Here is a 56983-nt window from a genome sequence, read left to right on the forward strand (position 1 = left end):
CAGGACGAGTGGCTCGCCGACGCCACCACGGTCGGCGTCACGTCGGGCGCCTCGGTCCCCGACGAGCTGGTCATGGAGGTCCTGGACTACCTGGCGGCCCGCGACTTCACCGACGTGGCCGAGATCACCACGGCCCAGGAGAAGCTCGTCTTCTCCCTCCCGCAGGAGCTCAAGCGCGACATGAAGGCCCAGTCGGCGGCCCGCGCCGCCGAGGTCGCCAAGACCCTGTCGTAGTTTTTCTTCGTTCCCCCCGGTCAGCGTTATCGCGCAGTAGCGATAACGCTGACCGGCGGATCCCCGTGCCGATACAGCGTGTCCACAACAACGCGCAGCCCCGGGTTCGCCTGCACCCGGTCGTAGGCCCGAACTTTGATCCGCTCCCGGTCAAAGTTGATCCGCCCCGGCTTCCCCGGTTCGTACCGCACCCAGGTCTCTTCCCCGATCATCGGCCCCGCGGTCCCGCGAAGCTTGACCTTGATCGAGGCCTCGAACGACCCCCCGTCATCGGGAAACACCCGAACACGCACGGTGTACCGCGAGGCCCGCGCATTCCCGTAGCCATCGACATTCTGCAGCCCGAATTCGACGTGCACGATCTCCCCACGCGCGGTGACCGCATCGCCACCGCTCCCGCGGCCAAGTCCAAACATGCCGGCGACGCTAGATGCTGGTTGCCCGCGATTCGATCATGTCCCCGACACTGCCGAGTACGCCCGCCGACACCCGCTCCGCATTGCCCCCTTTGGCCCCATCTCCCCTCCGCCCGTTGCCGGTCCGCCTCTCCCACCGCCGCCCGTGCACCCAAGGCACACTGTCCCGCTTTACTCGTCGCCGCGCTCCACACTTCGCTCGCGGGCAATGCGCAATTCGCCTGACTGCGGCCCGCTTCGAGCCCCAACAATTGCCTGTTTCGCCCGGCAACGCTCGGCAACCTCGGCACTCCGCCCCCTCCGCCCCGGCATTTTCTCTCCACGATCATGCGTTTTCCGGCCTACTCAAGGCCGATTTCTCATCAACGTGGAAAACCTGCTGGTAACAGGCCGAAAATGCATGATCGCGGAGACAAAATGCTGCCCGATGCCCTGAGCGCACTCCGGTAGCGCGCTGTCGCACCCCGCAGGTGCGCAACGGCCTCGGCCCAATGCCGACGGGCCAACGCCAACCGCCCAGCCACCAACGGCCAGGCGCTCTCAGCCTCACTAGCCGAACGGCTGGCGCGGCACAGCCGAGCCAAGCGACAGCGCCGACGCGCGTCGGCGGCGGGGCGCGTCGGCGTCGGCGTCTGCGTGCGCAGATCGAGGCTGGGATGTGCGCGGGCCGTCGCGTGGTCGGGCACTTCTTGGCGTCGCTCGGCGAGCGGTTGGCGCGGCGCAGCCGAGCGCGGGCGGCGGCGTTGGCGTGCACGAGGAGGCTGGGACCGTGGCATGGCTGGGCGCCGCCGGTGTGGGGGCGGCGGTGTGGGCGGACGCGGGCGGTGACGGCCGGTGGGCCTGGAGGCGGGCGGGCGTTGGGGCTGGGCTTGGCACGGCGGACGTGGCAGCGGAGGGCCGCCAGGCCCGCAGCGGTGACTGGTGGGAACAACGGTCGTCAGTTGCGCGGACCCGAGCCATGAATCTGCTGTTGAAAGACCGTACGTCGGTCAATGCCCAATCGCGGCCGGCGCGGCACGGGCGCGCCTTCGAGCGCCGCCCGTACGTCGCCGGCCGCGTGCTGCTGAAGGCCGCGTGCTGCTGAAGGCCGCGTGCTGCTGAAGGCCGCGTGCTGCTGAAGGCCGGGGGCGGCGGCAGCGCGCGGGCGGCGGCGGGGCGTGCGCGGTGGCGGGGCGTGGATCGTTCGGCGGCGTGGCGCTGGCTACTGGGGCGGCTCCTCTCGTAGTGCGGCGAGCAAGGCCTCGTACTCGTTGTCGACCAGCTCCGGGGCCTGGAGCTGGCGTGGGGCGGCCTCGACCTGGGGCGGGGTGGGCAGCGTGTCGGCGCTGACGCCGAGCTCGGCCAGCTTGCGGGCGCTGACCAGGACGCGGGACTCCAGGGAGCCGATCGCGCGGTTGTACGACGTCACGGCCGTCGACAACGACGTGCCGACCTTGGACAGGTGTTCGCCCATGGTGCTCAGGCGGGCGTACAGCTCGCGGCCCGTCTGGTGGACGGCCAGTGCGTTGGCGGTCAGGGAGTCCTGGCGCCACGCGTAGGCGATGGTGCGCAGCAGGGCGACCAGGGTGGCCGGGGTGGCCAGGATCACGTTGCGGGCGAAGGCGTGTTCGAGGAGAGACGGGTCGTGTTGGAGGGCGGTGTCGAGGAAGGTGTCGGCGGGGACGAACAGGACGACGAACTCCGGGGACGGCTCGAACGCCGACCAGTACGACTTCGCGGACAGTCCCTCGACGTGGGCGCGCAGCTGGCGGGCGTGCTGGGTCAGGCGCGTGGTGCGGGTCTGGTCGTCGGGGGACTCCAGGGCCGACAGGTACGCCTCCAAGGGTGCCTTCGCGTCGACCACCACCTGGCGGCCGCCGTGCAGCCGCACGACGAGGTCGGGGCGCACGACGCCGGCGTCCGTGGCGGATGTCACCTGCTCGTCGAAGTCGCAGTGCTCGAGCAGGCCGGCGGCCTCGACGATGCGGCGCAGCTGGTGCTCGCCCCAGCGGCCGCGGACCGTGGGCGCGCGCAGGGCCGACACCAGGCGGTGCGTTTCGGTGCGCAGCTCGCCGGAGACCTCGTGCATGGCGCGGACCTGCTCGCGCAGCGACTCGTACGCCCCGACGCGATCCCGCTCCAGCTCCGCCACCCGGCGCTCGTAGCGCAGCAGCGCCTCGTTGAGCGGGGCCACCGCGTCGGCGACGGCGTCCTGTGTCTGGGCGCGCGCCTCCATGGTCAGGCCGCGCAGCGACGCCTCCAGGCGCGCCTCCCCGTCGCGGGTCGCCTGCAGGGTGGCCTCGAGCTTGGCCAGGTCCACGGCGGAGCGCGAACGGGCGACGAACCAGCCGAGCGCGGCACCGATGACGAGTCCGATGAGCAGGAGGGCGAGATTCACGGTGTTCAGCATGCCGTAGGGGTATGACAGAAACCGGTACCTTCGAAGGCATGGGTTACTCGTCCTGGGTGGAGTGGTGACGGTGTTCGGCTTCGGGCGCAGGAAGCGCGAGGCGCAGCAGCTGGCCGATGCGCGGGAGGAGGCCCTCCGGTGGTATGAGCGCCTCGGCGGCCAGCTGATGAACCTCTCCGGCGACGAGCCGGCGGTCAAGCAGGCTCTGGTAGACGCGAGCGAGCGGTACAACGCCGCCGGCGGCCAGCTGGAGCGGTCCACGAGCGTCAAGCAGTACGACCTGGCGCGCGAGAGCTCGCTCGAGGGCCTCGCCTACATCCGGGCGGCGCGCACCGCCCTCGGCCTCGACCCCGGCCCCGACCTGCCGCCGCTGGCCGGCGCGCGGGCGGGCACGATCACCAAGGAGCGGGAGGTCGCCGTCCAGGGCCACACGTACCGCGCCAGCCCGCAGCCCGGCAACGCGACCCCGTACTACTACCCCGGCGGCGCGGTCGCGGGCCGCGGCGTCCCCTCCGGCTGGTACTCCGAGCCGTGGTGGAAGACGGCCCTCGTGGCCGGCGCCTGGGGCATCGGCTCGGTGCTCGTCTTCGACGCGCTGTTCGACCCGGGCTGGGGCGACCACGGCTACGACTCCGCGTACAACGCCGGCTTCGACCAGGGCATGGACTCCGGTTATGACCAGGGCTTCGACCAGGGCTACGACGAGGCCGGCGACTTCGACGGCGGCGACGGAGGCGATGGCGGCGACTGGGGCGACGCCGGCTTCGGCGACGCCGGCGACTTCGGCGGCGATTTCTAGCGCACACTCGGGGCGGTCGGAGCGGATCCGGCCGCCCCGTTTTTTCTTCATGGCTCGGGCCCGTGCAACTGACGACCGTTGTTCCCACCAGACACCGGTCGGCGCTGACGCGCCTCCCTGCCACGTCCGCGCTGCCAAGACCTGCCCATGGGGGACGAGTGACTGACGGCAGGCGATGGCAGGTCCGGCCGGCCGACGACGCGCGCGCCTGGCTGGACGAGGCGCTGTCGCTGCCGTGGCGTGATCCCTTCGAGCCCGACCTGCTGGTGACCGAGCTCTCCTGGCAGCCCGACGGCCGCAGCATGATCAGGCCGGGCGTGCCGTACGGCTTCCGTCGGGTGCTGGTGAGCGCCGGTCCCGCTGTAACGGGCGTGTCGATCGGCATGGATGAATGGACGCCGTCGCAGTGGGACCTGGAAGGGCTGGCGCCGCTGTGGCTCCGGCACGACTCGTTCCTTCGGACGGCCGCCCTGGTGAGCGCTGTGCTCGACCGGGAACCGGAGCACACGTACGACGGTTGGCCGAATGACCGTACGGCGCGGTGGTCCCTGGACGCCTGCCAGGTGCGGGTGGCGCTGCACTACACGGGTTGCAAACTCGAGGTACGCCGCCCGCCGCGTCCTCCTCGCGCTTCGCAGCGTGACGATCGCATCCCGGCTGGCCTTTGCTGGTCGACGCTCTCGTCGACGAGCTCGCGCGGCGCCGCGACGAGGGCGGGCTGATCATCGAGCTGGCCACGGACGACTGGAAGTTCGTCTCGCTGACGTGGGGCCGCCACGGCGCCGTCGCGGAGGCATTCGGCCCCGACCCGGCGGTGCTGTCGACGCGCGGCTGGGGCCCGACGGGCGGCGGCGCCGGCGCCTGGCTCTTCAACCAGACCGACTCCGTGGAATGCCGGGCCGCGATCACCGCGTCCATCGAGGCGTTGCAGTTGGCCGGCGCCGAGTCGACGGCTTCGTTGCGGTACTCCGCGAGCCTGCTGGATCGTCCCGGACCGCTCACGATTCGCGCGCTTGGCCTCGACTGGCGGACGCTCCCGCCGACCTTGTGGCAGACCCGCGGCACCGGCGCTGCGTTGCCGCTCTCGCCTGCTTCTGCCGACGACGCCCACTACGAGGCCATGTTCGGACCGATGCGCGGCGGCAACCGGCCGGTGGCTTTGCTGTACCGGCGGGACGGCCCTTCGATCGTCTGGGACGGCCGGCTGAATTCGGCCTGGGTTGAGCAGGCGTCCGGTCTCGGGACGGTGGATCCCAGCCACGAACACGTTCGGGTCGACCGCCTGACGGCTGAGCGGATCGCGCTGGCTCTCACCGGGCTTCCAATCCCGGGGCTCTTACTCATGGTGACTGATACTGACGCTCTGTGATGGCTTGGAAGATCAGTTAGGTGGGCCGGTGTACGGTTAGCCAATAGATCGGAGGCGCCGGCGCGGGACGTTTCCGGTCACGTGACGCCGATGCGGGCGGCGTTCGTGAACGGATTCGCCGAGAGTCAGTCGGATCTGCGGCAGCGCCTGACCCGGGCTCGCGCGTCCGCCCGCGAGCGCGCGGGTGACGGGCTCGGCTCGCCGTCGCGGGATGCTGGTGGTGGCGCTTCATGGTCGTTGTTGCTGCCGCGAACGCTCGACGGCCGCGGCGACGGCGGCCCGGGTGACCGGGTGACCGGGTGACCGGGTCGCGCGATGGCCAGCGACGGCTGCGCGGACGGCTTCTGCTGCAGCGGTGGCCGCGGCGGTCGTCTGGCAGCGGGACGCGACGTGGTGGGCGGGTGGCGTCTTCCGGCCGGCCGGATGCGCTCCGTGGAGCCGGGATGCGCTGCGGCCGAACTGCTGCACGCGGCGGCTCATCGCTGAACGCGTCGAAATCTCGCGTGAGGCGGATCGGGTGGGCTGCGAGCGTGGGCGGTATGGGCGAGATCCGCACCGTCGCGTTGGTGGGGTTGTTCTCGGCCAAGGACCGCGAGTACGAGGCCCGGCTCGACGCGGTCGAAGCGCGCCCCAACGAGCTGGGCGCCCAGGTGCGGTAGGTGCCGGCGATCTTGCGCGGGGGCTGGGGGGTCAGTAGCGGTGCGAGCCCTGTGCGGCGCGCAGAGCGCGCTCCGCCAAGGCCAGGTCCGACGCCGCGGCCCGCGCGAAGGGGCTCGAGGCGCCGAGGAGCTCGGCGTAGACGGCCTGCGCCGCGCGGTACTCCGTGATCGCCTCGTCCAGGCGGCCCAGGTCGTGCAGGACGCTGGCCAGGCGGTGGCGGGAGACGGCCGTGTCCAGGTGCACGGGGCCCAGCAGGCGCAGGCGGCTGCCGAGGACCGCGCGGTGCTCGGACTCCGCGTCCGGCAGGCGGCCCGCGTGGTGCAGGGCCGACGCGAGCAGGCTGCGGCTCATCAACGTGTCGCGGTGCTCGGGGCCCAGCAGGCGGGCGCGGGCGCGCATCACGGTGCGGTGCTCGTCGATCGCGCGGTCGAGCTCGCCCATGTCCTGGTAGACCTTCGCCAGGTTGCTGCGGCTGATCAGCGTCTCCTGGTGGTTGGCGCCCAGGACCCGGGTGCGGGACTCCAGGACGCGCTGGTGCTCGGTCTCCGCGCGGGTCAGGTCGCCCAGCTGGTGGTAGATGGTGGCCAGGTGGCTGCGGCTGGTCAGCGTGTCGGGGTGGTCCTCGCCGAGGATGCGCACCCGCGCCGTCAGGGCCTCGTCGCACTCGACCAGGGCCTCGGCCAGGCGGTCCAGGTCGCGCAGGACGGTGGCGTGCTGGTCGCGGGCCGTGAGCGTGTCGGGGTGGTCCCAGCCGAGGGCGTGCGCGCGGGCGTCGACGATCTCGCGGTACGCCTCCTCGGCCTCCTGGAGCTGGCCGCGCCAGTGCAGGTCCGTCGCGCGCTGCCAGGTTGCGGAGTCGTCGTAGACGCGTGGGGTCGGCGAAGGGCGGCGGCGTGGCTCCGGCACGGGCCACTCGACCGGGTCGGGCTCCTCGACGGGCTCGGCCGCGGGGGCGCCGTACACATTCGAGGACGTCACGTGCGGGTACACGTCGTCGTCGTCCATGCGCGACGACTGCTGCTGAGGGATGTGAGGCGGGGGCGGCGCGGAACGGGTCGGGATGCGCACCGGCTCGAAGATGTCGTCGGGCTCGTCGAAGGCCGGCACCTCGATCAGGGACTCGTGGTCGCGGCGGCGCAGCTCGTGGCGCAGGTCGACGATGGCCTCCGAGATGGCGTCGGAGTGGTCGCCGATGCGCCAGGCCACCGCGGCGACCGGGCGGTCCAGGGAGGTGCTCAGCTGGCGCACCGAGGAGAGGATCGAGTCGTCCGGCGAGGCGTTGACGATGACCAGGGCCGCCTGGAACGCGGCGGTGGGGCCGACCAGCAGCGCCTGCAAGGTGGCCTGCATGCGGGCGATCGAGAAGCCGGTGCCGGCGCGGATGTCGACGATGATGTGCGCCTCGGACATGGCGATGGGGCCGAGGAAGGACCCGAAGACGGGCTGGAGCTTCTGGCCCTCGCGGCCGGCGGCCTCGTACAGCGCCGCGTTGGCGCCCTCGTGGTAGGCGATCGCCTGCGGGGCGTGGCCGCGGATCAGCTGGACGAAGCGGTCGTAGGCGCCCTCGGCGTCGCCCTCCTGCTGGGCGCGGCCGGCCGAGGCCAGGCGCTCCTCGCGGTCGGCGGAGCGGACCACGATCGTCCCGCCGGACAGGCCCGCGAGCCCGACCAGCACGCCCGCCCCGACGAGGGCGGCGGCGCCGGCGGTGCTGCGGAACTGCACCGTCGTGAGCACGCCCAGGGCGACCAGGGCGAGCCCGACGAACACGACGAGAAATCGGGTCTGGCTACTCCATCGTCCGCCAGTCATCGGTCCTCTTCTGAGTGTCGGTAACCCCCGCGAAGATCACTGCGGGCAACTAGCCGAGATCCGTAGCGTGACGAGAATCTTCCCACGAACCGCACTGTCCACGGTAGATCGACGGCGTGAACCCCGCCATTCACGCGGCGGGACCACAAAGACTGTCAATTTCCCGACACAGAGCAGCTCACAGCAGGGAATCGCGCCATTGCTCGTGAAGGGCGGCGTAGTGGCCACCGCCGGTGATCAGTGCCGATGGCGGGCCGTCCTCCACGATCCGGCCCCCGGAGAGGACCAGCACACGGTCGGCGATCTCCACAGTGGACAGCCGATGCGCGATCACCAGAGCGGTCCGGGATGCCAGGATCGTCCGCAACGCCTGCTGGACCAGGCGCTCGCTCGGGATGTCCAGCGAGGACGTCGCCTCGTCGAGAATCAGCACCGCGGGGTCGGCCAGAAAGGCACGCGCGAACGCCACGAGTTGCCGCTGTCCGGCCGAAAGTCTGCCCCCGCGCTTGCGCACGTCGGTGTCGTAGCCGTCCGGCAGGGCCCGGATGAACGCGTCCGCGCCGATCGCCGCGGCCGCCGCCTCGACCTCCGCGCGGGTGGCGCCCGGGCGGCCGAAGGCGATGTTCGAGGCGACGGTGCCGGAGAACAGGTAGTTCTCCTGCGTCACCATGACGATCGCCCGGCGCAGGTCGCCCTCGGCCAGCGAGCGCAGGTCGACGCCGTCGAGCGCGACGCTGCCCGCGGTCGGGTCGTAGAACCGGGCCACGAGCTTGGCCAGCGTGGACTTCCCGGCGCCGGTCGCGCCGACGAGGGCGATGGTCTGCCCGGCCGGTACGAACAGGTCCAGCGACGGCAGCACGGTCCGCCCGGCGTCGTAGGCGAACGCGACGCTGTCGAAGGCGAGCTCCCCCCGAGGGGCGGGCAGGTGGACCGGCGAGCGCGGCTCGGGCACCGCGAGCGGCTCGTCGAGGACCGCGGCCAGCTTCTCCAGCGCGGCGGTGGCCGACTGCAGCGTGTTGTAGAACTGCGAGAGCTCCTGCATCGGCTCGTAGAAGCGGCGCAGGTACAGCAGGAAGGCCGCCAGCACCCCGACCTCGGTGTGCCCGTGCAGCACCCGCCAGCCGCCGTAGGTGAGCACCACGGCGATGGAGACGTTGCCGACGATCTTGATGGCCGGCGAGTAGGTCGCGACGAGCCGCTGCGCCTGCAGGCTGGCCCGGCGGTAGTCGTCGTTGACGGCGCCGAAGATCTCGTCGTTGCGGCGCTCCCGCCGGAAGGCCTGCACGGCGCGAATGCCGCCGAGCGACTCCACGAAATGGATGATGACCAGCGCGATCGTCTCCCGGGTGCGCCGGTACGCCCGGGCGCTGGCCCGCTGGAACCAGCGCGACAGCCACACCAGGAACGGGAACGACGCGAGCGTGACCAGCGCCAGCGGCAGGTCGAGCCACAGCAGGATCCCGGCAACGGACAGCACCGACAGCGCGGCCAGGACCAGGTCGTCCAGGGCGCCGTCGACGAGCTCGGAGATGTTGTCGACGTCGCTGGTCAGCCGCGCGATGACCCGGCCGGAGGTGAACCGCTCGTGGAAGCCGATCGACAGCTTCTGCAGGTGGCGGTACACCCGGACGCGCAGGTCCAGCAGCACCGCATTGCCTACTCGCCCGGACATCGCCAGGAACGCGCGGCGGGTGGCGAACTCGGCCGCGGTCGCGGCGGCGAAGAGCGCGGTCACGAGCACGAGCACCGGCGGGTGGCCGATGCCGCGGTCGATGCCGAGCTTCACCAGGTAGGGCCCGGCCATCCCGGCGAGGTTCTGCACGAGCAGCAGCGCGACGAGCGCGACGATCGACAGCTTGTGCGGGCGCAGCAGCGAGGCGAGCAGGCGCCGGCTCGCCACGCGCCTGGTCGGGTCGGGCTCCTCCGTCGCGGTGCCGCGCCACCGCTGGACATCAAGTGCCACGCAGCACGTCCCGGTAGCCGGGGCAGGTCGCCAGCAGGTGCGAGTGCGTGCCGGTGGCGGCGATGCGGCCGTCCTGCAGGAACGCGACCCGGTCGGCGAGCGCGATCGTGGACGGGCGGTGCACGACCAGCAGCGCCGTCGTCCCAGCCAGCACGGTGGCTAGGGCCTCCTCGACGAGCGCCTCGGTGTGCACGTCGAGCGCGGAGAGCGGGTCGTCCAGCACGAGCACGTTGGGCCGGCCGAGCACGGCGCGGGCCAGGGCGAGGCGCTGGCGCTGCCCGCCGGACAGCGAGAGGCCCTGCTCGCCGATGCGGGTGTCCAGACCCCACGGCAGGTCGTGTGCGAAGCCGGCCTGTGCGATGGCGAGCGCCTCCTCGATCTCCTCGTCGGTGGCGTCGGTGCGCCCGAGCGTGAGGTTCTCCCGCACGCTCATCGAGAACAGCGTCGGGTCCTCGAACGCGGTGCCGACGATGCGACGCAGCGAGTCGAGCCGGATGTCGCGCACGTCGCGCCCGTCGATGGTGATGCTCCCGGCGCCGACGTCGTAGAGCCGCGGCACCAGCGACACCAGGGTCGTCTTGCCGCTGCCGGTGAGCCCGACGATCGCCAGCGTCTCGCCCGGCGCGACCTCCAGGTCGATGCCGCGCAGCACGGGCCGGCCCGGCTCGTAGCCGAACTCGACGCCCTCGAAGCGCAGCCGGCCCTCCACGGTGGACGGTGCGACGGCGCCCGGCCGGTCCACGATGGACGGCGGGGTGTCGAGGACCTCGTAGATGCGCGCGGACGCGCTCATCGCCTCCTGCGCGTTGGCGATGATCCAGCCGAGGATGTCGATCGGCCAGACCAGCATCACCTGCAGAGCCACGAACGCGACCAGGGTGCCGACGGTGAGCGAGCCGGCCGAGACCGCCATGGCGCCGGCGACGAGCACGACCGCGAGGGTGACGTTGGGGACCAGGTCGAACTGCGACAGCGTGCGCGCCACCATCCGGCTCTTGCCGACGCCGAGGTCGTGCACGTGGCGGGCGCCGTCGCCGAACTGCTCGCCGACGTGGTCGCGCCGGCCGAAGGCGCGGATGACGCGGATGCCCTGCGCGGACTCCTCGACGCGGGTGGTGAGGTCGCCGAGGGAGTCCTGCAGCTCGCGGGAGGCGGCGTAGTACCGCGCGGTGAACCGGCGCACGATCAGGAACAGCGGGATCGCGCTGAGCGCCACGAACACGCCCAGCGGCCAGTACAGGTGGATCAGCAGGACCGACACCGCGACGTACGTGGCCAGGTTGAGCACGAAGAAGAACAGCCCGAAGCTCAGGAAGCGCCGGATGGAGGACAGGTCGGCGGTGGCTCGCGACAGCAGCTGCCCGGACTGCCAGCGGTCGTGGAACTCGATCGGCAGCCGCTGCAGGTGCGCGTAGAGGTCCTCGCGCAGCCTCGCCTCCATGCCGACCGAGGACGCCGACTGCGCCCAGCGGCGGATGAAGCTCAGCGCGCCCTCGAAGACGCCCAGCGCGATGGCGAGCGCGCCGAGCAGGAACAGCCCCCGGGTGTCGCCGTGGCGCACCGGGCCGTCGACGACGCGCTGGATGAGCAGCGGGATGGCGAGGCTCGCGGCCGTCGAGCCGACGGCGGCCACCATCGACCAGGCGGTGAGCCGGTAGTAGGGCTGCAGGTAGACCCGCATGCGCCACAGGTCATACGCCTTCGACCGCCGCGCCTGACTGGGCGCGGCGGTCGTTGTTGACATGCATCAAACGTACGTTGGCTTCACATCGGCGCCAACCGATATTCAGATTGCTTCATGATCGAGCAGCCACCGTTTGACCGGCAGCCCCCAGCGGAACCCGCCGAGCGTGCCGTCCAGGCGCAGGATCCGGTGGCAGGGCACGAACAGCGCCGCCGCGTTGCGCGCGCACGCCATTGCCGCGGCACGCACCGCCGCCGGCCGCCCGGCCAGCGCGGCGAACTCGGTGTAGGTGACCGGCTCGCCGGCGCGCACCTCGCGCAGGACCTCCCACGCGTGGGCGATGAACTCGCCGCCGGCCTGGCGCACCGGCACGGCGTCGATCGCCGTCAGGTCACCGTCCACATAGGATTCAAGAGCCTTCGATGGTACGCCCAGTTGCTCGCGATGCTCCGGCGTGCCGCTGAGCCTCGCCAGGACCGTGAGCTCGCGCACGTCGCTCGTCCAGCCACTGGCCAGCACGGTCTCGTCGGCGTCGACGATCATCGTGAAGGCACCGGCGGGGGTGTCGGCGGTGGTGTAGTAGGTGTTCACGGCATTCTCCAGAGTCGGATCGCGGCGTACGAGCGCCAGGGCCGCCAGCGCTCGGCGTGCGCGGCCAGGGTCTTCGGTGTGTCGGGCAGTCCCGCGGCCCGCGCGCCGCGCAAGACCCCCAGGTCGGTCGGCAGGAACGCGTCCGGGTCGCCCAGGGCGCGCATCGCCGTGTACTGCGCCGTCCAGTCGCCGATGCCGGGCAGCGCCCGCAGGCGCTCCACGGTCTCGGCGCGGTCGCCGCCGCCGTCGAGGTCGAGCTCGCCCGCGGTGACGGCGGCGGCCAGGCCGCGCAGCGTGCGCCGGCGCGCCTCGGGCATCGCGAACGCCTCGTCCGGCAGCGCGAGCAGCTCCTCGGCGGTCGGGAACAGCCCGGCGTCGGCGGCGATGAGCTTGCGCAGCACGGTGCGCGCGGCGGCGACCGAGATCTGCTGCCCGACGACGGCGCGGACCGCGATCTCGAAGCCGTCGGTGGCCCGCGGCACGCGCACGCCCTCCTCCTTGAGCACCATCGGTGCCAGGGCCGGGTCGGCGCCGAGGACGGCGTCCACGGCGACGGGGTCGGCGTCGAGGTCGAACAGCCGGCGGCAGCGGGCCACCGCCGGCGCCAGGTCGCGCACGTCGGCGAGGTGCAGGGTGGCCGCGACGTGGCCGTGCTCGGGGCGAAGCACGGCACGCCCGGTGCCGTGCGGCAGGCGGAGGTTGCGGTGGTACCCGTCGTCCTCGACCGAGTCGATGCCGGCCACGGCCCGGTCGCCCAGGAACGCCAGCAGCGACTCGGCGTGCAGCGGCGCCCGGTACGGCAGCCGGACCGCCACCACGCCCTCGTCGTGCTGCTGCTCGGTATCCGAGGCGAGCTCCGGCCGGGTGCGCCGGGCCCGCAGTTGCGACGGCGGCCGCCCGTAGATCTCGCGGATGGTGTCGTTGAACTGCCGGACGCTGCCGAAGCCGGCCGCGAACGCGATCTCGGCCAGGCCGAGCCCGGTGGTCTCGATGAGCACCCGCGCGGTCTGCGCCCGCTGCGCCCGGGCCAGCGCCAGCGGCCCGGCGCCCACCTCGGCGGTGAGCATCCGGTGCAGGTGCCGCTCGGTGTACCCGAGCCGGCTGGCCAGGCCCGGCACCCCGTCACGGTCGACGACGCCGTCGGCGATCAGCCGCATCGCCCGCCCGACGACGTCGCCGCGCACGTCCCAGTCCGGCGAACCGGGCGCCGCGTCGGGCCGGCAGCGCAGGCAGGCCCGGAAGCCCTCGCGCTGCGCGGCCGCCGCGGTCGGCAGGAAGCGCACGTTCTCGGCGCGCGGCGTGATCGCCGGGCAGGACGGCCGACAATAGATCTTGGTCGACTTGACCGCGGTGACGAACACGCCGTCGAAGCGCGAGTCACGGCTGGTCGCCGCCTTGCGGCAGGTTTCGAAGTCGAGTTCCACGACTCCATCCTGCCCCGCCCGCGCGGCGGTGACTGGCGGTTTTCGGACGCCGATGTGGCTGGCCCGAAGCGCCTAAGGTGGTGGCCAACGAACACGATATGGAGACTGGCGATGACCGAGTACGTGACCGGCGCGTCCGAGGGCGAGGAAGCGGGCCTCGGGCCGGCCGAGGGGGACAGCAGCGGCCTGTCCGCCGCCGACCAGGAGCCCAGCGTCGTGACCCTGCACGGCGAGCACGGCGAGACGATCTACGCGATGGACCGCGACCACGACGGCCGCGCCGACTTCGTCGCCTACGACGACGACAGCGACGGCCGCATCGACCGGTACTCGATCGACACCGACGGCGACGGCACGCTCGACACCGAGATGCGCGACACGGACGGCGACGGGCGCGTCGACGTGATCCTCGTCGACACCGACAACGACGGCGACAAGGACATCGCGGCGATCGACACCAACCACGACGGCCGCTTCGACCGGGTGGTCGCCGACCTCGACAACGACGGCAACATCGACACCGACGTGCGCGACACCAACTTCGACGGCCGCGCCGACTTCGTGGCCCGCGACGTCGACGGCGACGGCCGCCGCGACTACACCGTCACCGACAGTGACTACGACGGCCGGTTCGAGACCGTGAAGTACGACGACCCCAAGGATGACCCGCTGACCCGGGCGTAAGTGATCCTTGGAACAGACAGATCGGCTCCCTGTCCGGGCGCCGGCCCTCGTCAGCGCCGGCGCCCGTTCGTAGAGTCGTCGCATGCCCGACGAAACGGACCAGCTCGACGCTCAACTGCTGGACCTCGGTGAGCAGCACGCGTACCGCCTCCTGGTGCGGCTGGCGGCGGCCGGGCCCGACGACCTCGCCGACACCGCCGACATCCCGGCCGCGGAGGCGCGCCGGCTGCTCGAGTCTCTGCGGGCCAAGGGCCTCGCCCGCGGCGGCCCGGTGTTCGAGCCGCTCCCGCCCGACGTCGCGCTCGGTGACGCCCTGCTGCGGCGGCAGCGCTCGCTGGACTCGGCGCGGCGGGTCGTCGCCCGGCTGACGGAGGAGTACCGCGCGACCACCCGCCGCCGCGTCGCCGACCACCTCGTCGAGATCGTCGTCGGCGCGGCCGCGCTGCGGGAGCGGCTGCGGGACATGCAGAACTCCGCCCAGGAGGAGATCCTGTGGTTCTGCCGGGTCAACCCGATCGCGATGAGCGGGCCGGAGAACGCCGAGGAGAGCGCGGCGCTGGGGCGCGGCGTGCGGTACCGCGCGATCTATGAACGGGCGCTCGTCGAGAGCCCCGGCGAGCTGCCCAGCATCGCCGCCTCGGTGCGCCGGGGCGAGCAGGCCCGTGTCGTCGAGTCGCTGCCGGTGCGCCTGGCCATCGCCGACCGGTCCATCGCGATCTGCCCGCTCGTGCCCGACCGCGAGCGCGACCTCGGCGAGCCGACCGCGGCGCTGATCCGCCGCAGCGAGCTGCTCGACGCGCTCGTCGCGCTGTTCGAGGGCATCTGGGACCGCGCCTCGCCGCTGCTGGCCGACGAGCCCGACGGCGGGCCGGCCGAGGCGGAGCGGCTGCTGCTGTCGCTGCTCGTGGCCGGCTTCCCGGACAAGTCGATCGCCTCGCAGCTCGGCGTCAGCAAGCGCACCGTGCAGCGGCGCCTGGAGCGGCTGATGGTCGCGGTCGGCGTCGACACCCGCACGGGCCTGGCGTTCGAGGCCGGCCGCCGCGGCTGGCTGCCGACCGTCGTCGCGGCGCCGGACGCCTTCGGGCCCGGCGCGGCGCGGGAGACGATCGGCGTCGAGGCCGGGTCCGTGGCGCGGGATCCGGCGCGGAAGGCGCCCGGGACCGTCGCGGCGCCGCGGGAGTCGACCGGGGTCGAGCCCGGGCCTGTCGTGCGGGATCCGGCGCGGGAGCTGCGCGGGACCGTCGCGGCCGCGCGGGAGACGCACGCCGTCGAGGCCGGGCCCGTGGCGCGGGAGCTGGTGCGGGAGGGGCCCGGGGCCGGGCCGGCGGCCCGGGTGCCCGCGGTCGCGGTTGGACAGCCAGCCTCGGCGGCCCTCGAACCCGGCGGTGGATGTGCGCCGCCGAACCCGGGTCCCAGGGCAGAAGGTGGGCCGCGCGACGCCGCTGAGGTGGAGGGCTAACGACGACACGCGGCCCGGGGGCTGGGCGGATCCGCGTAAGGGGGGAATACCGGACCACCCGAGCACGAAGTCTGAATCCCGAAGCAATTCAGCGACATGGCCCATGGCTGCCGCACTGCGGACATGGCGCGATGTGGACACCGCGTGATCAACAGGCGGTCAGTTCGCCCCACGCTGCGTCAACCACCGGGCGCCGAAGTCCACCAGCTCGCGCTGGCGCATCAGCCGGGCGGTGCCCGCGCCGACCGGCCCGGTCCGCTCGCCGCCGGTGATCTCGGCGAAGTCCTTGCCGAGCGCGTCGAACAGCGACGTGTCGTCGGACAGCTCCCGATAGGTGACCCACCGCCGCTCGCCCTCGACGAGCATGGGCGATCCCTGCCGCAGATATTCCTTCGGTACCTCGGCCCGATACTCCGCCAGGTGCAGCGACGTGTTGTTGTCGTGCCCGACGCCGAGCAGCAGCACCCAGGCGTCCGCCTCGTAGAGCCGGGCCAGCGGCGAGCCCTCGCCGAGGCCGTCGTCTAGCTGGTGCCCGTCGGTGATTTGCCGGGCCAGGGGCCCCAGGGCGGCGAAGGAGACCGTCGGGTGCGCGCTGCGCAGCACGCCGGGGAACGAGCGGAAGCACTCGACGATCGCGCCCATGAAGCCGGTCGGCGTGACCTGCGGGTCGTAGGCGGGCGTCTCGGCGCGGATGACCTCCCACCAGTCCTGGGGCACGGGCGGGTTGCCCCAGTCGGCCGGGTCGGTCAGGTTGCGCGAGTGCGTCGGCATGACGAGCGTGCCGTCCGGCCCGATCGCTTGCAGCAGGGCCAGCACCACGGCGTGCGCGCCGCCGGCCACCCAGCCCAGCCGCGACAGCGACGAATGCACGACGACGGTCGCGCCCTCGGGCAGGCCGAGCTCGCGCAGTTGGCGGGCGATCCCGTCGACGGTTCCGGGGCGGTGGGAGCGGGCGACCGCATCGGCTTCCATGGCGTTCATAATGTCGTGTATGACCGAGTGGACGCTGTCGGGGTTCGGCGACGAGATCGACGAGGACCCGGCGGTACAACTGTCCGTGCTCCTCGCCCTGGGCGCGTCGCACCTGGAGTTTCGCAGCGCGTGGGGCGTCAACGTGGCCGACATGAGCGACGAGGACGTCACGCGCCTGTCCGCCCTGCTGGACCGCCACGGCGTGCGGGTCTCGGCGATCGCGTCCCCGATCGGCAAGACCGGCGTCTACGACGACGCGCCGACGGAGCTGGCGCGCCTGGAGCGAGTGGTGGCGGTCGCGCGCCGCCTGGAGGCCCGCTACGTGCGGCTGTTCTCGTTCTACCGCCCCGACGGCGTCGCCGTGGAGGCCACCCGCGACACGGTCCTGACCCGGCTGGGCGCCTTCGCCAAGGTCGCCGAGCGCGAGTCGGTCGTGCTCGTCCACGAGAACGAGAAGGCCATCTACGGCGACACACCGGAGCGGGTCCTGGACATCGTCGAGTCCGTCGGCTCGCCGGCTCTGCGCGTGGCCTGGGACAACGCCAACTTCGTGCAGGTCGGCGTCCGCCCCTTCACCGACGGTTTCGCGGCGTTGCGCCCCTACATCGAGTACCTGCAGGTCAAGGACGCGCGTGCGGCCGACGGCGTCGAGGTGCCGGCCGGTCAGGGCGACGGCGAGCTGCGCGAGACCCTGACCGCGCTGCGCGACTCCGGCTGGACGGGCTTCGCGTCGCTCGAGCCGCACCTGCACGACCCGGCGCGCCCGGACGTGCTGTCGGGGCCACGCCGCTTCGGCGAGGCCGCCCGCGCGTTCGCCGGGCTCGCCACCGAGCTGGGCGTCCGCCTGACCTGACCACGTCGCGCGCCCGGCTCGCGCGCCCAGCCCGGCTCGCGTGCCCGGCTCGGCTCGCGTGCCCGGCTCGGCTCGGGCGCCCAGCCCGCCTCGCGCCCAGCTCGCCTCGCGGCGGCCGGCTTTGTGGGGCGGCCTGCCTCGCAGGGTCGGCTGCCTTGCGGGGGCGGCCCGTTTGGCCGGGGGGCGCGCTGACGGCGTCCGACCGGCGCCGGGGTGGCCGGGCCGTTTCCGTAGACTCACGTGTCGTGGCACTCAGCATCGGTATCGTCGGCCTGCCCAACGTCGGCAAGAGCACCCTGTTCAACGCCCTGACCAAGGGAGACGCGCTCGCGGCGAACTATCCGTTCGCCACCATCGAGCCCAACGTCGGGGTGGTCGGGCTGCCCGACACGCGGCTGGGGCGGCTGGCCGACCTGTACGACTCGCAGAAGGTCATTCCGGCGCCGGTGTCGTTCGTGGACATCGCGGGCCTGGTGCGCGGTGCCTCCAAGGGGCAGGGGCGCGGCAACGCGTTCCTGGCGAACATCCGCGATGCCTCGGCGATCTGCCAGGTGGTGCGCGCGTTCTCCGACCCCAACGTCGTGCACGTGGACGGGAAGGTCTCGCCGCGCGACGACATCGAGACGATCAACACCGAGCTGATCCTCGCCGACCTGCAGACCATCGAGAAGGCGCTGCCGCGGCTGGAGAAGGAGGCGAAGGTCCGCAAGGAGCGCGCCGGCGTCGCCGCCGCCGCGAAGGCCGCCGGTGAGCTGCTCAACGAGGGCAACACGCTCTACGCGGCCGGCTTCGACATCTCCGAGCTCGGCGAGCTGCACCTGCTGACCGCGAAGCCGTTCCTCTACGTCTTCAACGTCGACGAGGCCGGCCTGAGCGACGCCGCCTTCCTGGACGAGCTGCGCGCGATCGTCGCGCCGGCCGAGGCCATCTTCCTCGACGCCAAGATCGAGTCGGAGCTCACCGACCTCGACGAGGAGGAGGCGCTCGAACTGCTCGCGTCCATCGGCCAGCCGGAGCCCGGCCTGCACCAGCTGATCCGGGTGGGCTTCCGGACGCTGGGCCTGCAGACGTACCTCACCGCGGGCCCGAAGGAGGCCCGCGCCTGGACGATCCCGATCGGCGCCACGGCCCCCGAGGCCGCCGGCGTCATCCACTCGGACTTCCAGCGCGGCTTCATCAAGGCCGAGGTCGTGTCCTTCGGGGACCTGATGACGGCCGGTTCGATGAACGCCGCCAAGGCCGCCGGCCGCGTCCGCATCGAGGGCAAGGACTACGTCATGCAGGACGGCGACGTCGTGGAGTTCCGCTTCAACGTGTGAGTGTCGTTCTTGGCACCGCGGAGGTGGCAGCGGAGGGCCGCCAGGCCCGCAGCGGTGTCTGGTGGGAACAACGGTCAGCTGGTGACGCGGACCCGAGCCATGAGGCTTTTGGTGTTATGCGGCGCCCGCGATGATGGTTTTGTACATGTCCTCGATGCGGGCGGCCAGCGTGACCTCGCCGGGGGAGAGTTCCGAGTCGGCCGTGCCCGGGACGCGCAGGCGGATCTGGGTGCGGCCGTCCAGGCGGCGGACGTCCGGGCGGACGCCGACGGCGTCCGCTACCACTTTCATTCGTTCGGTGAGTGCCGCATGCTGGGAATCGTCGAGATGCAACGTCCGGCGGATCTCGCCGCCGTCGAGTGTCCAGCCTTGCAGTAAGGCCAGCGCATCGCTGAGATAATCACGGTGATCGTCGCTCCACCGGGCCCGCATTTCGACCTACCCTCCCACGGCATCGTTGCCGGCTTGTGGCCGTTTCGAAGCCTGCCCGTCATCAACGGTGTCTGCAAGTCTGACTAGCAACCGGTGGATCTGTCCACGGCCACTTTTCCCGCGTCTGGTGAACAACAGGGCATAGCCCGCCACCGGAACTTCATTTGGATCTGGCACCCTGGTTGGCCGTGCAGACCGAACGGGTGATGCCAAGGATCATCGTGGGCGCCGCGATCATCTCCGGCGGACGTGTCCTGGCTTGTGAGCGTGCCGAGCCGCCCGAAATGGCCGGTAAATGGGAGTTTCCCGGGGGGAAGGTCGACCCGGGGGAGACCGAGGTGCAGGCGCTGGTGCGCGAGTGCCAGGAGGAACTCGGCGTCGACGTCGAGGTCGGGCAGCGGGTCGGCGACGACATCGCGATGCTGAACGGGACCGCTGTGCTGCGGGTGTACGTCGCCACGCTGATCAACGGCGCCCAGCCGGTCGCGCTGGAGCACAGTGACCTGCGCTGGCTGGCCGTCGGCGAGCTGTACAGCGTGCCGTGGCTGCCGGCCGACGCGCCGATCGTGCGCGCGCTGGAGCCGTTGCTACCTTCTACCGCGTGAACCTGACGTACAGCGAGGTCGGCGCCACCCGCGACGGGCCGCTGCCGCCCGGCTACCTGCACGTGACCCGGCGCGTGCGGGTCGGGGTCGGCGCCGAGGCGTTCCGCGTCGCCGCCGAGGCCCTGGCGGGCTGGCGGCCGCAGCGCGGCGCGGGGCTGCTGGTGCGCACGGAGGCCGACCGGCCGGCGGTCGGCGTCGAGTTCGCCTCCGGCATCGGGGTCGGGCTGCTGCGGCTGTGGGTGCCGTGCCGGATCGTGTGGGTCATCGACGAGCCCGGCCGCTACGGCTTCGGGTTCGGGACGCTGCCGGGGCACGTGGAGACCGGGGAGGAGGCGTTCCTGCTCTCCACCGACTTCTCCGACGACGCGGCCGGCGAGGTGTGGTTCGAGGTGCGGGCGTTCAGCCGCCCGGCGAAGTGGTGGGTCCGTCTCGGCGCGCCAGTGGCAAAGCTCGTCCAGGCGCGCGTCACCGACCGGTACGCGAAGGCCATGCAGGGCCTCTGACGAGCGTCAGAGGCCCTGTTGCAGTGCTCAGTGGCCGCTGCTGGTCGGCGGGTGGTTGTACCGCAGCTTCTCCGGCGGCAGCGGGAACTCCTGGTCGTCGCCGAACGGCGAGGCCGCGGCGGCGCGGTCCAGGTAGAGCTCGGCGACGGTCAGCTTGCCGTCCGTGCCGACGGCCGGCTCCTGCGGGACCGGGCCCTGCTGGCTCCAGTGCGCGCCGGTGTCCGCCGCGCCCGACGAATTCGAGGTGTGCGCCAGGGCCGGCTCGTCCAGCTGGTCACGGCGGAAGATCTTGCGTCCGAGCCAGGTCACGGGGTCGTACCTCCGATCGACAACGCGTTCCTTCATGGGAATGATCGCATTATCAGTGATCTTGATGTGCTCCGGGCACACTTCGGTGCAGCACTTGGTGATGTTGCAGTAGCCGAGGCCCTGCTCCGCCTGCGCGAGCTCCTTGCGGTCGTTGCGCGCGTCCAGCGGGTGCATGTCGAGCTCCGCGGCCCGGATGAAGAACCGCGGGCCGGAGAAGGCCTGCTTGTTCTCCTCGTGGTCGCGGACCACGTGACACACGTTCTGGCACAGGTAGCACTCGATGCACTTGCGGAACTCCTGCGAGCGCTCCACGTCGACCTGCTGCATCCGGTACTCGCCGGGCTCGACGTTCTTCGGCGGCGCGAAGGCCGGCAGCTCCCGGGCCTTCTGGTAGTTGAAGTTCACGTTCGTGACGAGGTCACGGATGACCGGGAACGTGCGCAGCGGCGTGACGGTGACGGTCTCGCTGTCGCCGAACGTCGACATGCGCGTCATGCAGCCCAGGCGCGGCTTGCCGTTGATCTCCATCGAGCAGGAGCCGCACTTGCCGGCCTTGCAGTTCCAGCGGACCGCGAGGTCGGGCGTCTGCGTGGCCTGCAGCCGATGGATGACGTCGAGCACGACCTCGCCCTCGTTGACCTCCACCTGGAAGTCCTCCAGCGAGCCGCCCGTGTCGTCGCCGCGCCAGACGCGGAAGTGGCGCTTGGTACCCATCACAGCTCCTCGTCGGTCATGTACTTGGCCAGCTCACTGCGCTCGAACAGGGACTGGAGCTCCGGGCGCATCACCGGCAGCGGCTGGTGCTCCAGGCGGACGTCCTCGCCCTCGAGCGAGCAGACCAGGTTGACGCGGCGCCAGTTCGGGTCCATCTTCGGGTGGTCCTCGCGGGTGTGGCCGCCGCGCGACTCCGTGCGCTCCAGGGCCGCCTTCGCGGTGCACTCCGACACGACGAGCATGTTGCGCAGGTCGAGGGCCAGGTGCCAGCCCGGGTTGTACCGCCGGCCGCCCGTGGCGCCCACCTTCTTGACCCGCTCCTTGAGCTCGGCCAGGCGCACGAGCGAGTCGCGCAGCTCGCCCTCGCGGCGGATGATGCCGACCAGCGTGCCCATGATGTCCTGCAGCTCATGGTGCAGCGTGTACGGGTTCTCGCCGCCCTCGCCGCGCTGCAGCGGGGCCAGCGCCGTCTCCACGGCCGCCTCGACCGCCGCCGCGCTCGGCTTGCGCCGCTTGGTCTCGGTCGCGTGCGCCGCCGCGTGCTCGCCCGCCCGCTTGCCGAACACCAGCAGGTCGGACAGCGAGTTGCCGCCGAGCCGGTTGGAGCCGTGCATGCCGCCGGACACCTCGCCGGCCGCGTACAGCCCGGTCACCGCGGCCGCCGCGGTGTCGGCGTCGACCTCGACGCCGCCCATCACGTAGTGGCAGGTCGGCCCGACCTCCATTGGCTGCTTCGTGATGTCGACGTCGGCCAGTTCCTTGAACTGGTGGTACATCGAGGGCAGCCGCTTAGTGATCTGCTCCGGCTTGAGCCGGGAGGCGATGTCGAGCAGCACGCCGCCGGCCTTGGTGCCGCGGCCGGCCTTGACCTCGCTGTTGATCGCCCGGGCCACCTCGTCACGCGGCAGCAGCTCCGGCGGGCGCCGGTTGTTGTCCGGGTCGGAGTACCAGCGGTCGGCCTCCTCCTCCGTCTCCGCGTACTGCTTGCGGAAGACGTCCGGCACGTAGTCGAACATGAACCGCTTGCCTTCGGTGTTCTTGAGTACGCCGCCGTCGCCGCGCACCGACTCGGTCACGAGGATGCCCTTGACCGAGGGCGGCCAGACCATGCCGGTCGGGTGGAACTGCAGGAACTCCATGTTGATCAGCGTCGCGCCGCTGCGCAGCGCCAGGGCGTGGCCGTCTCCGGTGTACTCCCACGAGTTCGACGTCACCTTGTAGGACTTGCCCACGCCGCCCGTGGCCAGCACGATCGCCGACGTCTCGAACAGCACGAACTCGCCCGACTCGCGGTAGTAGCCGAACGCGCCGGCCACCGCGCCGTCCTCGATGAACAGCTCGGTGATCGTGCACTCCTGGAAGACCCGGATCCGCGCCTCGTAGTCACCGTGCGCGGCGTAGTCCTCCTGCTGCAGCGAGACGATCTTCTGCTGCAGCGTGCGGATCAGCTCCAGGCCGGTCCGGTCGCCGACGTGCGCCAGCCGCGGGTACTCGTGGCCGCCGAAGTTGCGCTGGCTGATCTTGCCGTCTTTCGTACGGTCGAACAGCGCGCCGTAGGTCTCCAGCTCCCAGATGCGCTCCGGCGCCTCCTTGGCGTGCAGCTCGGCCATCCTGAAGTTGTTCAGGAACTTGCCGCCGCGCATCGTGTCGCGGAAGTGCACCTGCCAGTTGTCGTTCGCGTTGACGTTGCCCATCGCCGCGGCGGCGCCACCTTCGGCCATGACCGTGTGCGCCTTGCCGAACAGCGACTTGGAGATGATGGCGGTTTTCTTGCCCGCGAGCCGCGCCTCGATGGCGGCCCGCAGCCCGGCGCCGCCCGCGCCGATCACCACGACGTCGTAGGTGTGTCGCTCGATGTTCGTCATCGGGGGGTCCTAATTCCAGATTCGAAGGTCGGTGAACCAGCCCGCGGACACAGCCATGATGTACGCGTCGGTCAGGATCACGGTGAACAGCGACGTCATCGCGAACGTGCCGTGGCGGGTGTTGAGCTTGGAGATCAGCGTCCACAGCTGGTACCGCACCGGGTGCTTCGAGAAGTGCTTGAGCCGCCCGCCCATCACGTGCCGGCACGCGTGGCAGCTGGCGGTGTACCCGGCCAGCGCGATCACGTTGACCACGATGATCAGCGACCCGAGCCCGATGCCGAACCCGCCGTCGGCCCCCTTGAACGCGTGGAAGGCGTCCCAGACGTTGATCAACAGGATGATCGACGCCACGTAGAAGAAGTACCGGTGCGAGTTCATGAAGACCAGCGGGAAACGCGTCTCGCCGCTGTACTTCTTGTGCGGCTCCTGCACCGCGCACGCCTGCGGCGACAGCCACAGCGAGCGGTACCCGCTCTTGCGGTAGTAGTAGCACGTCACCCGGAACCCGGCCACGAACGGGAACGCCGCCAGCCCGAGCGGCAGCCACCGCGGAAACGCCCCGAACGGCGTCCCGAAGTGCGACGATCCCTCCTGACAGGAGTCACTCAGACACGGCGAGTACAGCGGCGTGAGGTAGCCGTGCTCCGGGACGAAGTACCACTTCGCCATGAAAATCCGGATCGTCGAATAGACGATGAAGAAGAGCAGAATCGCCGCGATGACCAACGGGGAAGTCCGCCACCCGTCCGTCCGCAATGTCTTGGCGCTGATCGCAGCGCGGCCCCCCGCGCCGGAAACTGACCGAGGCCTGATAGGCGTGGTCGTCATGGTGAGTACTCCCTGGACGGGCTGGTGAAGAGTTCTCCGATGTACCGATCTATGGTCGGTGCACACGTTACGCCCGATCCCGCAGCGTCGTGCGTTGGGAGTCTGGCGTGTGGCAGCCACTCGCCGAAAGGCCTTCCGGAAAATCGTCCACCGCGTGTGGAGAACTTCACTCCCGCCCCTGTGACCTCACCATTCCCGGGCGTAGTGGTGCTCTGGTAAGGGTGCCCTTGGTTGTTGTTGGCGCTTGGGGCCTTGTGAGCTGGTTGTGCTGGCCTTTTGTTAACGGCGGCGGTTATTGGTGGCACGGGCGCGTCTGCTCACTGACGCAGTGACCGCGCACCGTTGTTCGCGGACGTCATGACCGCGCCCAGCGCCGGGCGCCGCGGTGCGCGTACGGACGCCGTGACCGCGCCCCGCCCTCGGACGTCGCCTGTTATTCGCGGACGCCATGACCGCGACCCGCGCCGGGCCGAAAGCGGTGCGAACGGACGCCGCCTCCCTGGCCACCCACGAACCGATCCTCACGCAGAGGTTGGCGTGCGCCCCCGCCCCCCGCTCGTGCCCCTAAGAGCACCTCACCCCGAAGCACCCCCCGTGTAGTTCCAAGACGCCAACCGCACCGCCGGCGCCACAAACCCCGACTCCGCCCAAGGCCCCGGCTGCTCCACGGCCCGCGCCCCAATCCCGAGCACCGCCCCCGGCCCGAGCGCCTGCGCGTATGACTGCGTGAACCGGAAGTTCCGCACCGGCGTCGTGATCACCCCGTCCTCGATCAGCCAGACCCCGTTGCGTGTCAGCCCGGTGACCACCAGCGTCCGCGGGTCGAGCACCCGCGTGTAGTGGTTGTCCGTCACCAGCAGCCCGCGCTCGACCCCGGCGACCAGCGCCGCCACCGAGGAGTCCGCCGCGGGCCCGTCCACCTCCACCGACGCGCCCCCGTCCGTCGGCAGCAGCCGCAGGCTCGTCGGGATCGCCCCGAAGCTGGCGCCGCCCGCGAGCGCGTGCCCGGTCGACTCTGCGCCCTCCCCGGCCCGGGCCGCGGTGCGCCGGTCGTGCACCACCGCGCTCGACACGCCCCGGTCCACCAGCACCACCCGGCGCCGCGGCGTGCCTTCGGCGTCGAACGGGATCGCCGTCGCGTCCGGCAGCGCCGAGTCCTCCACCATCGTCACCGAGGGGTCGAACTGCGCCTCGCCCAGCTTCAGGAAGGACTGCCGGTCGAGCACCATCTTGGCGTTGAACCCGTACATCGCGAGCATCTGCAGCACGTCCGCCACCGCCGCCGGCTCGAGCACCACCTCGTAGCGCCCCGGCGGCAGCTCGACCGGATCGGCTCCGGCCCGGGCCTTGGCCGCCGCCCGCGCGCCGAGCACCGCGCCGTCGATGTCGGCGATCCGCACGGCCGCGAGCCGCCCCAGCCCGTCCGACGTGGCGGTCCGCGCGATGCCGTCCATTGCCGCACTCGTCCGCGCTGCGGCGAGATGCTGCCCGGCCGAGTTCGCGTACACCACCCGCGTCGAGGACGTCCGGCAGTACCCGGCGGTGTCCAGCCCTTCGGCCTGCTGCACGAACGCCCGCACCCGGCCCGCCCGCTCGTCCGGCGACGCCGCCGCGGTCTCCTCGTCGACGTTGCCGTTGAACGCGAGCGGCGCCGGCGGCGCGAGCCCCGGCCACGTCGGGTCGGCCGGCGCCAGCCGCATCGCCTCGACGGTGCGCCGGACCATCTCGTCGAGCCCGTCGAGCACTGTGGTCGTCGTGGCGGCCGTGCGCCCGTCGGCGTGCAGCCGCAGCCGCACCGACGTCGTTTCGTCGGCGACGTTCTGGTGGATGTAGGAGTTGGCGAACCGGGTCAGCGACAGCGCGTGCCGCTCCACCGCCACCTCGGCCTCGATCCCGGCTCCGACCAGCTCGAGGACGCGCTGCGCCAGGTCGGTCTCAGTCATCGCCGTGCTCATCCCCGGACCCCCACGCGGACGTTCTGGAAACGGGCCGCCGCGGCCGGGTGGCCGGTGTGCCCGATCTGGCCGGGCTGGCCCTTGCCGCAGTTCGGCGTGCCCCACGACACCATCTCCGAGCCGAGCATGTCCATCGAGCCCCAGAACCGGGGGCCGATCCCCGTATATGTCGGGTTGCGCAGCATCCGCCCGAGCTTGCCGTTCTTGATCTCCCAGCCGATCTCGCAGCCGAACTGGAAGTTGAGCCGCTTGTCGTCGATCGACCAGGACCGGTTCATGTCCATCAGCACGCCGTCGTCGGTCGCCGCGATCATCTCGTCCAGCGTGTGCGGGCCCGGCAGGAGCCCGACGTTGGTCATGCGCACCATCGGCAGCCGGGCCCATCCGTCGGAGCGCACGCTGCCCGCGTAGTCCAGCCCCGCCACCGCCGCCGAGTCCCGCCCGGCGAGCGCACCCACCCAGATCCCGTCCCGCACCGCGAACCGCTGACGCGCCGGGGTGCCCTCGTCGTCGTACCCGAACGACCCCAGCGCCCCTGGGATCGTCGGATCGATCGTGATGTTCATCAGCTCCGACCCGTAGCGGAGCTGGTTGAGCTTGGCGAGGTCGAGCCATGAGGTCCCGGCGAACGCCGCCTCCCAGCCGAGGATCCGGTCCAGCTCGATCGCGTGCCCCACCGACTCGTGGATCTGCAGCGCCATCTGCTCGCTGCCCAGGATCAGCGTCGTCTCACCCGCCGGGCACTGCGGCGCCGACAGCAGCGCGCGCGCCTCCTCGGCGATCCGTGTGGCGTGCGAGGGGATGTCCAGCTCGTCGACGAGCTCCCAGCCGCGTGTGCCGTATTGCCCGCGATAGGACGGATAGGACCGCCGCTGTGTCTCACCGTCGCCGATGACGGTCGCCGAGATGCCCGCCCCCGACTCCCGGATGTGCTGGTCGATGCGGTGTCCCTGCGACGACACGAACCATTTCCGCGTGTCCCAGATCTGATACAGCCCCTCGGCGATGTCCGCGCCCGCCTTGTGCGCCTCGGCGGTCGCACCCGTGAGCAGGTCGCCCTTCACCGACAGCGCCACCCCGAGCGGGTCCACCTCGCAAGCGCTCGCCCACGAGTCGACCCTGGCCTCGATGTCGACCAGGTCGAGCGCCGGTCCCGGCACCGTCGCCGATGCCCGCGCGATCGCCGTCGCCCGCTCGCCGGCCCGCCGCGCCGCATCGCCGCCCAGGTCCGGTACCGCAAAAAATCCCCAGCTGGATCCCACCAGCGCCCGCACGCCCACCCCGGCGTCCTCATCCTGGCTGAGATCCTCGATCTCACCGTTGCGCGCCGTCATCGACTCGGTCCGGCGGTGCATCACACGGGCGTCGGCATACCGCGCCCCGGCCGCGAGAGCCGCCTCCACCGCTGCGGTTGCCACGTCGAATTGGGTCATGCTTGGACAGTACCGAGGGGGTACGACAGTTTTTGCCTACTCGACCCTACGTCGATGCCCGGCTACCCGATCAACTCGTTGATCTGACCCGCGAGCGCCATGTCCTTCTCCGTCACCCCACCCGCCGAGTGTGTCGACAGCCGGAAGGTGACCGTCCGCCACCGAATGTCGATGTCGGGGTGGTGGTCGGCCTGCTCGGCGACGTGCGCAACCTCCGCCACGAGCCGGATCCCGTCCAGGAACGAGGCCGCGGTCACCGACCGCTCGATCCCCTCCGCGTCGCCGGACCAGCCCGGGAGCTTCGCCAGCGCGGCGGTAACTTCGTCGTTGCCGAGCACATCAGCCATGGCTCAGAACCTACTCTGACCCCGGACGTCCCGACCCCCGGCGCGACGATTCACCCTCGGCGCCGCCGGCTGCGGATGATCGTCTGCAGTACCGAAATGAACACCATGACCACGGCGGCGGCGCTGATCGCCGCGATCGCCGCGACCTGCCGCCCACCTCCGGAGGAGGTTTCAGGGGACGTCGAGGGCTGCGGTGACGTGGTGGAAGGCGCCGGCGGGACCTCGGCGGTCAGTGCCTTGAGGGGATCGACGACTCCGTAGCCGTATACCGGGTCGCGCCCGGGCTCGCCCTTGTCCTGGGCCGTGTAGGTGAGGCGGCGGACCACTTCGGGCCCGCTGAGTTGCGGGTATTTGGCGCGGACGAGCGCTACGGCGCCGGCGACGATGGCGGTTGCGTTGCTGGTGCCGCTGGAGGTCATGTACCGGCTGTCGAGGCCGATGGAGACGATGTCGACGGCCGGGGCCGACAGCACGGTCTCCGGGCCGGCGGCCGAGATCGATGCGTGGTTGCCCTGGCGGTCGACGCCGGCGACCGCCAGCACGCCGGGGAGCTTTGCTGGGAACGCGACCGTGGTGGTGTCGGTGGTGTTGCCGACCGCGGCCACGACGACGACGTCCTTCGCCAGTGCGCGTTCGATCGCGGTCTTCGTCGTGGGCTCCTCGGAGCTGCCGGCGGAGATGGAGATGACCTTGGCGCCATGGTCGACCGCCCAGTCGATGCCCGGGCCCAGGTACGCCGGGTCGGCCATGAGCGCACCGAGCTGGACCCGGATCGGCATGATCGTCGCCTTGGGCGCGATGCCCAGCGCGCCATCGTTGCCGCCCTTGCCGCGGGCGGCGATGAGCGATGCCATCGACGTGCCGTGGCCGTTCACATCCTGCCGGCCGTCGCCCGTCTCTCCGCCTCCGTTGGTCAGGCCGGGCACAACCGCAGCCTGCAGCTCGGGCGAACGTGGATCGACGCCGGAGTCGGTAACGGCGACGACCACGCCGTTACCCTGACTGATCTGCTGTGCTGCGGCGATGTTCAGAAACTGCAAATGCCACTGCCGGTCGCGGACCGAGTCGGCTCGCGCGACGGTCGGCAGTCCCACCACGATTACTACCGCGGTCGCGACCGACGCGGCTGCCCGGCGCAGGATCACCGATCGACGCCGATCACGCCGGGGCCGGCGTCGTGTTCCCCTGGTGCCTGGGGCGCCTCGAGTACCGGCGGTACGCCCTGACGCACCTCCCAGGGATTGTCGGGATCGCTGGTCTCCCGCCCGCGGTGCGAGTCCGTGTACCGCTCGTAAGACCGATCGCGCCATACACCGGCCCGGGTATGCGCGTCGGCTGCCTCGGCATGATCTCCGCCGATCACTCCCCGGGTCGTTCGGTAGCGAGTGCGGCCCGGCTGAGGCCGATGCGAATCTCCGCCGACCGGCATGGCTCCACGCTGGCCCGTCGGGCTACCTCGACCGCCGATAACGCCGTCGACGGGAGAGAACGCACGCGCGGCCGGACGCCCGGTCGCGCCTTCCTCGCCGATGACGCCGCCAGGACGCATCACCGCCTGCCCGACGCCGATATTCGTGAGCCATCGCGCCGAAGTCGGTGGGGCGGTGCTCACCGGCGGTGGCGTGACGCCGATGCCAGACGGTGGTCCCGCGTTTGGAGCCGGCGATCCGACCGTCAACGGAGGTGAGGTCGGGTCACCGGTGAGTATCGGCCCCTCGTCGTTTGGCGGACTGGCGGCCGGGCCGGCGATTTCGCCGATCGGGACGGTAGGTGCAGGCGGGTTGAACACCGGAGCTGACGCAAAGGTCTGACTGCGTGTGGCGCCGCCAGTTGATTCTGCTGGCTGGCCACCGTCAACCGGGTCGTACACATTGCCCTGGGAGTATCGGCTCCACACCGGAATCGGCTGAAACGCCGCGGCGGCCTCGCTGATGTTCGTGTCGGCCCTGCTCATCGCGGCTCGGGCACGCTCGTCCAGGCCGTCCTGGTGCTGCTTCATAGCCAGCGAGTCGAGCCCAGCCAATGGAACGACGGGCGTCGCCGGATTCAGGGAGTCGGGCAGAAATGGCATGGCGCGTTTGTTGAACTCGCGCGTCGCCGCAGCCTTGTCGTGGTACTGCCCGGCCAGTGTTTGCAGCTCTTTGCGTGCGTCGCCGATCGCATCGGTGATCGCTTGGAGCGTGTTGAGCGTTGACGCGGCGCGAGCGGAAGCGGCGTCGATGATGGCGATCATGTCCGTGAGCGTGCCGACGAGTGCCTGGGCGGCCTCGCTCCGTCGCGGATTCCAGCTGGTTGTCAACTCGTGCACGAGTTCGGTCAGCCGTTGCCTCTGCCACGCCAGCAGGTCGCGCTTGTCCTGCCATGCCTTCAAGTGCCCCGATGTGGCTTCCTCCGAGTCCGCCTCGACCATCCGGAGCAGATCGGGTAGCCGCCATCGGTCGTATGGCCCGCTCATTGCCGGTCTCCTCGATGCAGATCGGACAGGGCGCCGTCGTGCTCGACCCGAGCGGCCTCGGCCTCCGCATTGGTCGTCTTTGTCGCGGCACTGCCGATGATCTGCGCCATCATCGCGGCGGAGACATCGTCGCCGGCCCGATAAGCGGCGACGGCGTCCTGCGTGGCCTTGATGATGGTGTTCGTGTTGTGCACCAGCGTGTCGAGGAATGCAACAGCGTCCCGCATCTGGCCGTAGTATTTGGTGGCCGCGGCCTGGACCGTCGGGCTGCCGCTGCGGTGACCGAAGACCGGGTAGGACATCATCGCCTGCCTGATGCGTTCGGTGGCCGGCGCAATGGTTTTGTCGACATTGGCCTGGAGCTGAGCATTGAACTCGGCGACTCCGGCAGTGTCGATCTTGAATCCGTCTCCGCCCGCCACGGTGCCTCCCGTTCGCCGTTGCGCATCGACGCAGTCACGGTAGCCGATGGCGGCATGCCGTGGCAGGTCGGCTCTGGGCCGCACGTACTGCGTTCTGAGAAGATGGACGCTGCGGATGTGGGTGGCGAATCGCCCAGCGAGCAGGCGGGAAGGGCGGCATGTCGATACCTGGGGTCACGCGGGAACTGCTTGTGCGCTGTGTGGACACGTGGGCGCCCGGGAATCTGCACACTGCGCACGGAGCGACATTTCTCTACTGCTCGCGGCGCGGGGTCGATCACGAGGGCGCGGTGGGGGCGGTTCGGGCGTTTGCGGAGTTCGGGGATCGGCTGCGGGGGCGGCTCACGCTGTTGTTCGTGGCGCCTGGGGTCGAGGCGTTGCGGGCGGCGGTGGAGAACGTTCAGCGGGAAATGGGTACACCCGCGGAAATGGCGGTTCACCTCGTGCCCGGAGGCGATATCAAAGCCGTGCTGAAAGCGGCGGGGGCCGCCAGTGGGCCGCTGCTCGCAGTTGTCGACGAAACGGTTGAGAAGAGCTTTTCCGCGGCGACGGTACTCCTCACCGCCCCCGCCGGGACCTGGTCCGCGCAGCGCTCGGAACTGCGCGAAGCGGGGCTGGAGCTGACGGCCGGCGTCGAGTTGGTCGAAGGGAATGCGGAACTGCTCGTGGGGTTTGGCACGCGGTCGGGCAAGAGTCTCGAGGCGTTCAAGACCGAGCTTTGGGCGCTCGACGAGTACGCGGGCGTGCGCTACCGCGACCCGCAGGACCCCGAAGGGCACCTCATGGACATCTCGCTCGAGCCGAACCCGGGCGCACTGCGGCGCGAGATTCTGCTGCGGCTGCGCGACGGCGGGATGACGGTCACGGAGCTCAAGCGGTTCGCGCTGACCGACACGGTGTACCGCGCGATCGATGCCCAGAAGGTCGTCGCCGCGCTGCTGCATGCGGGCGCGGTCACGCGTTCCCCCGAAGGCGGGCGGCTCGGGGGAGACGTCGTGATCAGCCTGGCGGCTCGATAGGGAAGCGCTGCTCAGCCAAGCGACCTCCGGATGAAGTCGAGCTCGATGCGCAGCAGGCGCTCGGCGAGGCCGCCCGCCGCCATGTGCGTGGCGCCGGTGAGCGGGATCATCGAGTGCGGGCGGCCGGAGGCGAGCAGGGCGGCCGACAGGCGCAGGGTGTGCGCGGCGACCACGTTGTCGTCGACCATGCCGTGCACGAGCAGCATCGGGCGGGCGTCGTCGGGGCGCACTGGCGGCTCGGCGGCGAGCTCCAGCAGCGAGTTGTGCGCGTACACGTCCGGGGCGTCGGCGGGCAGGCCGAGATACCGCTCCGTGTAGGCGGTGTCGTAGAGGCTCCAGTCGGTCACGGGGGCACCGACGACCGCGCAGTGGTACACGTCCGGGCGCCGCAGCACGCCCAGCGCCGACAGCCAGCCGCCGAAGGACCAGCCGCGGATCGCGACGCGCCCGAGGTCGAGGTCGGGGTGCTTGTCGGCGAGGGCCTCCAGCGCGTCCGCCTGGTCGGTGAGGATCACGTCGGAGAAGCGGCGGTGGATGGCCTTGTCGTAGCTGGGCGCCACGCCGGGGGTTCCACGGTTGTCGATGGTCACGACGGCGAATCCCTGGTCGGCCCACCACTGCTTCTCCAGCCAGCGGGAGCGAACGGCCATGACCTCCTGGTGGCCGGGGCCGCCGTAGATCGCTACGAGCACGGGTAGCTTGCGGCCGGCGACGTGGCTGCGCGGATAGAGCACCCCGGCCGGAATCCGCCGGTCGGTGACCCGTTCGAGCGCGGGCCTCGGCGCATAGGGCGCCTGCGCGGCGAGCGACGGGATCTCTCCGACCGTTTCGCCGTTATGGATGATGGTGTACGTCCACCCGCTGCTCTCCAGGGTCTGCGAGCCGATGACCACTGTCCGGCCGGCCGCCTGGGCCTGGTGCCAGCCCGGCTCGCTCGTCAGCTTCGTCGCGCGCGGGCTGGACTGTGTGACCGGGACGTGGAAGATGTGCTGCTCGCTGGGCTCCCCGTCGCTGGCTTCGACGATCAGGTCGCCGTCGAGGCGGCCGGCCACCCTCCTGACGTACAAGCTGGGGGGTGTGATGAGGCTGCCGTCGGCGAACAGGCAGCGCGCGTCGTAGCCGTCGTGCGCGAGCTCGCCACCGACCAGCACCCGGCCGTCGGCGAGGTGAGCCGGCGTGCCCGGCACCGGCTCGACCCAGCGCGGGTCGGCGAGCTCCGCGTGGACCTGCGTCTCGCCGGTGCGCGGGTCGACCGCGATCACGAGGCCGTGCTGCTGCAGGCGGCGCAGCACCGCGAGCAGCGGGCCGCCCTGCTCGGACCAGCTCGCGGCGACCAGGTACGGATAGGTCTCCCGGTCCCAGTGCACGTCGACCCAGCCGCCGTCGAGGTCCAGCACGTGCAGCGTGACCTTGGCGTTGGTGGCCCCGGCGTGCGGGTAGGCGATCGTGGTCGGCGGCTGCTCCGGCAACGAGGGGTCGTGCAGGTGCCAACGGGGCACGCGCGACTCGTCCACGCGGGCCGTGAGGACGCTGCGGCCGTCGGGCGACCACCAGTACCCCCGGAAGCGGTGGAACTCCTCGGCGCCGATGAACTCGGCGAGGCCCCAGGTCACCCCCTCCTCGCCGGCGAGGACGCTGTCGTGGCCGTTCTCGTCGATGATGCGCAGCGCGCCGCCGGTGACGTAGGCGATGCGGCGCCCGGTCGGGTCGAGCCGCGGGTCGACCACCGGGCCGGCGGTGTCGAGCTCGTCGACGTCGCCGGTGAGCAGGTCGGCGCGGAAGAGCCGCCCGCCGAGCGCGAAGACGGCGAGCACGCCGGCCCCGTCGAGGGCGAACGAGCCGATGCCGCCGGCCGAGAGCCGCAGCCGCTCACGCAGTGCCCGCTCGGCAGGCGGCAGGTCGGGCTGGTCGCGCAGCAGCGTCGCGGGGTCGGCCAGGCAGCGCTCGGTGCGTGCGGCGACGTCGAAGACCCACAGCGCGTCGCTCGGGTCCTCGGGGCCCGATGAGCGCAGGAAGATCACCCGCGCGCCGTCCGAGCTCACCGTGACTGCGCGGGGCGCGCCGCAGGAGAAACGACGGGTTCGTGCGGCCAACTCCGGATAGTCCACCCCGGAATGTTGACTCGTGCCCGCCGGATTGTCATGTGATTGCCAACCCACGTCACTCTGGGTGTCTGTCCGATTACACAGAACGTGGCGGTTGAAAGAACTGTCGGTGGTACGCCGTAGAGTTGCCCACGTGAGCGCACGGAGCATCCTGTTCGTCCATGCACACCCCGACGACGAGTCGATGGGGACCGGAGCCACGATGGCCCGCTACGCGGCCGACGGCGCCCAGGTCACCCTGGTCACCTGCACGCTGGGTGAGGAGGGTGAGATCCACGTGCCGGCGCTGGCCGGGATCGCCGCCGCGGCGGGCGACCAGCTCGGTGGGTATCGCATCGCCGAGCTCGAGCGCGCCTGCCGCCACCTGGGGGTGAGCGACCACCGCTTCCTCGGCGGCGCGGGTCGCTACCGGGACTCCGGCATGATGGATACCCCAGCCAACAAGCACCCGCGCGCCTTCTGGGGCGCCGACCTCGACGCCGCCGCGCGCGAGCTGCTCGAGGTGATCCGCGAGACGCGCCCGCAGGTGGCCGTCACCTACGACCCCAACGGCTTCTACGGCCACCCCGACCACATCCAGGCGCACCGCGTGCTGACCCGCGCCGTCGAGCTCGCCGACGCGGAGGGGATCGCACCCCGGAAGGTGTACTGGACGGCGGTGCCCCGCAGCGTGCTGGAAGCCGGCATGCGCGAGTTCCGCGGCTCCTCCGACAACCCGTTCGCGGACATCGAGAAGCCCGAGGACCTGCCCTTCGGCACCGCGGACGCGGACATCGCCGCGCGGGTGGACGCCCATGAGTACGCGGAGGAGAAGACCGCCGCCCTGAAGGCGCACGCTACGCAGATCCCGCCGTCGTCCTGGCTGTTCTCGATCGCGGGCAACTTCGGCGCCGAGTTCATGGGCGTCGAGTACTACCAGCTGGCGCGCGGCGCGAAGGGACCCGGCGTGGGCCCGCACGGCTGGGAAGAGGACCTCTTCGCCGGCCTCGACGTGGACGCGCCCCGCCCGCCCGAGCCGCGCAAGGTCCCGGTGGCGGTGCTGGAGACGACGGCGCTGGGCGGCGGCCCAGCCCAGGAACTCGGGTCATCGTGACCACGAAGCGCAAGGGCTCTTCGCGCCCCGGCTCGCGCCCGGCGGCGACCCGCGTTGGCCCGGGTTCCGCGGCCGCCCCGGCCGGTGCGCCCGCCCCGAGCGATCCGCGCCCCGCGGCCGATCCGTCTTCGGCTGCCGATCTGCTCCCCACGAGCGATCCGCGCCCGGCGAGCGATCCGCGCCCGGCAAGTGATCCGCGCCGCGCAAATGATCCGCGCCCGGCGAGTGATCCGCGGCCCGCGAGTGATCCGCGCCCGGCGAGTGGTACGCGCTCGGCGAGCGGCCCGGCTCGCGAGGTCGGCCCAACGTCGGCGGGCGGCCGTCCGGCTTCCGTGGCCGGCGCGGATTTCGGGGGCGGCGGCTCGGCGGCGCCGGGTGGTTCGAGGCCTCTGCGCGGCCCACGAGCATCGAACGGCTCGGGATCACGTGGCTCGTGGCCGGGCGGCTCCGGGTCGGGCATTGCCGGGCCAGGCGGGTCCGTGGCCGATGGTTTGGTGGCGGATGGGTCGGTGGCGGACGGGTCGGCGGGCTCGGGCGGTTCGCAGGGGTTTGTTGCGGCCGAAGGAGTCGACCGGTCGGACCTTTCGGGTGCGTTGCCCGATGGTGGGCCCCTTCGGCCCGAGGGGTCCATGGCGGTCGGCGGTGAGACCGGGCGCCAACAGATGTCGCCGGAGGTCGAGAAGCAGGTCGACATCCTCATCGTTGTCACCGGGCTGATCGTCGGCACGTTGCTCGCGGCTGTGCTGGCGCTCATCGAGGCGTTCTACTCGCCGCTGCGGATCGGTGGCGTGCGGGTGCCGGTCTCGCTCGTCATGGCCCTCGTCACCAACCCGCTGCTCGTCTGGTTCGTCATCTCAACGACCCGGCGCCGTCTCGCCGCTCTGCTGCCGGCCGCCGTCTGGTGCGTCATCTGGTTCGTCGCGGCGGGGCGCACCTCCGAAGGGGACCTCGTCATCACCCAGAACAACTGGGTGGGGTTGCTGACGCTGTTCGCCGGGCCGCTGGCGTTCGCGGTCGGCATCTACATCTCGACCCTGCGCCAGCGCGTCGCGGCCTCGCATAACGGTCCGGCCGCGGGCCCGCCGACCGCATCAAGGCCGACCCGCTAGACCAGCCGGCGCATAGACCCACTCGGCCCGGCCGTACGGGTCGCAGCGGGCTCCGTGCTGGAAGAGCCCCGAGCGCCCCGAGCGCCCCCGAGTGTCTTGAGCGCCCCGAGCCCGCGAGCCCTGAGCGCCCTGAGCCCCCTGAGCGTCTCGAGTGCCCCGAGCCCCCGGAGCCCCCGAGCCCCGAGCGCATGAGCTTCCGAGCGCCCCGACCGCACGAGCGCCTCGAACCCCCGAGCGCTCCGAGCCCCCGAGCGCCTCGAGCCCCCGAGCGGCCCGAGGGTCGCGCCCGTCGAGGGCGGTGCAGCGATCGGACCTAGTGGGAACTGGGCGTCGGGGAGAGGCGGCGTCCGCCGAAAGAGGGCGGGTCGCGACCGTGCCAAATCGCATTTGGGTGTGTGGGAATCCGGCGGTGGAGACGTCCGCGGACGGGCGAAGCGGGACGTGTTGCTGGGGATTCAGGGAATTCCGAGGCGGTGGGGGTTGCGCCACGCAGTGTGGACGAGTAGACACGTTTCCGCGCCGGGGTGAGGGTGTCGGCGGATCAGGTACTGGCTGACGGAGGCGTGCGATGAAAGAGCGGTGGCTGCCTGTCGGGCTTGTTGCGGGGGGCCTGTTTCTGGTCAATGTCATCGCGCGGCTCGTGGTGCGGTTCGGGGCCGGCAGCGATGACGGGAAGCAGATCACCATCGGGCTCTGGGCGCTGTTCGCGGTCGGGGCGGTGATGATTCCTGTCGCGTTCTGGTACGGGCGGCGTACGCAGATGATTCGTGTGGTGGGGGAGCTCGGGCTGGCCGTTGTCGTGGCCTGCCTGCTCGCCGTGCTCATCGGGCCGTTCGTGTCCGGGGTCGGGCCGTTCAGCAACGGGGTCGGGCTCGTATTCCGGCAGTTCTTCTACTTTGTCGGGCTCTCGGCGATCGGGGCCGTGGTCGGGCTGCTGCTATTGATGACCACCGGGCTCGATTATCGGTCGCAGTCGTGGAAGCGGTACATCGAGCGCAGCGGGACCAAACCGCGCAAGATCGTGCGGCGGTAACGGGGCTCAGTCGAGCAGGCGGCGCGATGAGTAGGCGTGGTGGACGGTGAAGCCCAGGCGTTCGTACAGCGCCACGGCCGGCGTGTTGCGCTGCTCCACCTGCAGATAAGCGTCGCGGGCGCCCAGCGATACGGCCCATTCACACAAAGCGGCGATCAGGCGCTGCGCGAGGCCCTGGCGGCGGTACCGCTCGTCGACGCCGATGAGCGACAGGCCCAGCCAGCGGGAGTCGTCGTCGGCCACGCAGCCGCGGGCGGTGGCCATGAGGGCGCCGTCCTCGGCGTACCACTCGGCAAAGCGCACGTGCGGGACCTGGGTGAGCACGCCCACGGCCTTGGCGGGAAGCGGGCCCTTCCGGCCGCCCACGGCCGCGAGCCACTCCGCGGACGGTGCCTCGGCGAGCTCGATGCGGCCGGCGGAGGTCCACGGTGTCTGCGCGAGCGTCAACAGGAGCTGGGTGAGCGGGGCGGTCATCACCTGGGTGACCGGGTTGGCGAACCAGCCGCGGCGCTCCAGCTCGTCGTCCAGGCGCTGGAAGAGGGGCACGGGGACGCTCATCGCGGGGACGAGGGAGCGTTGGCGGTACCACTGCTGGACGAAATCGATCGCGTCGGGCAGCGGCAGGTCGGGATCGCCGATGACGAGGGCCGAGTTGGCGCGCTGGGTCCAGCCGTCCGTGGCGCGCAGGATCCAGTCGCCGAGCTGCGCGTGCTCCGCCGGTGGCCAGCCCTTGGCGGCGGCGGCTTCGAGGGATTCGGTTGGGGTGAAACGGCGGCGCGGGGGTACAGTTTTGGCGCGGGTGATCTCATGGATTGGAACGCGGACCGCGCCCGAGCGCGCACGCACTGTGAGATGCGTCTCGGTCGCTTCGAGCAGCTGGCCCAGAATGTCCGAAAACACGGGTCGTGCGTCGCGCATCCCGACGAATCGGCGCACGACGACGCGCTGTCCCACGTGTTGTGGCCCGAGCACGATCGACCTCCCGTGAACCTGGATACTAGGCTCGTACCGCCGCGGTAGGGATGCGGCGGGGTTCGCCAGCTCAGGTTGGCAGCCTCAGGTGCGAAAGAGGGCGACCCGTGACTTACATCATCGCCGAACCTTGCGTGGACCTGCTCGACAAGGCATGCATCGAAGAATGCCCGGTCGACTGCATCTACGAGGGCAACCGCATGCTCTACATCCACCCCGACGAATGCGTGGACTGCGGCGCCTGCGAGCCGGTCTGCCCAGTCGAGGCGATCTTCTACGAGGACGATGTCCCGGAGAAGTGGAAGGACTTCGTCGGCGCCAACTACACGTTCTTCGACGAGCTGGGCTCGCCGGGTGGCGCCTCGAAGGTTGGCAAGGTCGAGAAGGACGCAGCGTTCGTCGCCGGCCTGCCGCCGCAGGAGCACGACCACTGACCGGCACCGTTTCCGCAGCAGGAGCCCGGCGCGCACTGGCGGCCGGGCTACCGGACTTTCCGTGGGACCGGCTGGAGCCCGCCAAGGCGGCAGCGGCCCGGCACCCGGCCGGTCTGGTCGACCTCTCGATCGGCACGCCGGTCGACCCGGTGCCGGCGGTGATCCGCGCTGCGCTGGCCGAGGCGTCCGACTCGCCGGGGTATCCGCTGACCGCCGGCACCCCGCGCCTGCGCGAGGCGATCCGCGAGTGGGTGCACCACTGGTGCAGCCCCGGCTCCGACGCGTTCGGCGTGCTGCCGACGATCGGCTCGAAGGAGCTGGTCGCCTGGCTGCCGACGCTGCTGGGGTTCGGGCCCGGCGATACGGTGGTGATCCCGCAGGTGTGCTACCCGACGTACGAGGTCGGCGTGCAGCTGGCCGGTGCGACCGTCGTGCGCGCGGACTCGCTCACTGCGCTCGGGCCGAGCCGGGTCGGCATGGTCTGGGTCAACTCGCCGTCCAACCCGACCGGCCGGGTGCTGCCCGAGGCGCACCTGCGCAAGGTCGTGCAGTGGGCGCGCGAGCGCGGCGCGATCGTGGTCAGCGACGAGTGCTATCTCCCGCTGCCCTGGGAGGCGGCGCCGGTGTCGATCCTGTCCGTGTGCGACGGTGTGTTCGACAACGTGCTCGCCGTGCATTCGCTCTCGAAGCGGTCGAATCTCGCGGGGTACCGCGCGGGCTTCCTCGCCGGCGACCCGGCCCTCGTCGAGGAGATCCTGGCGGTGCGCAAGCACTCCGGCATGATCGTGCCCGGCCCGGTGCAGGCGGCGATGGTCGCGGCCCTCGGCGATGAGGGGCACGTCGACGAGCAGCGCGAGCGCTACGCCCGGCGGCGGCAGATCCTGCGCGGTGCCTTCGAGCGCGCCGGGTTCACCGTCGAGCATTCCGAGGCCGGTCTGTACCTCTGGCTCACCCGCGGCGAGGACTCCTGGTCGACGCTCGACTGGCTGGCCGAGCGGGGCATCCTGGCCGCGCCGGGCGCCTTCTACGGCCCGGCCGGCGAGCGGCACGTCCGGGTGGCGCTGACCGCGACGGACGAGCGCGTCGAGTCGGCGGCGTCCCGCCTCTAGCTCACAGCAACCCGCCTCTAGCTCACAGCAAAAGGGCCCCGGCCGGCGGCCGGGGCCCTTCGCGCGCTCAGTTCGCGTGCAGCGCCGCGTTGAGCTCGATGCCGCGGCCCTGGCGCTCGCGCACCTCGAGGCGGCCCGTCACCGAGTTGCGGATGAAGAGCAGGTTGTTCAGGCCGGACAGCTCGCGGGCCTTGACCACGCGGCCGTCGGGCAGGGTGAGCTTCGAGCCCGCGGTGATGTAGCAGCCGGCCTCGACCACGCAGTCGTCGCCGAGCGAGATGCCGATGCCCGCGTTCGCGCCGAGCAGGCAGCGCTCGCCGAGGCTGATCGTCTCCTTGCCGCCGCCCGACAGCGTGCCCATGATCGACGAGCCGCCGCCCACGTCGGTGCCGTCGCCGACCACGACGCCGGCCGAGATGCGGCCCTCGACCATCGAGGTGCCCAGCGTGCCGGCGTTGAAGTTGACGAAGCCCTCGTGCATGACCGTGGTGCCCGGTGCCAGGTGGGCGCCGAGGCGCACCCGGTCGGCGTCGGCGATGCGCACGCCCGACGGCGTCACGTAGTCCACCATCCGCGGGAACTTGTCGATGCCGAACACGTTCAGCCGGCGCCCGGCGCGCCGCTCGCGCAGGCGCAGCTCGTCGACCTGCTCGGGCAGGCACGGGCCGGCCGAGGTCCAGGCGACGTTGGCCAGCAGGCCGAACTGCCCGTCGAGGTTGGCCTGGTGCGGCCGGATCAGCCGGTGGGAGAGCAGGTGCAGGCGCAGGTACACGTCGGCCGTGCTCGTCGGCGCGTCGCCGAGCGACTGGATCTCCACCCGGACCGGCTCGGACTTGTCGGAAATGTCCGAAAGATCCGTAAGGTCGGCGGGGATCGCGCCGAGGCCGAGGCTGCCGGTGGGGAACCAGACGTCGAGCACCTGGCCGGTGGGGGCAACGGTGGCCAGGCCCAGGCCCCACGCGGGGGAGTCGATGTAGGCGGTCGTCACGTGAGCGAACGCTACCCCATCTAATGTCGAAGCCATGCTCACCCGTGAAGTCCTCGCCGATCCCGTCGCCCTGACCCGCGCGCTGGTCGACATCGAGTCCGTCTCCGGCAACGAGGCCGAGATCGCCGACCGGGTCGAGGAGGCCCTCTCCGCCACCGAGCTCAAGGTGGAGCGCTTCGGGCACACGATCGTGGCGCGGACCGAGCTCGACCGGCCGCAGCGCGTCGTGCTGGCCGGCCACCTCGACACGGTGCCGCTGCACGACAACTTCCCGTCGCGCACCGAGGACGGGCTCATGTGGGGCTGCGGGACGGCCGACATGAAGGCCGGCACGGCGATCGCCCTGCACCTGGCTGTCACCGAGCCCGCCCCGCGCCACGACGTCACCTACGTGTTCTACGACTGCGAAGAGGTCGACTCGGCGCGCAACGGCCTCAAGATCCTCGCCGACCGCAGCCCGCACCTGCTGACCGATGCATCCTTTGCGGTACTCCTGGAGCCGACCCACGGCCTGATCGAGGGCGGATGCCAGGGAACGCAGCGCGTGATGGTGCGCACCAGCGGCAAGCGCGCGCACTCGGCCCGCTCGTGGCTCGGCGAGAACGCGATCCACAAGGCCGCCCCGATCCTGGAGCGCCTGCAGCGGTACCGCGAACGCATCGTCACCATCGACGGCTGCGAGTACCACGAGGGCCTCAACGCGGTGCGCATCACCGGCGGCGTGGCCGGCAACGTCATCCCCGACGAGTGCGTGGTCGAGATCAACTTCCGCTTCGCACCGGACCGTGACGAGGCCGCGGCCGAAGCCCACGTGCGCGAGGTCTTCGACGGCTTCGACATCGAGTTCGTCGACTCGGCTCCCGGCGCGCTGCCCGGCCTGGACGCGCCGGCGGCCCAGGAGCTGCTGGCCGCGACCGGCCGCCCGCCGCGGGCGAAGCTGGGCTGGACGGATGTGGCTCGGTTCGCGGTGCTGGGCGTCCCGGGCCTCAACTTCGGCCCCGGCGACCCGAACCTGGCCCACAAGCAGGACGAACACGTCGAGCTCGCGAAGATCGTCGAGGGCGCCGAGGTGATGCGCCGCTGGCTGCGCGGCTCCTGACGCGCTCGGGTGGTGGCTTCCCGCTCAGATCGAGTCGGGGGCCGGCTCCTCGGCGACGGGCGGGGCGAGCTGGTGCATCATGCGGCGGACCGCGAGCACCTCGCGAATCCGCCGGTTCATCTGCCGCTTCTGGCGGTCCTGCTCCGATCGTGTCATCCCGGTCACACCCCCATGTCCCGCCAACCGGTATATCGAGTAGGACGCGACGGTAGGGCCGAACGTTGCCGTCCGCACCCGTTTTCTTGGTGGACCGATCAGCTTTTCTTGGTGGATCGATCAGCGCGGCGCCGGCGGACCGGTCACGAAGTGCTGGCCGTCCGGGTAGGGCCAGGCGTTGGCGACGCAGCCGTCCAGGCCGAGGGACTGACGCGACATCACCGGGGCGAGGGCGCCCTTGCGCGGGCAGATCGAGTGGCCGTTGCCCAGGAAGTGGCCGACCTCGTGGTTGACGACCATGTTGCGGTACTCCGCGACGCTCGGATACCAGGCCACGGCCAGCAGCCAGCGCTTCAGGTTGATGATGACGTCCCGGCCGCCGCGGCAGGAGACCTCGCCCCGCGTGCGCACGCCGCGCTTGGCGCACATGGAGTCGGTGGTGGAAGGCGTGGCCAGGTGGACGGTGAGCTCGCTGGGAGCGCCGGCGGGGACCCGCTGGAACGAGAAGCGGCCGCCGGCGATCCAGCTGTGCGGGTCGCCGAGGGTCTGCTGTACCGCTGCGGCAAACACCTCCGGATCGACGCCGGAGCCCTGCTCGGTCGCCACGACGTAATGGACGAGGTGGCCGGAGGCGCCGACGCGGTCGCCGCCCGTCGTCGCGTAGTCGAAGCGGCCGTTGCCCCGCGCGGGGACGCTGGGCGGGCCGGTCGGCGTCGGGGACAGGGAGACGGAAGGGGAGGCGGAGGGAGCAGCGGACGGCGACGGCGAAGGGGTCTCGACGACCGACGGGGACGGCGATGCGGCGGTCAGAACCGCGGACGAATTCGTGCTGTACCAAACGACAACGGCACTCAGCACCAACGCAGACGCCAGCGTCAGCACCAGCCAGGCCCGTCGCACCATGGCCGTATTGGACCACGACATCGCCGGGTCGGTGGGCCCCGATCCGGCGTGATCGACGTACCGTAACGGGCATGAGCGAGCCCAAACGCAGCCGGCCGCAGGAGCGGCATCGCGGAATGGTGACCCTGCGACGCGATGCGATCCCGCCGAGCACCGCCGACCAGCGGCTGCTCGACTCGCACCTGCGCCACGAGTGGAAGACCAAGGACGCGTGGCGTGCGCTGCGCATTCTCAGCGAGTTCGTCGAGGGCTTCGACACGCTCGCCGACCTGCCGCCCGCGGTGAGCGTGTTCGGCTCGGCGCGCAGCAAGCCCGACAGCAAAGAGTGGCGCATGGGCGAGGAGTTGGGCGGCGCGCTCGCGCGGGCGGGCTACGCGGTGATCACCGGCGGCGGGCCAGGTGTCATGGAGGCGGCGAACAAGGGCGTCGCCGAGGCCGGCGGGCTCTCCATCGGGCTGGGCATCGAGCTGCCGTTCGAGCAGGGCCTCAACGACTGGGTCGACATCGGCATCGACTTCCGGTACTTCTTCGCCCGCAAGACCATGTTCGTCAAGTACGCCCAGGCGTTCGTCGTGCTGCCCGGCGGCTTCGGCACGCTCGACGAGCTGTTCGAGGCCGTGACGCTGGTGCAGACGCGCAAGGTCACGCGCTTCCCGGTCGTGCTGATGGGCACCGCCTACTGGCAGGGGCTCATCGAGTGGATCCAGGACACCATGCTGCCCGACGGCAAGATCGGCCCCGAGGACCTGCAGCTGTTGTACCTCACCGACGACGTCGACGCGGCCGTGGCACACATCCGTGAGGCGGGCGAGCACCTGGACGACGACAAGCTGGGCGGGGGGAGCTGACGTGGCGGCGATCGGTGTGTTCTGCGCCTCCTCGCAGCGGCTCGAGGGCCGGTGGCTCGACCTCGCGCACGACCTGGGCGTCGAGATCGGCCGGCGGGGGCACGAGCTCGTCTCCGGCGGCGGCTGCGTCGGCATGATGGGCGCGGTGGCCGACGGCGCTCGCGAGGGCGGCGCGCGGACCCTGGGCGTGATACCACAGTCGCTGGTCGACCTGGAGGTCGCCGACGTCAAGGCCGACGAGCTGGTCGTCACCGACGGCATGGCGGCGCGCAAGACGCTGCTCATCGACCGGGCCGACGCGTTCATCACGCTGCCCGGCGGCCTCGGCACGCTCGACGAGCTCTTCGAAGTCTGGACCACGGCCACGCTCTCCCTGCATCGCAAGCCGATCCTGCTGCTGGACTCCGACGGCTTCTACTCCGGCCTGCTGGAGTGGCTGCGCGGCGCGACCAAGCAGGAGTTCATCCGCCCCGAGGCGATGGCGATGATCCTCGTCTCCAAGGACGTGCAGGAGTCCCTCGACCTGGTGGAAGAGGCATTGATTCGGACGTAACCGAAATGGCGAATGTGGGATCCGGCGCGGCGCGTGATTGCATAACCGCGTGACCGCGACTGCTTCCCCCGCGGGCCCGCGCCGTGCCTACCGGCTCGTGCGCCGGGCCCCGGCCCCGGCCGTCCCGGTCTTCGCCGACCCGTGGCAGCGCCTGGTCGTCGAGCACACCGCCGGGCCGCTGCTCGTCATCGGCGGCCCCGGCACCGGCAAGACCAGCACGCTCGTCGAGGCCGTCGCCGCGCGGGTCGCCGAGGGCGGCGACCCGGAGGGCGTCCTCGTGCTGACGTTCGGCCGGCGGGGCGCGGTCCGGCTGCGCGACCGCATCGAGGCGCGGCTCGGGCGGGCCGGCGACGTGCGGACCACGGCCGAGCCGATGGTGCGGACCTTCCACGGGTACGCGTTCGGCCTGCTGCGCCGCGCCGCCGTCGAGCGCGGCGAGGCCTCGCCCCGGCTGCTGACCGGCCCCGAGCAGGACCTGGTCATCCGCGAGCTGCTCGCCGAGTCGGGCGCGCCGTGGCCGGAGTCGCTGCGCAGCGCGCTCAACACCCGTGCGTTCGCCACCGAGCTGCGCGACCTGCTGCTGCGGGCCGTCGAACGCGGCGTCGGGCCGGCCGGGCTCGCCGAGCTCGCCCGGGTGCACCGCCGCGCCGACTGGGCCGCCGCTGCCGATTTCTTCCGGGAGTACCTCCAGGTGCTCGCGTTGCGCGACGCCACCGGGCGCGGCTCCGTCGCGTACGACTACGCCGAACTGGTCCGGGCGGCGGCGGGGCTGCTGGCCGACGAGCCGGAGCTGCTCGAGCGGGAGCGGCGGCGACTGGCGTACGTGTACGTCGACGAGCTGCCCGACACCGACCCCGCGCAGGTCGAGCTGCTGGAGCTGGTCGCCGGCCACGGCAAGCACCTGGTGGCCTTTGCCGACCCGGACTCCTCGACGTTCGCCTTCCGCGGCGCGGACCCGGCGATCGTCGGGGACTTCGCGCTGCATTTTCCTGGTGCGGTACACGTGACACTGCCGCATTCGCGGCGGCTCGGCGAGGGGCTGCTGGCCCCGATCGGGCGGGTCGCGGTGCGGCTGCGCGGCCCTTCGCGGCATCGGTTGCTGATGAAGCCGTCGCGGGGCGGGGGGACCGTCGAGACGCGGACGTTCGCGTCGGAGACGTCGGAGGCGGCGTTCATCGCGCACCGCCTGCGCGAGGCGCACCTGCTCAGGAACATTCCGTGGGCGCGGATGGCGGTCGTCGTGCGCTCGACCGCGCGGCAGCTGGCGCCGCTGCGGCGGGCGCTGCACTCGGCCGGCGTGCCGACGATGACCGAGGCCGAGGACCTGCCGCTGCACCTCCAGCCGGCGATCGCACCGCTGCTGCTGCTCCTGCGGTGCGCGCTCGACGACGCGCGCCTGGACGAGGACGCGGCGGTCGCCCTGCTGCACTCGCCGCTGGGCGGCGCGGACCCGCTCGCCGAGCGGCGGCTGCGGCAGGGGCTGCGGGCGCTGGCGCTGGCCGCGGGGGACCGGCGGCACTCGGGCGTGCTGCTGCTCGCCGCGCTGCGCGACCCGGCGGAGCTGGCGATGATCGAGCGGCGCTGGGCCGCGCCCGCCCGGGCGGTGGCCGGCCTGCTGCAGCAGGCGCGCGACGCGGCGAGCCGGCCCGGCGCGACCGCCGAGGAGGTCCTGTGGGCGGTGTGGCACGCCAGCGGCCTGGCCGAGCGCTGGTCGGCGCTGAGCGCCCGCGGCGGGCACCGCGGCGCGGCCGCCGACCGTGACCTCGATGCGGTCGTCTCGCTCTTCGACGCCGCGGCACGCTTCACCGACCGGCTGCCGGGCGCCGGCGCCGACATCTTCCTCGACCACGTCGAGGGCCAGGACCTGCCGGCCGACAACCTGGCCCCTTCGGCGGACCGGGGCGACGCGGTGCGCATCCTCACCGCGCACGCCGCGAAGGGGCTGGAGTGGGACGTCGTGGCCGTCGCCGGTGTGCAGGAGGGCGTCTGGCCCGACCTGCGCCTGCGCGGCAGCGTGCTCGGCTCCGAGCTGCTCGTCGAGGTGCTGGCCGGGCGCACGATGGAGACCATCGGCCGGCTCTCGGCGCTGCTGGACGAGGAGCGGCGGCTGTTCTACGTCGCGATCTCCCGGGCCCGGGAGCAGGTGCTGGTCACGGCGGTGGCGTCCGGCGACGGTGAGGAGCAGCCGAGCCGGTTCCTCACCGAGCTGTCCGTCGAGGAGGACCAGGATCAGCTCGCGTTCTCCCCGCCCCGCCCGCTGACGCTGCCGACGCTCGTCGCCGAGCTGCGCATGGCGCTGGTCGACCCGGACGCGCCCGAGGACCGCCGCGCCGCGGCCGCCGGCATGCTGGCCCGCCTCGCCGCCGAGGGGGTGCCCGGCGCCGACCCGGACAGCTGGTGGGGGCTGCCGGCGCTGTCCGACGACCGGCCGCTGGCCGACGTGGGCGAGCCGGTGCAGGTCACGCCGTCGACCGTGGAGAGCGTCGACCGGTGCAGCCTGCGGTGGCTGCTGGAGCGGCACGGCGGCGCGCTCACCCCGTCGCCCGAGCAGTCCATCGGCAACCTGGTGCACGCCGCGGCGATGCTGGCCGCGGACGCGAGCGCGGACCGGGCGCAGCTGGTGGCGTACGTCGCCGACCGCTTCGACGCCATCGAGCTCTCCGCGCGCTGGCTCGCCGGCCGCGAGCGCGACCGCGCCGAGACGATGCTCGACAAGCTCATCGGCTGGCTCGCCGGCAACCCGCGCCGGCTCGTCGCGATCGAGCAGGACTTCCTCGTCGAGCTTGCCGACCCCGACGCGCCGGTGGAGATCAAGGGCCGGGTCGACCGGCTCGAGCTGGACGAGCACGGCCGGCTCGTGGTCGTCGACCTCAAGACCGGCAAGAGCATCCCGGCCAACGCCAACCTGGCCGAGCACCCGCAGCTGGCCGCCTACCAGGCCGCGATCGAGCTCGGCGCGTTCGAGGAGTCCACGGTGCCGGGCGGAGCCTCCTTGGTACAACTGGGCGGAGAAACCAACGCCGCCCGGGAACAGGTGCAGCCGCCGTTGGCCGAGGCCGACGACCCGAACTGGGCCCGCGCCCTCGTGCAGCGCACGGCCCGCACCATGGCCGCCTCCACGTTCAACGCCGTGGTCAACAACAAGTGCCGGGTCTGCCCGGTGAAGACCTCGTGCCCGGTGTCTGGCAAGGGCCGGCACGTGACATGAACGCACCGCGGTACACGCCGGTCGAGCTCGCCCGGCTGCTGAAGCTGCCGGCGCCGACACGGCAGCAGGCGAACGTCATCGAGGCGCCGGTCGGGCCGCTGCTCGTCGTCGCCGGCGCCGGGTCGGGCAAGACCGAAACCATGGCCGCCCGCGTCGTGTGGCTCGTCGCCAACGGACACGTGCGCCCCGAGCAGGTCCTCGGCCTGACCTTCACCCGCAAGGCCGCCGGCGAGCTGTCCCACCGCATCCGGCAGCGGCTGGGCCAGCTCGTGCGCCGCCTCGGCCGCGACGACCTGATCGCCGGCGAGCCGTCCGTGGCCACCTACCACTCCTACGCCGCCCGGGTGGTGCGCGAGCACGGGGTGCGCGCCGGCTTCGAGCCGTCGACCCGGCTGCTCACCGAGGCCGCGTGCTGGCAGCTCGCCGACGCGGTCGTGCGCGCGTACGACGGGGACATGACCGCCGTGTCCTCGGCGCCCTCGACGGTCGTCGACGCCGTGCTGCACCTGGCCGGCGACCTCGCCGAGCACCTGCGCGAGCCGGCGGACGTGGCCGCCTGGACCGGCCGGTTCTTCGCCGAGGTCGGCTCGAAGACCGGCAAGATGGCCAAGCCGGTGCGCGACGTGCTCTCCCGCCAACAGGCGCGCCTGCAGCTGCTGCCGCTCATCCGGCAGTACACCGAGAAAAAAGCGCTGCTGGAGGCCATGGACTTCGGCGACCAGCTCTCCCGCGCGGCCGGCGTCGCCGTGGCGCACGCCGAGGTCGGGCAGGTCGAGCGGGACCGCTACCAGGTCGTGCTGCTCGACGAGTACCAAGACACCTCGCACGCCCAGGTCGTGCTGCTGCGCGCCCTGTTCGGCGACGGGCACCCGGTGACCGCGGTCGGCGACCCCTGCCAGTCGATCTACGGCTGGCGCGGCGCCTCTGCGGGCACCCTGGAGCGCTTCCCGGCCGAGTTCCCGCCCGCGCCCGGCGGCGCCGCGCCCGTGCTGTCGCTGACCACGAGCTGGCGCAACCGCCCCGAGATCCTCGACGTCGCCAACGCCCTCTCGCTGCCGCTGCGCTCCGCCGGCGCCCGCGTCGAGGAGCTCGCGCCGGCCGACGTGCTCGCCGAGCCCGCCTCGACCGCGACCGTGCACTGCGCGCTGCTGGACACCTACACCGAGGAGGCCGCCTGGGTCGCCGACCGCGTCCTCGCCTCGTGGCGGCTGGCGGCGAAGGTCGACCCGGACACGTTCCCCTACGACATCCCGGTCGAGGACCGCCCCTCGACGGCGATCCTGGTGCGCACCCGCGCCCAGATCCCGGCGCTGGAGAACGCGCTGCGCTCGCGCGGCCTGCCGGTCGAGGTGGTGGGCCTCGGCGGGTTGCTGGACACGCCCGAGGTACGCGACGTCGTCAGCATCATGCGGGTGCTCGCCGACCCGGCCGAGGGCGCCGCGCTGCTGCGCATCCTGACCGGCCCGCGGTGGCGCATCGGCCCGCGCGACCTCGTCGCCCTCTACCGCCGGGCGCGCTCGCTCGCCGCCGCCCGCCGGCACGGCGACGCCGCCGCCGAGCCCGAGCTGGCCGATCGTCTCGATGAGGCGGTACTCGTCGAGGCGCTCGACGACCTCGGCGACCCGGCGCTGTACTCCGAGGAGGGCCACCGCCGCTTCGCCCGCCTCGGCGGCGAGCTGCGTTCCCTGCGCCGCCGTCTCGACCAGCCGCTGCCCGACCTCGTCGCCGACATCGAGCGGGTTACCGGCCTCGACGTCGAGGTCGCCGCCCGGGCGGGCGACGCGGGCCTGGCCCGCGGGCACCTCGACGCGTTCAGCAACATCGCCGCCCGCTTCGCCGCCGAGTCCGAGGGCGCGACACAGAGCGCGTTCCTGGCCTTCCTGGCCGCCGCCGAGAACGAGGAACGCGGCCTGGCACCCGGAGAGGTCGAGGTCGTCGAGGGCGCCGTGCAGATCCTGACCGCGCACGCGGCCAAGGGCCTCGAGTGGGACGTCGTGGCCGTGGCCGGCCTGTGCGCCGAGGTCTTCCCCGGCCCGAGCAACGCCGGCGACCACTGGCTGCGCGGCCTCGGCGTGCTGCCCTTCCCGCTGCGCGGCGACCACGCCGGCCTGCCGGCCCTCGACCTGTCCACGGTCGCCGACGTCAAGGGCGTGGTCGGCGCGCTCGAGACGTTCAGCCGCGACTGGCGCGAGCACGACATCCGCGAGGAGCGGCGCCTTGCCTACGTCGCCGTGACCCGCCCGCGCCGCCTGCTGCTGGCCAGCGGGTACTGGTGGGGCGAGGGCGTCAAGCGCGCCCGCGGCCCGTCGGTGTTCCTGGAGGAGATCCGCGAGCGCTGCCTGTCCGGCGCCGGCGCCGTGGACGCGTGGGCCCCCAAGCCCGAGGCCGACGCGCAGAACCCGACCGCCGCGGACGTGCCCAGCGCGAGCTGGCCGGCCGACCCGCTCGGCCCGCGCCGCCCCCTGCTCGAGGCGGCCGCGGCCCTGGTCCGCTCCGCCGCGCCCGAGATCGCCGACGTGGCGGATCCGCTGGCCCAGCGCTGGTCGCAGGAGACGGAGCTGCTGCTCGCCGAGCGGGCCCGCCTGGCACCGCGCCCCGACGCCGCCGTCGACGTCTCCCTGCCCGGCCACCTCTCGGTCTCCCAGCTCGTCGCCCTGCGCCGCGACCCGCAGCGCCTGGCCCGCTCTCTGCGCCGCCCGCTGCCGTCGCGCCCCGACCCGTACGCCCGTCGCGGCACCGCCTTCCACCACTGGTTGGAGCAGCGCTTCCGGGCCGAACGCCTGCTCGACCTCGACGAGCTGCCCGGTGCCGCCGACGAGGGCGCCGCGCCGGACGCGGCCCTGAGCGACCTGCAGGCCCGCTTCCTCGAAAGCGTCTGGGCCGATCTGGTACCCCTGGACGTCGAGGTCCCGTTCGCCTCCGTCATCGCCGGCGTCGTGGTCCGCGGCCGCATGGACGCCGTGTACCGCTACCCGGACGGCCGCTACGACGTCGTCGACTGGAAGACCGGCGCCCGTCCGGCGGGCGTGGACGCGACCGCCGCCGCCGTCCAGCTCGCCGCGTACCGCCTGGCCTGGGCGGAGCTGCGTGGCATCCCCCTGGCCCAGGTCGGCGCCGCCTTCTTCTACGTCCGCAGCGGCGAGACCGTCCGCCCCGCGGACCTCCTGGACGAGCCCGGCCTCCTGTCCCTGATCACCGCGGTTCCCCAGCCGTGAAACTGTCGGTCTGAAGCTCAATGAATTGGCAAGGTTCCGACAGCCTGCTGTCGCCGGAACCGTTTCGTCGCCCAAGCTGTCCAAGAGGGCATGCGAGGGGAAGTGCTCAGGATGCAGGCACCACAGGTTCGCGAGGTCGCGCTGGTGGTCGGGGTCGCCACCGCCGGGGTCGTCACCGTCGCGCTGATCGTCCTAGGGCCGGTCGCCTGGTCGGACGGGCCGAGATATCCGCAGGTCACTCAGCTGCACACGCCCACGCAGGCGCAGCCGTAAGGCCGGTTCCCAGCCAACCCCCACCGGGGGCTGCTGGCAACCGTAGCCCCCGGCTGCGACACTTGGCGTTGACATGACCGAGCAGCGTTCGCCCTGGGCCGTGCCGGACACGCAGACCGTGATCGAACCGGTGCTGCCTGCATCCACGCCGCCGTCCGCGAGCCCGGCCGCGCCGACCGAGGGGCGACCGGGTCCTTCCGCGCGCCCCGGGACCACGCCGATCGCGCCCGGCTACGGCTCCGGGCGGGTGTCGCGGTTCGGCACGCCGCCGCCCCCACCGCCGCCCGACGTGCTCTTCGGCGGGCCCGGCGACGGCGACGACGACCCGATCAAGCGCAACCAGCGGATCCTCAAGTGGCTCGGCGGCGGCGCCGTGCTCGTCGTGGCGATCGGGCTGATCGTGATCCTCGTGTCGGTGCTGACCGACAACGCCCGCACGCCCGGCGGGCTGTTCAACCGCAAGGCGGACGCGCCCAGCGACACGCGGCCGGAGCTCGCCCGCCGCTGCCCGCCGCCGACGATCCCGCCGGACAACCCCAACAAGGGCGGCGCCGAGGTCCCGGCGGGGCCGCGCACCGTCGACTCCGAGTCCGGCATCAGCTACAAGCAGTACGGAGCGCCCTGGCGATCGCTGCTGGAGAACTGGCGCGACCAGGGAGACCTCAAGATCACGTACCGGATCGGCCAGGACTTCGTCACCGAGCCCAACTACGACGGCAACCTCAGCGACTACCACGCGACGATCCTGTCCGGGCACGTGCCGGCGGCGGTCAACGACGGCATGGTGCTCGACCTGCACTGCGTCGGCGACCAGATCGCCGCGGACGTGCGGGTCAGCTTCTACCCCAAGGGCAACCAGCTCGAGCAGATCGAGGCCAAGGACCTGACCCTGGGCGGGCGCCCCGCGCGGCTGCTGAAGTTCCGGCTGCACTTCAGCCAGCCGGGGCTCAAGGCCAAGAGCGAGCTCGTGTCGATCGCGCTCGTCGACCTCGGCAAGCCGGAGGCGGCGATCCTCTACGTGTCGATCCCCGACACGCACCGTCAGTTCGACTACGTCGCCGACGAGGCGCCGGAGAGCATCCGGCCCGTCTGAGCTGCTGCGGTGGCGCCACTTGCGTCGATCCGGCACGCTATCGCGCATGAAGCAGCGGCTCGCGGCGGTGGCCGTCGGGATCGTCGCGGCGGTGGCGGTGCCCGCGTTGCCCGCGCGCGCCGACGTCATCCGTGACGATGAGTGGCACCTGCGGTACCTCAACGTCGCCGAAGCCAACCAGCACACCCGCGGCGAGGGCGTGACGGTCGCGATCGTCGACCGCGGCGTGGACCGCGCGCACGACGACCTCGCCGGCGCCGTGCTCGACCCGGTGTACGTGACCGGCCGAAGCGACGAGTCGCCGTCGCCGTCCCCCACGGACGCGCCGGTCGCCGACCCCGACGGCCACGGCACCGCGCTCGCCGGTGCGATCGCCGGCCGTGGGCACGGCGACGGCAACGGCGACGGTGTGATCGGCGTGGCGCCGGCCGCCAAGGTGCTGCCCGTCGTCCTCAGCACCCCGGCCGACCGCGCGCCCGGCCCCGACGAGATCGCCGACGGCATCGAGCTGGCGATCTCCCAGCGCGTGAGGGTGATCGTGGTCGGCTACTCGGTGGCCGGCAGCGACCGGCTCGCCCAGGCGATCCGCGACGCCCGTGACGCCGACGCGATGGTGGTGGCCGCCGACGGCGACCAGCCCAACCGCGACTTCGAGCCCTACCCGGCCGCCTACGAGGGCGTGCTCGCCGCCGTCCCGCTCAGCCGCGCCGGTGACATGCGGGTGCGTTCCACCAGCGGGCGCCGGCTGGGCCTGGGCGTGCCCGGGTTCCAGATCATGACCACGAACAGCGGCAACCGGTACCGCGTCGACGACGGCAGCGCCTCGCCCGGCCTGCTCGCCGGCGCGATCGCGCTGGTGCGCTCCGCGTATCCGGACGCCAAGGCGCCGGAGATCGTGCGGCGGCTCACCCTGACCGCGGTCGACGCGGGGCCGAAGGGCGTCGACTCGGAGTACGGACTCGGCCGCCTGGACCTCGTCCAGGCGCTCATCCGGCGGCTGCCCTCACCCTCGCCCTCACCCTCGGTCCAAGCCAGCGCCATCGGCGCGTCGCCGGCGCCCGCGCCGGTCGTCACGACACCGCCGCCGCCCCGCTCACGGGGGGAATACGGCTGGCTGCTCGGCCTGCCGCTGCTCGCCGTGCTCGCCGGGTTGGTGGCATACGCGGGCGTTGCCGAACGCCGAATCCGGATTTCCGCACGGGACGAAGTAGATTCGGTGGGTGTCCAGTCGTAGCCCCGCTGTGCGGATCCCGGCTTCCAAGTACCCCGTCGAGCGCTTCACCCTGCCCAACGGCCTGCGGGTGGTGCTGACCCCGGACCGCGCCGCGCCGGTCGTCGGCGTGTCCGTGGTCTACGACGTCGGCATCAGATCCGAGCCACAGGGTCGCACCGGCTTCGCTCACCTGTTCGAGCACCTGATGTTCCAGGGGTCGGAAAACCTGGAGAAGCTCGCCCACTTCCGCCACGTGCAGGGCTCGGGCGGCACGTTCAACGGCTCGACGCACTTCGACTACACCGACTACTACGAGACGCTGCCCTCCAACGCGCTGGAGCGGGCGCTGTTCCTCGAGGCCGACCGCATGCGCGCGCCCCGGCTGACCGAGGAGAACCTCCGCAACCAGATCGACGTGGTCAAGGAGGAGATCCGGGTCAACGTGCTCAACCGGCCGTATGGCGGGTTCCCCTGGCTGCGCCTGCCCCCGGTCATGTTCGACACGTTCGCCAACGCGCACGACGGCTACGGCTCGTTCGAGGACCTCGAGTCGGCGACCGTCGCCGACGCCGCCGACTTCTTCGACCGCTACTACGCCTGCGGCAACGCGGTGCTCGCCGTGGCCGGCGACTTCGACGTGGCGACCGCGACCGAGCTGGTCGAGCGGCACTTCGGCGACGTGCCGGCCCGCAGCGCGCCGGACCGGCCGGACTTCGCCGAGCCGGACCTGACGGCGGAGCGCCGCTCCTCCTACACCGACCGGCTGGCGCCCCTGCCGGCGGTGGCGGCCGGCTGGCGGGTGCCCGATCCGATCAGCGATCTCGACGCATATCTGCCTTATGTCGTACTCGCTGAGGTCCTCACCGACGGAGACGCCTCCCGCCTGGTGGAGCGGCTCGTGCTCCGCGACCGATCGGCGACGAGCGTGGGTGGGTACATCGGCTTCATGGGCGAGCCGTTCGCGGTCCGCGACCCAACGGCCCTGCTGCTGCAGGCCCACCTCCCGCCGGGCGGCGACGTGGACAAGGTCCTGCGCAGCATCGAGGAGGAGTGCGCGCGCATCGCCACCGACGGCCTCGCGCCGGACGAGCTGAGCCGCACGCAGGCGCGCATGGCCACCCACCTGCTGCGCGACACCGACGCGGTGCTCGGCCGGGCGCTGCAGATGGCGCTGCTGGAGCAGCAGCGCGGAGAGCCGGAGCTGCTCAACCGGCTGCACACGCTGATCGGTGAGGTCACCGAGGAGCAGATCGTGGCGGCCGCGGGGCAGCTCGTCCCGTCGCGGCGCGCCGCGGTCGAGGTCATCGCCGGAGGAGCAAAGTGACTGTGACCACCCCGCCGCGGGCCCTGCCGGTGCTCGGGCCCAACCGCGCGCTGAAGCTGCCGACCAGCGTCGAGCACACGCTGGACAACGGCCTGACCGTGATCGCGCTGCGCCGCTCGTCGGTGCCGCTGGCCGAGGTACGCCTGCGGATGCCTTTTGCGCTGGCCGACCTGTCCCGCGCCGCGCTGCTCACCCAGACGGTGCTGTCCGGCACGTCGACCATGTCGACCGTCGACATCGCCGCCGAGCTGCAGAAGGTCGGCGGCGGGCTGTCCGCCGGCGCCGACCCGGACCGGCTGCTGATCTCCGGCAACGCCCTCGTCGACGGCCTCGACCGGCTGCTGGACATCCTCGCCGAGGTGCTCACCGACGCGGCATACCCGGAGGAAGAGGTCGACACCGAGCGCGGCCGCCTCGTCGACCGGATCCGCGTGGCGCAGAGCCAGCCGAGCCATCTGGCGCGGGTTGCGCTGCTCAAGCGGATGTACGGCAGCCACCCCTACGCGGTGCAGACCCCCGAGCCCGAGCAGGTCGAGGCGGTCGTGCCCGACCAGCTGCGCGGCCTGCACGGCGAGCGGGTGCACCCGAGCGGCGCGACCCTCGTCATCGTCGGCGACCTCGAGCCGGAGCAGGCCATCGCGGCGGCCGAGCGGATGCTCGGCAAGTGGAACGGCGCCGGTGTGCTGGCCGAGCTGCCGCCCGCGCCGCCGCTGGAGCCGGGCCCGCTGACCCTGGTCGACCGGCCCGACTCGGTGCAGTCCTCGCTGCGCCTCGCCCTGCCGGCGGTGTCCCGCCGGCACCCGGACCACGCGGCCCTGCAGTTGGCCAACCTGGTCTTCGGCGGGTACTTCTCCTCCCGCTGGGTCGAGAACATCCGCGAGGACAAGGGGTACACGTACGGCCCGCACTCCCTCGTCGAGCACGCGGTCGCGGGCTCCGCGCTCGTGCTCTCCGCCGAGGTGGCCACCGACGTGACCGGCCCGGCGCTGCTGGAGACGCTCTACGAGCTCGGGCGGATCGCGTCGCTGCCGGCGAAGGACGAGGAGCTGGAGCAGGCCCGGCAGTACGCGCTGGGCACCCTGCAGCTGGGCATGTCCACGCAGGCGGGGCTGGCCGGCCTGGTCTCCACCTACGCCGGCTTCGGCCTGCGGCTGGACTACCTGGCCGAGCACGCCGCCCGGCTGGCCCGGGCGACCAAGGAGGACGTGGCGGCGGCCGCGGCGCAGTACCTGGCGCCGGCCAAGGCAGCCGCGGTGGTTCTCGGCGACGCGGCCAAGGTGGAGGCGCCGCTGGCCGCCCTCATGCCCGTCGTGCGGTCGTGACGGCCGTCCGGCAGACCACGCCGCCGTTCGCGCGGGGGCCGCTCGACCGGGCGGCCCACCGGCGCACGGACGACGCCTGGCTCGCCGAGGCGTGGGAGCGGGCGAAGGTCGTGGTCGTCGACGACGGCCATATCCTCGTGCGCCCCGGAGACCCGCCGGAGCTCGTGCTCATCGACCCGGAGAAGGCGCCCGCGGGGGAGAGGTTCTTCCTCGGCGAGTCCGACGACGGCACGGTGTACTTCGCCGTCGCCGCCGACGTCGAGCCGTTCGAGGGCACCGAGCGGGTGAACCTGCGCCAGGTCGGCCACGCGCTGGCCGACCTGCCGGCGGGGCTGTTCATCACCTCGGTCGCACTGGCCAACTGGCACTCGCGGCACCCGTACAGCCCGCTCAGCGGCAAGCTGACCGTGGCGGCGCAGGGCGGATGGGTCCGGATAACGCCGGACGGCGAGGAGACGATCTGGCCGCGCACCGACCCAGCGGTGATCATGCTCGTGCACGACGGCGTGGCCGGCCCCGACGGGCGCTGCCTGCTCGGGTTCAACGCGCAGTGGAAGCGGCTCGGCGCCACCGTGCCGCGCTTCTCCACGCTGGCCGGGTTCGTCGAGCCGGGCGAGTCGGCCGAGATGGCGGTCGCCCGGGAGGTGCTCGAGGAGGTCGGCGTCCGCGTCGACGAGGTCACCTACGTGGCGAGCCAGCCGTGGCCGTTCCCGGGCTCGCTCATGCTCGGCTTCCACGCGACCGCAACGGCGGGCGCGGCGATCACCGTGGACGTCGAGGAGATCGCGGAGGCGCGCTGGCTGAGCCGCACCGAGATCGCCGCGGTGCTCGACGGCGCCTCAGAGGAGTTCGGGCTGCCGTTCCCCGCCTCGATCGCGCACTACCTGATCACGGACTGGCTGTACGGCTGATCACGCAGTTGCCCTCCGGGTGAGGGCCTCGGCGTGCCAGGCCGTGCACCACCGGTCCAGCACGGCGGCGGCCTGCGCGGGCTCGACCTCGCGCAGCTCGTCCTCGATGCGCTCGCTGATGAAGGCGTTGGTCGGGTGCCACGCCAGGTCGCGCCAGACCGCCTCCTCGGTCACCCCGCCCGCCGGGGTGACCGAGCGGCGCAGCAGCGACAGTGGCCGCTCCGGCGTCGTCTCGTCGTCGACCCGCACGTAGTAGGTGATGAGCAGCCGCGGCGCGCGGGGCGGCCCGTCCCGCCAGGCCCGCAGCGCGTCGTCGGTGAGCCGCTCGCCGGGCTCCGGGGCGGGCGCCCGATAGGAGTGGGCGTGCATGCGGGCCAGCAGGTCCGGCTCCGGCGCGAGGCCCGACTCGAGGACCTCGGTCACGAACCGCTCGGGCCACAGCCACAGCCCGTCGGTGTGCAGCACCGCCGGGCCGTGGCGGTGGCCGATCGCGGTGCCGCCGGCGAG

Annotated in this window: 51 protein-coding genes and 1 pseudogene (2 of these 52 cut by a window edge); 28 read left to right on the forward strand and 24 right to left on the reverse strand. The window is 72.1% G+C overall.

The annotated features are described in order from the left end of the window. Positions 1 to 234, forward strand: partial view of a 4-hydroxy-3-methylbut-2-enyl diphosphate reductase gene (locus ABD901_RS11955; RefSeq protein WP_345124446.1) — the 3' portion only. The gene continues 780 nt to the left of window position 1, outside the view; only the last 234 of its 1014 coding nucleotides appear in the window; the start codon falls outside the window, past its left edge; its stop codon occupies positions 232 to 234. A gap of 26 nt (positions 235 to 260) precedes the next feature. Here ABD901_RS11955 and ABD901_RS11960 read toward each other — a convergent pair whose 3' ends face one another. Further along, positions 261 to 650: a hypothetical protein gene (locus tag ABD901_RS11960; RefSeq protein WP_345124447.1), complete on the reverse strand. Its 390-nt coding sequence runs from the start codon at positions 648 to 650 to the stop codon at positions 261 to 263. Between the two features lie 958 nt (positions 651 to 1608). On the opposite strand from ABD901_RS11960, the gene ABD901_RS11965 reads away from it, so the two are divergent. Beyond that, the gene (locus ABD901_RS11965) at positions 1609 to 1734 is read left to right on the forward strand and encodes a hypothetical protein (RefSeq protein ID WP_345124450.1); all 126 of its coding nucleotides are present in this window, start codon (positions 1609 to 1611) and stop codon (positions 1732 to 1734) included. 117 nt (positions 1735 to 1851) lie between these two features. On the opposite strand, the gene ABD901_RS11970 is transcribed toward ABD901_RS11965, so the two are convergent. Then, entirely contained in the window at positions 1852 to 3039 is a 1188-nt protein-coding gene (locus tag ABD901_RS11970) for a DNA recombination protein RmuC (protein WP_345124452.1), read from the reverse strand. A gap of 64 nt (positions 3040 to 3103) precedes the next feature. Here ABD901_RS11970 and ABD901_RS11975 point away from each other — a divergent pair, with 64 nt between their 5' ends. The 3 genes from ABD901_RS11975 (at position 3104) to ABD901_RS11985 (ending at position 5207) form a co-directional block, all read left to right on the forward strand. Beyond that, positions 3104 to 3838: a hypothetical protein gene (locus ABD901_RS11975; protein ID WP_345124455.1), complete on the forward strand. Its 735-nt coding sequence runs from the start codon at positions 3104 to 3106 to the stop codon at positions 3836 to 3838. 62 nt (positions 3839 to 3900) lie between these two features. Beyond that, on the forward strand, positions 3901 to 4560 hold the full coding sequence (locus ABD901_RS11980) for a hypothetical protein (RefSeq protein ID WP_345124457.1): 660 nt from the start codon (positions 3901 to 3903) through the stop codon (positions 4558 to 4560). Then, a complete protein-coding gene (locus ABD901_RS11985; RefSeq protein ID WP_345124459.1) occupies positions 4503 to 5207 on the forward strand; it encodes a hypothetical protein in 705 nt (234 codons plus the stop codon). The genes ABD901_RS11980 and ABD901_RS11985 overlap by 58 nt, the downstream gene beginning before the upstream one ends. Positions 5208 to 5897: 690 nt before the next feature. Here the strand turns inward: ABD901_RS11985 and ABD901_RS11990 are convergent. The 5 genes from ABD901_RS11990 to ABD901_RS12010 form a co-directional block, all read right to left on the reverse strand. Further along, on the reverse strand, positions 5898 to 7676 hold the full coding sequence (locus ABD901_RS11990) for a tetratricopeptide repeat protein (RefSeq protein WP_345124461.1): 1779 nt from the start codon (positions 7674 to 7676) through the stop codon (positions 5898 to 5900). A gap of 178 nt (positions 7677 to 7854) precedes the next feature. Further along, positions 7855 to 9639: an ABC transporter ATP-binding protein gene (locus ABD901_RS11995; RefSeq protein WP_345124462.1), complete on the reverse strand. Its 1785-nt coding sequence runs from the start codon at positions 9637 to 9639 to the stop codon at positions 7855 to 7857. Next, positions 9629 to 11383 (reverse strand): ABC transporter ATP-binding protein, encoded by a 1755-nt coding sequence (locus tag ABD901_RS12000; protein WP_345124464.1) that lies wholly within the window; start codon positions 11381 to 11383, stop codon positions 9629 to 9631. The genes ABD901_RS11995 and ABD901_RS12000 overlap by 11 nt, the downstream gene beginning before the upstream one ends. A 42-nt stretch (positions 11384 to 11425) precedes the next feature. Further along, positions 11426 to 11914: a methylated-DNA--[protein]-cysteine S-methyltransferase gene (locus ABD901_RS12005; RefSeq protein ID WP_380136929.1), complete on the reverse strand. Its 489-nt coding sequence runs from the start codon at positions 11912 to 11914 to the stop codon at positions 11426 to 11428. After that, positions 11911 to 13338: an AlkA N-terminal domain-containing protein gene (locus ABD901_RS12010; protein ID WP_345124467.1), complete on the reverse strand. Its 1428-nt coding sequence runs from the start codon at positions 13336 to 13338 to the stop codon at positions 11911 to 11913. Before ABD901_RS12010 ends, ABD901_RS12005 begins: the two co-directional genes overlap by 4 nt. A 111-nt stretch (positions 13339 to 13449) precedes the next feature. Here ABD901_RS12010 and ABD901_RS12015 point away from each other — a divergent pair, with 111 nt between their 5' ends. Both ABD901_RS12015 and ABD901_RS12020 read left to right on the forward strand, forming a co-directional pair. Then, positions 13450 to 14022: a hypothetical protein gene (locus ABD901_RS12015; protein ID WP_345124469.1), complete on the forward strand. Its 573-nt coding sequence runs from the start codon at positions 13450 to 13452 to the stop codon at positions 14020 to 14022. A gap of 82 nt (positions 14023 to 14104) precedes the next feature. Then, complete coding sequence (locus tag ABD901_RS12020; RefSeq protein WP_345124470.1) at positions 14105 to 15481, forward strand: helix-turn-helix domain-containing protein; 1377 nt, start codon at positions 14105 to 14107, stop codon at positions 15479 to 15481. Between the two features lie 159 nt (positions 15482 to 15640). Here ABD901_RS12020 and ABD901_RS12025 read toward each other — a convergent pair whose 3' ends face one another. Then, positions 15641 to 16453: an AAC(3) family N-acetyltransferase gene (locus ABD901_RS12025; RefSeq protein ID WP_345124472.1), complete on the reverse strand. Its 813-nt coding sequence runs from the start codon at positions 16451 to 16453 to the stop codon at positions 15641 to 15643. Between the two features lie 19 nt (positions 16454 to 16472). On the opposite strand from ABD901_RS12025, the gene ABD901_RS12030 reads away from it, so the two are divergent. Next, positions 16473 to 17306, forward strand: a complete 834-nt coding sequence (locus ABD901_RS12030) for a sugar phosphate isomerase/epimerase family protein (protein WP_345124473.1) — start codon at positions 16473 to 16475, stop codon at positions 17304 to 17306. A gap of 245 nt (positions 17307 to 17551) precedes the next feature. Further along, entirely contained in the window at positions 17552 to 18625 is a 1074-nt protein-coding gene (ychF, locus tag ABD901_RS12035; RefSeq protein WP_345124475.1) for a redox-regulated ATPase YchF, read from the forward strand. Positions 18626 to 18739: 114 nt separating this feature from the next. Here the strand turns inward: ychF and ABD901_RS12040 are convergent, their stop codons facing one another. After that, complete coding sequence (locus ABD901_RS12040) at positions 18740 to 19057, reverse strand: pterin dehydratase (RefSeq protein ID WP_345124477.1); 318 nt, start codon at positions 19055 to 19057, stop codon at positions 18740 to 18742. A gap of 206 nt (positions 19058 to 19263) precedes the next feature. On the opposite strand from ABD901_RS12040, the gene ABD901_RS12045 reads away from it, so the two are divergent. Together ABD901_RS12045 and ABD901_RS12050 are read left to right on the forward strand one after the other, a co-directional pair. Next, positions 19264 to 19662 (forward strand): (deoxy)nucleoside triphosphate pyrophosphohydrolase, encoded by a 399-nt coding sequence (locus ABD901_RS12045; RefSeq protein ID WP_345124612.1) that lies wholly within the window; start codon positions 19264 to 19266, stop codon positions 19660 to 19662. Beyond that, positions 19659 to 20165: a DUF1990 domain-containing protein gene (locus tag ABD901_RS12050; RefSeq protein WP_345124479.1), complete on the forward strand. Its 507-nt coding sequence runs from the start codon at positions 19659 to 19661 to the stop codon at positions 20163 to 20165. The genes ABD901_RS12045 and ABD901_RS12050 overlap by 4 nt, the downstream gene beginning before the upstream one ends. 269 nt (positions 20166 to 20434) lie before the next feature. Here ABD901_RS12050 and ABD901_RS12055 read toward each other — a convergent pair. The 9 genes and pseudogenes from ABD901_RS12055 to ABD901_RS12095 form a co-directional block, all read right to left on the reverse strand. Continuing rightward, positions 20435 to 21188: pseudogene (locus ABD901_RS12055) on the reverse strand (succinate dehydrogenase/fumarate reductase iron-sulfur subunit); the annotation flags it as partial. Next, the gene (locus tag ABD901_RS12060; RefSeq protein ID WP_345124481.1) at positions 21188 to 23053 is read right to left on the reverse strand and encodes a fumarate reductase/succinate dehydrogenase flavoprotein subunit; all 1866 of its coding nucleotides are present in this window, start codon (positions 23051 to 23053) and stop codon (positions 21188 to 21190) included. The pseudogene ABD901_RS12055 and the gene ABD901_RS12060, both read right to left, overlap by 1 nt. Positions 23054 to 23062: 9 nt before the next feature. Beyond that, entirely contained in the window at positions 23063 to 23884 is an 822-nt protein-coding gene (locus ABD901_RS12065; RefSeq protein WP_345124483.1) for a hypothetical protein, read from the reverse strand. 575 nt (positions 23885 to 24459) lie between these two features. After that, a complete protein-coding gene (locus tag ABD901_RS12070; RefSeq protein ID WP_380136924.1) occupies positions 24460 to 25827 on the reverse strand; it encodes a TldD/PmbA family protein in 1368 nt (455 codons plus the stop codon). An 8-nt stretch (positions 25828 to 25835) separates the two neighbouring features. Beyond that, complete coding sequence (locus ABD901_RS12075) at positions 25836 to 27272, reverse strand: TldD/PmbA family protein (RefSeq protein WP_345124486.1); 1437 nt, start codon at positions 27270 to 27272, stop codon at positions 25836 to 25838. Positions 27273 to 27334: 62 nt separating this feature from the next. Further along, positions 27335 to 27619, reverse strand: a complete 285-nt coding sequence (locus ABD901_RS12080) for a 4a-hydroxytetrahydrobiopterin dehydratase (protein ID WP_345124487.1) — start codon at positions 27617 to 27619, stop codon at positions 27335 to 27337. Positions 27620 to 27669: 50 nt separating this feature from the next. Then, complete coding sequence (mycP, locus tag ABD901_RS12085) at positions 27670 to 28716, reverse strand: type VII secretion-associated serine protease mycosin (RefSeq protein WP_345124489.1); 1047 nt, start codon at positions 28714 to 28716, stop codon at positions 27670 to 27672. A gap of 44 nt (positions 28717 to 28760) precedes the next feature. Beyond that, positions 28761 to 30074: a hypothetical protein gene (locus ABD901_RS12090; RefSeq protein ID WP_345124491.1), complete on the reverse strand. Its 1314-nt coding sequence runs from the start codon at positions 30072 to 30074 to the stop codon at positions 28761 to 28763. After that, positions 30071 to 30496 carry a hypothetical protein gene (locus tag ABD901_RS12095; protein WP_345124493.1) on the reverse strand — a complete coding sequence of 142 codons (426 nt, stop codon included), beginning with the start codon at positions 30494 to 30496 and terminating at the stop codon, positions 30071 to 30073. Before ABD901_RS12095 ends, ABD901_RS12090 begins: the two co-directional genes overlap by 4 nt. Before the next feature lie 200 nt (positions 30497 to 30696). Between ABD901_RS12095 and ABD901_RS12100 the strand changes: the two genes are divergently transcribed. Further along, positions 30697 to 31515, forward strand: coding sequence for a hypothetical protein (locus ABD901_RS12100; protein ID WP_345124495.1), 819 nt, complete (start codon positions 30697 to 30699; stop codon positions 31513 to 31515). Positions 31516 to 31526: 11 nt separating this feature from the next. Here the strand turns inward: ABD901_RS12100 and ABD901_RS12105 are convergent, their stop codons facing one another. Next, complete coding sequence (locus ABD901_RS12105; protein WP_345124497.1) at positions 31527 to 33623, reverse strand: S9 family peptidase; 2097 nt, start codon at positions 33621 to 33623, stop codon at positions 31527 to 31529. 130 nt (positions 33624 to 33753) lie between these two features. Here ABD901_RS12105 and mshB point away from each other — a divergent pair, with 130 nt between their 5' ends. The 3 genes from mshB (at position 33754) to ABD901_RS12120 (ending at position 36855) form a co-directional block, all read left to right on the forward strand. Continuing rightward, positions 33754 to 34713 carry an N-acetyl-1-D-myo-inositol-2-amino-2-deoxy-alpha-D-glucopyranoside deacetylase gene (gene mshB, locus ABD901_RS12110; RefSeq protein ID WP_345124499.1) on the forward strand — a complete coding sequence of 320 codons (960 nt, stop codon included), beginning with the start codon at positions 33754 to 33756 and terminating at the stop codon, positions 34711 to 34713. A gap of 629 nt (positions 34714 to 35342) precedes the next feature. Continuing rightward, positions 35343 to 35822, forward strand: a complete 480-nt coding sequence (locus ABD901_RS12115) for a hypothetical protein (RefSeq protein WP_345124502.1) — start codon at positions 35343 to 35345, stop codon at positions 35820 to 35822. A 568-nt stretch (positions 35823 to 36390) separates the two neighbouring features. Next, positions 36391 to 36855, forward strand: a complete 465-nt coding sequence (locus ABD901_RS12120) for a hypothetical protein (RefSeq protein WP_345124504.1) — start codon at positions 36391 to 36393, stop codon at positions 36853 to 36855. A gap of 6 nt (positions 36856 to 36861) precedes the next feature. Here the strand turns inward: ABD901_RS12120 and ABD901_RS12125 are convergent, their stop codons facing one another. Next, a complete protein-coding gene (locus ABD901_RS12125; protein ID WP_345124506.1) occupies positions 36862 to 37827 on the reverse strand; it encodes a GNAT family N-acetyltransferase in 966 nt (321 codons plus the stop codon). Positions 37828 to 37934: 107 nt separating this feature from the next. Here ABD901_RS12125 and fdxA point away from each other — a divergent pair, with 107 nt between their 5' ends. After that, on the forward strand, positions 37935 to 38261 hold the full coding sequence (fdxA, locus tag ABD901_RS12130; protein ID WP_345124508.1) for a ferredoxin: 327 nt from the start codon (positions 37935 to 37937) through the stop codon (positions 38259 to 38261). Further along, positions 38258 to 39370: a succinyldiaminopimelate transaminase gene (dapC, locus tag ABD901_RS12135; RefSeq protein WP_425556686.1), complete on the forward strand. Its 1113-nt coding sequence runs from the start codon at positions 38258 to 38260 to the stop codon at positions 39368 to 39370. The genes fdxA and dapC overlap by 4 nt, the downstream gene beginning before the upstream one ends. 67 nt (positions 39371 to 39437) lie before the next feature. On the opposite strand, the gene dapD is transcribed toward dapC, so the two are convergent. Beyond that, the gene (gene dapD / locus ABD901_RS12140; protein ID WP_345124510.1) at positions 39438 to 40358 is read right to left on the reverse strand and encodes a 2,3,4,5-tetrahydropyridine-2,6-dicarboxylate N-succinyltransferase; all 921 of its coding nucleotides are present in this window, start codon (positions 40356 to 40358) and stop codon (positions 39438 to 39440) included. 34 nt (positions 40359 to 40392) lie between these two features. Between dapD and dapE the strand changes: the two genes are divergently transcribed. After that, entirely contained in the window at positions 40393 to 41457 is a 1065-nt protein-coding gene (dapE, locus tag ABD901_RS12145) for a succinyl-diaminopimelate desuccinylase (RefSeq protein ID WP_345124512.1), read from the forward strand. Positions 41458 to 41481: 24 nt separating this feature from the next. Here the strand turns inward: dapE and ABD901_RS12150 are convergent, their stop codons facing one another. Beyond that, entirely contained in the window at positions 41482 to 41613 is a 132-nt protein-coding gene (locus ABD901_RS12150) for a hypothetical protein (RefSeq protein ID WP_345124514.1), read from the reverse strand. Positions 41614 to 41733: 120 nt separating this feature from the next. After that, the gene (locus ABD901_RS12155) at positions 41734 to 42516 is read right to left on the reverse strand and encodes a DUF3152 domain-containing protein (protein WP_345124516.1); all 783 of its coding nucleotides are present in this window, start codon (positions 42514 to 42516) and stop codon (positions 41734 to 41736) included. Between the two features lie 71 nt (positions 42517 to 42587). Here ABD901_RS12155 and ABD901_RS12160 point away from each other — a divergent pair, with 71 nt between their 5' ends. From ABD901_RS12160 to nudC, 10 genes are all read left to right on the forward strand, one after another. Then, positions 42588 to 43364 (forward strand): LOG family protein, encoded by a 777-nt coding sequence (locus ABD901_RS12160; protein ID WP_345124517.1) that lies wholly within the window; start codon positions 42588 to 42590, stop codon positions 43362 to 43364. Between the two features lies 1 nt (position 43365). Then, complete coding sequence (locus tag ABD901_RS12165) at positions 43366 to 43917, forward strand: LOG family protein (protein ID WP_345124518.1); 552 nt, start codon at positions 43366 to 43368, stop codon at positions 43915 to 43917. A 97-nt stretch (positions 43918 to 44014) separates the two neighbouring features. After that, positions 44015 to 47125, forward strand: a complete 3111-nt coding sequence (locus tag ABD901_RS12170) for an ATP-dependent helicase (RefSeq protein WP_345124615.1) — start codon at positions 44015 to 44017, stop codon at positions 47123 to 47125. After that, positions 47122 to 50340: an ATP-dependent helicase gene (locus ABD901_RS12175; RefSeq protein WP_345124520.1), complete on the forward strand. Its 3219-nt coding sequence runs from the start codon at positions 47122 to 47124 to the stop codon at positions 50338 to 50340. The genes ABD901_RS12170 and ABD901_RS12175 overlap by 4 nt, the downstream gene beginning before the upstream one ends. A 111-nt stretch (positions 50341 to 50451) precedes the next feature. Continuing rightward, the gene (locus ABD901_RS12180; protein WP_345124522.1) at positions 50452 to 50613 is read left to right on the forward strand and encodes a hypothetical protein; all 162 of its coding nucleotides are present in this window, start codon (positions 50452 to 50454) and stop codon (positions 50611 to 50613) included. Between the two features lie 73 nt (positions 50614 to 50686). Beyond that, positions 50687 to 51706: a hypothetical protein gene (locus ABD901_RS12185; RefSeq protein WP_345124524.1), complete on the forward strand. Its 1020-nt coding sequence runs from the start codon at positions 50687 to 50689 to the stop codon at positions 51704 to 51706. Positions 51707 to 51752: 46 nt separating this feature from the next. Further along, positions 51753 to 52940, forward strand: coding sequence for a S8 family peptidase (locus tag ABD901_RS12190; RefSeq protein WP_345124526.1), 1188 nt, complete (start codon positions 51753 to 51755; stop codon positions 52938 to 52940). Continuing rightward, positions 52927 to 54243: a M16 family metallopeptidase gene (locus tag ABD901_RS12195; protein ID WP_345124528.1), complete on the forward strand. Its 1317-nt coding sequence runs from the start codon at positions 52927 to 52929 to the stop codon at positions 54241 to 54243. The genes ABD901_RS12190 and ABD901_RS12195 overlap by 14 nt, the downstream gene beginning before the upstream one ends. Next, the gene (locus ABD901_RS12200) at positions 54240 to 55565 is read left to right on the forward strand and encodes a M16 family metallopeptidase (RefSeq protein ID WP_345124529.1); all 1326 of its coding nucleotides are present in this window, start codon (positions 54240 to 54242) and stop codon (positions 55563 to 55565) included. The genes ABD901_RS12195 and ABD901_RS12200 overlap by 4 nt, the downstream gene beginning before the upstream one ends. Then, complete coding sequence (gene nudC, locus ABD901_RS12205; protein ID WP_345124531.1) at positions 55562 to 56476, forward strand: NAD(+) diphosphatase; 915 nt, start codon at positions 55562 to 55564, stop codon at positions 56474 to 56476. Before ABD901_RS12200 ends, nudC begins: the two co-directional genes overlap by 4 nt. On the opposite strand, the gene ABD901_RS12210 is transcribed toward nudC, so the two are convergent. Then, positions 56477 to 56983: the 3' portion of a hypothetical protein gene (locus tag ABD901_RS12210; RefSeq protein WP_345124532.1), read on the reverse strand. 93 nt of this gene lie beyond the right edge of the window; the window shows 507 of its 600 coding nt (coding positions 94-600); the start codon falls outside the window, past its right edge; it ends in the stop codon at positions 56477 to 56479.

The organism is Dactylosporangium darangshiense (genome assembly GCF_039537565.1).
GTDB classification, from domain to species: domain Bacteria; phylum Actinomycetota; class Actinomycetes; order Mycobacteriales; family Micromonosporaceae; genus Dactylosporangium; species Dactylosporangium darangshiense.

Bases quoted from the DNA above. Each gene is read 5' to 3' on its own strand.
- ABD901_RS11960 (WP_345124447.1), bottom strand. From the start codon at position 650: ATGTTTGGACTTGGCCGCGGGAGCGGTGGCGATGCGGTCACCGCGCGT.
- ABD901_RS11965 (WP_345124450.1), top strand. From the start codon at position 1,609: ATGAATCTGCTGTTGAAAGACCGTACGTCGGTCAATGCCCAATCGCGG.
- ABD901_RS11970 (WP_345124452.1), bottom strand. From the start codon at position 3,039: ATGCTGAACACCGTGAATCTCGCCCTCCTGCTCATCGGACTCGTCATC.
- ABD901_RS11990 (WP_345124461.1), bottom strand. From the start codon at position 7,676: ATGACTGGCGGACGATGGAGTAGCCAGACCCGATTTCTCGTCGTGTTC.
- ABD901_RS12000 (WP_345124464.1), bottom strand. From the start codon at position 11,383: ATGTCAACAACGACCGCCGCGCCCAGTCAGGCGCGGCGGTCGAAGGCG.
- ABD901_RS12015 (WP_345124469.1), top strand. From the start codon at position 13,450: ATGACCGAGTACGTGACCGGCGCGTCCGAGGGCGAGGAAGCGGGCCTC.
- ABD901_RS12020 (WP_345124470.1), top strand. From the start codon at position 14,105: ATGCCCGACGAAACGGACCAGCTCGACGCTCAACTGCTGGACCTCGGT.
- ABD901_RS12025 (WP_345124472.1), bottom strand. From the start codon at position 16,453: ATGGAAGCCGATGCGGTCGCCCGCTCCCACCGCCCCGGAACCGTCGAC.
- ABD901_RS12030 (WP_345124473.1), top strand. From the start codon at position 16,473: ATGACCGAGTGGACGCTGTCGGGGTTCGGCGACGAGATCGACGAGGAC.
- ABD901_RS12040 (WP_345124477.1), bottom strand. From the start codon at position 19,057: ATGCGGGCCCGGTGGAGCGACGATCACCGTGATTATCTCAGCGATGCG.
- ABD901_RS12045 (WP_345124612.1), top strand. From the start codon at position 19,264: ATGCCAAGGATCATCGTGGGCGCCGCGATCATCTCCGGCGGACGTGTC.
- ABD901_RS12060 (WP_345124481.1), bottom strand. From the start codon at position 23,053: ATGACGAACATCGAGCGACACACCTACGACGTCGTGGTGATCGGCGCG.
- ABD901_RS12065 (WP_345124483.1), bottom strand. From the start codon at position 23,884: ATGACGACCACGCCTATCAGGCCTCGGTCAGTTTCCGGCGCGGGGGGC.
- ABD901_RS12070 (WP_380136924.1), bottom strand. From the start codon at position 25,827: ATGACTGAGACCGACCTGGCGCAGCGCGTCCTCGAGCTGGTCGGAGCC.
- ABD901_RS12075 (WP_345124486.1), bottom strand. From the start codon at position 27,272: ATGACCCAATTCGACGTGGCAACCGCAGCGGTGGAGGCGGCTCTCGCG.
- ABD901_RS12080 (WP_345124487.1), bottom strand. From the start codon at position 27,619: ATGGCTGATGTGCTCGGCAACGACGAAGTTACCGCCGCGCTGGCGAAG.
- ABD901_RS12090 (WP_345124491.1), bottom strand. From the start codon at position 30,074: ATGAGCGGGCCATACGACCGATGGCGGCTACCCGATCTGCTCCGGATG.
- ABD901_RS12115 (WP_345124502.1), top strand. From the start codon at position 35,343: ATGGCGGTCGGCGGTGAGACCGGGCGCCAACAGATGTCGCCGGAGGTC.
- ABD901_RS12120 (WP_345124504.1), top strand. From the start codon at position 36,391: ATGAAAGAGCGGTGGCTGCCTGTCGGGCTTGTTGCGGGGGGCCTGTTT.
- dapE (WP_345124512.1), top strand. From the start codon at position 40,393: ATGCTCACCCGTGAAGTCCTCGCCGATCCCGTCGCCCTGACCCGCGCG.
- ABD901_RS12150 (WP_345124514.1), bottom strand. From the start codon at position 41,613: ATGACACGATCGGAGCAGGACCGCCAGAAGCGGCAGATGAACCGGCGG.
- ABD901_RS12155 (WP_345124516.1), bottom strand. From the start codon at position 42,516: ATGGTGCGACGGGCCTGGCTGGTGCTGACGCTGGCGTCTGCGTTGGTG.
- ABD901_RS12160 (WP_345124517.1), top strand. From the start codon at position 42,588: ATGAGCGAGCCCAAACGCAGCCGGCCGCAGGAGCGGCATCGCGGAATG.
- ABD901_RS12175 (WP_345124520.1), top strand. From the start codon at position 47,122: ATGAACGCACCGCGGTACACGCCGGTCGAGCTCGCCCGGCTGCTGAAG.
- ABD901_RS12180 (WP_345124522.1), top strand. From the start codon at position 50,452: ATGCAGGCACCACAGGTTCGCGAGGTCGCGCTGGTGGTCGGGGTCGCC.
- ABD901_RS12185 (WP_345124524.1), top strand. From the start codon at position 50,687: ATGACCGAGCAGCGTTCGCCCTGGGCCGTGCCGGACACGCAGACCGTG.
- ABD901_RS12190 (WP_345124526.1), top strand. From the start codon at position 51,753: ATGAAGCAGCGGCTCGCGGCGGTGGCCGTCGGGATCGTCGCGGCGGTG.